Raw genomic sequence first — 57,671 nt, 5'->3', positions numbered from 1 at the left:
CAGTCTTATTATCTCATATAGGTAGCCAAACCAAGCGCATTCGTATTGGTGCAGGTGGCGTCATGCTCCCAAATCATGCGCCACTTGTTATCGCTGAGCAATTTGGAACATTGCAAGCCTTGTATGGCGATCGTGTTGATTTGGGACTTGGCCGCGCCCCTGGTACTGATGGCGCAACATTTCAGGCGCTTCGTCGCCAAATGAAGGATGCAGAGCGTTTCCCGCAAGATGTGCAAGAACTGATGTACTTTTTGGGTAATGATACGGACGGAAGTCCTGTACAAGCATTCCCTGGTGCGAAATCAAACGTTCCTATTTGGATTTTAGGTTCCTCACTTTTTGGAGCAACTTTAGCTGCACACTTTGGACTGCCCTATGTGTTTGCTTCGCATTTTGCCCCACAAATGCTGTCACAAGCCATTGCAGCTTATCGTGAACAGTTCAAACCATCTGCCTATTTAGATAAGCCTTACGTCATGCTGGCGGCAAACTTACTGCTTGCTGATGATGATGCCACGGCAAATTATCACTTTACCTCAGCGCAGCAAAGTTTTGTACGGCTGCGCCGCGGCGAAACGGGTCAAATGCCGAAACCAACACATGATATGGATAGTATCTGGAGTCAAGCAGAAAAAATGATGGTGGATAATGCATTGTCAGTCTCATTTGTTGGTTCTGTTGAGACTGTTAAACCCAAACTTGCTGCATTTATAGCCACACACCAACCAGATGAGCTGATTGTTACAGCTAATGTTTATGATCAAGCTGCGCGTTTGCGTTCACTTGAACTTACATCTGAGCTAAACTTGTTTACTTTACAAGCATGATTAGCAATTGCATAATTATTGATAAACTATAACGAGAAAAAGGTCATGGAAACCTCAAGCTTCATTGGTTCATCAATATTTTTGTACATTGTCGCGTTTATTATTGTCATGGCTATTTTTGCATACCTCACGTATCGTACTAGCCCTAAACGCAAACAACGCCGAGAAGACAGACGCAATCAAGACAATCTTAAGTAGTCAATTTAAACAACGAAAAGCCCTTTTATCCAATTGGAAAAGGGCTTTTTATTTGTCTTACTTCTTATTATAGAGTACAGGATACTACATAAGACCCAAAGCACGTAAGATTGCTGCGCCAAACGCCATTCCGAACATGCCTACTACCGTGGTAAAAGCTAAGATATTTGCCGCAAGCACATCGTTGCCACCCATGGCTTTTGCCATTACATAACTGGCGGCGGCGGCTGGCGAGGCTACCATCAAAAACAGCACACCCATGTGTACACCTGATAAACCAAACGCCAATCCAATAGCAATGGCCACCAATGGCGCAACAATGATACGTCCGATACTGGCTTGCATGGACAACCCTGACAGACGCAGCATGGATTTCAAATCAATACTAGCGCCCGCACAAATCAGTGCTAATGGCAGGGCGACCGCTGCCAGCAAATCACCTGTGACATGAATAACGCCTGTGATTGGTGGTAATCCAAGCGCCTTGTAGGCAAACGCCGCCAACAATGCCAAGATGAGAGGATTGGTACTCAGTTTTTTGAATACCATGATGATGCGACTGCTCCACGTATCGCCTACTTTTTTAGACACACGGCTCAGAGTAATCACGGCCAAAATATTAAACAATATGGTGACTACGCCCATATAAACCGCGCCAATACTTAAACCTGCATCTCCGTAAGCATTATAAACAGTGGCCAAACCTATAATGGCCATGTTGCTACGAAAAATACCTTGTACGAACACTCCTTGATCAGCAGGTTTGCTAATAAAGTATTTAGCGTAAATTTCTGCACCAATAAATAGAGTAAAGGTGACAAGGATACCAACACCTATCAGCGTGATTTGCTTAGCATAATCAACGTTACTGTCGGCCACACTGAAAAATAGCAGACAAGGCAAGCAATAATTGAAGACAAAATTTGATGACTGGTCAATAAAACTCTGACTGGCTTGACCGCGTCGTTGCATAAAAAAACCCAACCCCATCAAAGCAAGGTTGGGTAGTACAATGGTAATCGCAAAAATAATGGCTTCAATCATAGGTAAACTCGAATCAACAGCATTCTCACAGCCATGTGTTAAAAGCAGTGACAACCTGTCTGTTGTAGGTCAATGTAAACAATCGGAAATGGATTAATTTTTTTATTTTGAGGTATATCGATAGCGCTTTGTTATTTATGATCAGGTTTTTTTACCCATTTATCATCAGCATTTTTTTCATAAACGTTTTCAACAGCAGCCCATGCCGTGGCGAACCAACGCGACTCTTCATCATACTGTTTACTTGCGCTATTAAAGGCCGCTTGAAAAATCTCTTGAGCATGTTTGGGTAAGTTATCTTTTACCGCAGGTGGCAGGTCTGATAATTTATCATAAGGCATAAAGACATTCCTTTTTAGTAAAAAATTCAGTAACAAACTAGCATCATTAATAAGAGTTTTCCATTCTACCTATTATTTACAATCAAAACAGCATAAAGCCGTTTTAAGTTGTTTTGACATTGTTAAAGGATTGGCCATAAAAAAAGCTTATAACAAAATGATGTTATAAGCTTTTACTAATTTGCTTAGCTTTCTAGTTTTGAACTTACTACGACAAATTTAATGCCATGGCTGCTTTTTTCTGTTTTTTAACTGTCATTGCCAATAGCTGTACAGCAGCAGGCGTCACTCCACTAACACGTCCTGCCTGAGCAAGCGTAGCAGGTCGTACTTTGCTTAGCTTCTGTACAATCTCATTAGAAAGACCTGATACTATCGTATAATCAAAATCTACTGGCAACGCTGTATTTTCCAAACGCTTCATTTGATCAATCTCTTCTTGTTGACGATCAATATAACCTGCGTATTTGACAGAGATCTCTATTTGCTCACCCACCTGCGCATCTACTTTTGAATCAGTGATGGCAGCAATATCAGCAAAATGAATCTGCGGACGTTTTAACAAATCATAAGCGGTCGCTTCTTTCGATAACACTTCACCTGTTTGTGCACTCACTTGCTGACCCAATGTATTGGTCGGCGTTGCCCACATGTCTTTTAAGCGTGCAGACTCTGCCGCGATGGCTTCCATTTTCTCTTGATAGGCTTGCCAGCGTACATCGTCAACCAAACCAAGCTTGCGACCCGTCTCTGTCAAGCGCTGATCAGCGTTGTCTTCGCGCAGCAACAAGCGATACTCTGCACGACTGGTAAACATACGGTATGGCTCGTTGGTACCATGCGTAATCAAATCATCGACAAGGACGCCAAGGTAGGCTTCATCACGGCGCGGAGTCCAAGTATCAAACTCGCTGTTATTGGTCGTAACCAATGCCGCGTTGGTTCCTGCAAGCAAACCTTGTACGCCCGCCTCTTCGTACCCAGTCGTACCATTGATTTGACCTGCAAAATACAAACGATCGATAGACTTGGTTTCAAGCGTTGGCTTCAAGCTCTGAGGATCAAAGTAATCATATTCAATGGCATAACCTGGACGAGTAATATGCGCATTCTCTAACCCTTTCATACTATGAATGAAGTCTAACTGAACATCAAACGGCAAACTGGTCGAAATACCATTCGGATACAGCTCATGCGTAGTCAAGCCTTCTGGCTCGATAAAGATTTGATGACTGTCTTTATCGGCAAAACGATGAATCTTATCTTCAATAGAGGGACAATATCGTGGACCAACACCTTCAATCTTGCCAGAAAACATCGGTGAACGGTCAAGATTCTCACGGATAATATCGTGGGTACGCGCATTGGTATGCGTGATGTAGCAGTTGACCTGTTCAGGATGCATCGACACATCACCCATATAACTCATGACTGGCAGTGGCGTATCGCCCGGTTGTACGGTCATCACACTAAAATCAACGCTGCGCGCATCGATACGAGCTGGTGTACCGGTTTTTAGGCGTCCAACTGGCAGCTTTAGCTCACGCAGACGGTCAGCCAGCTTAATAGAAGGCTGATCCCCTGCGCGTCCACCGTTTGAGTTCTCAAGGCCAATATGAATAACCCCGCCTAAGAAAGTACCTGAGGTTAGTACCACTGTTTCCGTCTTAAAGATAATTCCAGTCGAAGTCACCACTGCCGTGGCACGACCATTCTCTACCAAAATATCATCCGCTGCTTGCTGAAATATATCCAGATTGGGCTGATTCTCAAGCGTATGACGAATTGCGGCTTTATAAAGAATACGATCTGCTTGAGCACGCGTGGCTCTTACAGCAGCCCCTTTGCGACTGTTCAATACGCGAAACTGAATGCCTGCTTTGTCTGTTGCGAGCGCCATTGCCCCGCCGAGCGCATCAATTTCGCGTACCAGATGCGATTTACCAATACCACCAATCGCTGGGTTACAGCTCATCTGACCAAGCGTTTCGATATTATGCGTTAACAGCAAGGTCTGCGCGCCCATACGTGCGGCTGCCAGGGCTGCTTCTGTGCCAGCATGACCACCACCGATCACTACCACGTCGTAATTTTTTGGATATTGCATGCATGCCTCGCTTGAATAACGCTATTTTTGCCAACGACGTATTGATTATCACACGCTTGTTGCCTCATAAATAAACGTCACTCGTATTTTAAGAACGAATGATATAAGTGTTTAAAACTTAAATAGATAACCAACAATTATAACAATTTTTTGTCACTTAAAAAACGCTAGAACCAAAACTGTTAAAATTAATGCTAAAAATGAGATGAATCATTCATATTCATTTTTAAAATTTAGTTTGAATGATTACCAGAGCTTAGCGGTACGATCTGATCCGATTGACCACTGCTCAGCATATGGTGACTACCATGACCTTCTGGATTGATTTGCAAATATGCATTCATTAAACCAATGGCCTCACCATCATTCGTGGCTAAGATTTGCTCTTTGATAATATCGACAGGAGGCAATGGCAAATTCTTGAGAAGCGCTAAAAGCTGCTGATTGTCGCCTTTATTAACCACCAATTCGATAAGCTGACGCGCATCAATCGGTAAATCTGGTGTGCTTTGAGCCAATAATGCCAAATGATAAGCACCGGCAGGATCTTGGTCTGCCACAATGCGCTGCTCAATAGCAATATAAGTCGCTTCTGTAGCGCCACCTGCCACACTTAACTGATGGATACACTTAAGGGCTGAGTTGGCTTCATTATCTGCAATCTCAATAATTCTTAAAGATTCATTTTTTAGACGCTCGCGACGCTTTTCAATGAGTGCTTGCTCGTCAGCTTCTTTTTGTACTTGTTGTTGATCATATGCTTGAGTATTCATAAGACTCTCTTGTTGATAGTGGTACTTATTCTTCGTTTTGTTTATATTAATGACTATATGGGGTCAAAACCTACAAAATCAATAAAAGGCGCAAACCATAAAAAACCCAAATAGTCTTATGACTATTTGGGTTCATATTACTTTAATAGCAAAACTGATTCATGTATTACTGAGTTTTTAAAACATCACAACAATGCTATAAATAGTAATGCCATAAGTCGTTTTTAATATTAAGCAGCAGGGCTATTGGCTTCAACCAGTGGCTTTAGCTCGCCTGATTGATACATCTGCAAGATAATATCAGATCCACCCATCAACTCACCATCAATCCATAACTGTGGAAACGTTGGCCAGTTGGCAATTTTTGGTAATGTCGCACGAATTTCTGGGTTTTCTAAAATATTGACAAAGGCAAATGGACGACCAATCTGCGTCAATACTTCAATAGAACGGGCAGAAAAACCACACTGTGGAAATTGCGGTGTGCCTTTCATATAAAGAATAACTTTGTTGTCACGAATTTGATCAAGAATCAATTGTTCGACATCATTTGCAGCAGTATTTGGGGTTTGATCACTCATAAAAACTCCTATTGATAAGGCGGTATATTAAAAAGGCAATACGTTAAAACAGCAATATTGCAAAGGTATTGAATGACAATATGGCTGATACATGGGGCGATTATCACTATATTACAAGCATAATTGATAGATTGGCTTGATGATCAGCGAGTGCACATCGATTATAGGTCGACTTTATTAGGAACCAATAATACCACGGCATTGGCCATGATACCTTCTTGTCGTCCAGTAAAACCGAGTTTTTCAGTGGTGGTAGCTTTGACACTGATATTACCGACCGCTGTTTGCAAGTCACTTGCGATATTGTCGCGCATGGCTTGATTGTGCGGGGCCAGTTTTGGACGCTCGCACATGACGGTGATATCAGCATTGCCTAAGACATACCCAGCCTCTTGCACTTTGCTATACACATAGCGTAAAAGCACACGCGAATCCAAACCAGCGTGTGCAGCATCCGTATCTGGAAAATGCTGACCAATATCACCAAGCGCCAGTGCACCTAGTAACGCATCTGCCAGTGCATGTAGTACCACATCCCCATCAGAGTGTGCCAGTAAGCTATTCGTGTGTTCGATCGGTACGCCTGCCAACATGACGTATTGCTGCTGCTGACCATTATTATGAAACGCATGCACATCGATGCCTTGACCAATTTTTATCATTATTATTTCCACTCAATTAGAGCACGCTAATTAGGCGTGATTAAAATAATTCAAAACCACTATCTGAATTTCTAAAGTGATTTTACTCACCGTAAGATGCCATAGGTCGCCACCAGTTTCAATTAACTGGTATAATGTGACGCTTATTTTATCATAATACCCAATTCAAAAGAAAAACTGGCACTGTTAAAATGCCAATGCTATCAATCAGAGCATTTGTCATGAGTACCATTACGATTTTGAATCCAGTATAAATAGTTGAGCCGTTTTATGTCAGCCATCACATCACACTCAGATTCTTTTTCTGCCCATCGTCCTTTAACGCTTGCTGATATCGACAGTCCTAGCACCAAGCATGTCATCGTTGGTATGTCAGGTGGCGTCGACTCTTCTGTCTCGGCCGTCTTGCTCCAGCAGGCAGGCTTTAAGGTGGAAGGCTTATTTATGAAAAACTGGGAAGAAGATGACGGTACCGAATACTGTACTGCGATGGACGATCTAGCAGATGCGCAAGCGGTCTGTGACAAAATTGGCATTAAATTGCACACGGCCAATTTTGCCATGGAATACTGGGATCGTGTTTTTGAGCACTTTTTGGCAGAATATAAAGCAGGGCGCACGCCGAACCCTGATATTTTATGCAATAAAGAAATTAAATTTAAAGCGTTTTTAGACTATGCGTTGACACTTGGTGCCGATTATATTGCGACCGGTCATTATACTCGTCGTAGCATAAACTACACCAATACTGATAGTGAGACGGTCGCGCAGCTATTACGCGGACTGGATAATAATAAAGACCAAAGCTACTTTTTGCATGCGGTGGGCGGTGATAAAATTGCCAAAACGCTTTTCCCAGTTGGTGAGCTTGAAAAGCCTGTCGTGCGTCAAATTGCTGAAGAACATGATCTGATCACGGCGAAAAAGAAAGACTCTACGGGCATTTGCTTTATCGGTGAGCGCCGTTTCAAAGACTTTTTGCAGCAGTACTTGCCTGCGCAAAAAGGCGACATCATGACGGATGACAATAAAAACATCGGTACTCACGATGGACTTATGTACTATACGCTGGGGCAACGCGGTGGCATCGGCATTGGCGGTGTCAAAGATCGTCCTGAGGAGCCATGGTTTGTATTGGCAAAAGACTTAGACAAAAACCGATTAATTGTCGGTCAAGGGCATGAGCACCCGATGCTCATGAGCAATGAGCTAACCGCTTATAAGCTCGATTGGATTGATGGTTTGCCGCCTACTGATGTCTTTAGCGACACAGGTCTACGCTGTATGGCAAAATCGCGCTATCGTCAGCCGGATCAAGCGTGCCATGTGTTTGCTACAAAAGCCGACGGTAGTGAAGTCCGCGTGGTATTCGATGAGCCACAACGCGCAGTGACGCCCGGCCAATCTGCTGTATTTTACATAGATGAGGTCTGTTTGGGCGGCGGTGTCATCGCTTCTATCGATGCGCCTTGTGGGTTTTAATTTTTTATTTATATTTTGATGTTGTTGTTCCTTTTAATCACGTTCACTATTTATAACCATTTGAGGTATCGTTATGACTCCACTTACCGCACTCTCCCCTATTGACGGTCGTTATGCGTCTAAAGCTGACAGCTTGCGCCCATATTTGTCTGAATTTGGTTTGATTAAAGCCCGAGTTACGGTTGAAATTCGCTGGTTGCAATCATTGGCAGACAGTGAGGCGATTGGTGAATTGGCTGCGTTTGATGCAGATACCAATGCGTTTTTGAATAGCATCGTGGATGATTTTAGCGAAGCGGATGCACAAGCGATTAAAGATATCGAAGCGACGACCAATCACGATGTTAAAGCGGTCGAATACTTCATCAAAGACAAATTCCGTGGTCAAGACGCGCTTATTGATTCATTAGAATTCATTCATTTTGCGTGTACCAGTGAAGATATCAACAACTTGTCATACGCGCTGATGCTCAAAGACAGCCGCGACATCGTAGTCGCAAAAATGCAGCAAGTCACCGATAGTATCGTAGACTTGGCGATTGCTCACGCTGATCAGCCTATGTTGTCACGCACACATGGTCAAACCGCAAGCCCAACCACACTTGGTAAAGAGATGGCAAACGTGGCTTATCGCCTAGCTCGCCAAATCAAGCAAATCAGTCAAGTAGAGTTACTGGGTAAAATTAATGGCGCAGTCGGTAACTATAATGCGCATTTTTCAGCCTACCCTGATGTTGATTGGCAGACTCATGCCGCACAATTTATCGATGAGCGTCTAGATTTGACTTTCAATCCTTATACTACGCAGATTGAGCCACATGATTACATCGCCGAATTGTTTGACGCAATAAAACGCTTCAATACGATATTGATCGATTTCAACCGTGATATTTGGCAATATATTAGCTTAGGCTATTTCAAACAGCGCCTAAAAGATGGTGAAGTAGGTTCTTCTACCATGCCACATAAAGTTAATCCGATTGATTTTGAAAACTCAGAAGGTAACTTGGGGGTTGCCAATGCGATGCTGGCACACTTGGGTGAAAAACTGCCAATCTCACGTATGCAACGTGATCTATCGGATTCAACCGTACTGCGTAATATCGGTGTTGGTCTGGCACAAAGCATGATTGCGTTTGATGCCTGCCTAAAAGGCGTTGGCAAGCTTGAATTAAACGCACAGCGTCTGAATGAAGACCTCAATCAAGCACAAGAAGTATTGGCTGAGCCTATTCAAACGGTCATGCGTCGCTACCGTGTCGAAAACCCTTACGAAAAACTAAAAGCCTTGACGCGCGGTAATGCCATGACGCGTGAAGCCATGCTGACGTTCGTTGAAAGTGATGAGTTATCTGCAGTGAGCGACGCTGACAAAGCACGCCTTCGTGAATTGACACCAGCTACTTACACTGGTAATGCCGCAGAACAAGCTCGCACTATCAAAGACTGGATCGCTAAAATCTAAGAGCGAATTATTGAGCAAATATTTGCAATGAGCAAGCGCTTAAATTCTGTTACTGTCAGTACTATCACGGTATTCATCGTTATGGTACTGGCAAGTATTGAGCCTCTAGAGTGGTCAAGTTATCTACTCCATCAACTCGGCACACTGCTTTTTTTGGCAGTGATGCTAGGTGCTTACTGCTATAGGAAGATTGGCTCACGCTCTTATATGTTTGCTTCGTTGTTTCTGATCATTCATATTATAGGTGCACGTTATTTATACTCATACGTGCCATATGACGATTGGACACAGCGATTATTCGGTATAAATCTAAACCAAATATTTGGTTGGCAGCGCAATATGTACGACAGGCTTGTGCATTTCAGTTATGGACTTTTGCTGCTTAGTGCCATGGTTGAAAGCTCAAAATCCGTCTTTGGTATTCAGTCAACGAAGCTATTAATTGCTATCGCACTCATGATCAATATATCATCAAGCCTACTCTACGAGTTACTCGAATGGGGAATTGCCTCAACCTTATCGCCAGAAGCGGCTGAAGCTTATAATGGTCAGCAAGGTGATATTTGGGATGCCCACAAAGACATGGCTTTGGCATTACTCGGTGGGCTGATTGCGGCAGGGGTTATTCTATTTAAAACTCGCACCCATCAAGTGGCTGCCCCAAAATAGATCAGTTGTCTTTTTTATCGTCATCGCTATCACCCGGTATGATGGCTTTACCAACAGCAACAGTGCCTTTGACCACACCTTTGGTGGTCTTGTAAGCGATTTTAGCCGGTACAGTGACGATCTTATGTACGCAAGCTTGCAATAAAAATACGCTTGTGAGGATGACGATCAAATGCATTTTTTTCATAACGTTCCTACGATTCAGTGGTAGCTCTGATGAGTGCCATCAGATAGAGGATCATCATAAACTATTAAAACCCTCCTATAAAGCACTGCTCATTATTAATCTTACCCTCATTTAAAATACGGATTTATCCATGACTTCTATACCCCTTTGTTTGCCAGAATCCATTACGCCTGAGCAGTTTTTAGCCGAGTACTGGCAAAAAAAGCCGCTACTAATCAAACAAGGCTTACCCCAGCTTATTGATATGTTTGAACCAGAAGACATGTTGGGTCTTGCCATAGAAGAAGAAGCCTCAGCGCGCTTACTGACACAAGCCAATACTAAAAAAGAAGGTCAAGCGCAGTGGCAACTAAAAAAAAGCCCTCTGACTGAATTGGATTTTGACAATCTACCGAAGCAGTGGACGGTACTGGTACAAAACCTTGAACAGTGGTCGCCTGAGCTTGGTCAGTTATGGCAAGCATTTGACTTCATCCCGCAATGGCAACGCGACGACATCATGGTTTCTTATGCACCCAAGGGTGGCTCAGTGGGCAAACATTATGACGATTATGATGTTTTTCTGGCACAAGGTTACGGACATCGCCGTTGGCAATTGGGCAAATTCTGCGACCAAAACACAGAATTCGTCGCCGATGAACCAATCAGACTTTTTGACGATATGGGTGAGATTATTTTCGATGAAATATTAGAAGCAGGTGACGTGCTTTATGTACCACCGAAATTATCACATTTTGGGGTTGCTCAAGATGACTGTTTGACGTTTTCTTTTGGCTGTCGTCGTCCAAATCTGATGCAGATCATTGATAGTATGGCGGATATCGCTACCAACGACAGCGATTTGTTTGTACCTATGCTACTTCCGCAGGCTATGCAAGCCTCAGGTGCGTTACAAACCCAAAGTATTGAGGCGATCAAAAATCAATTATTACAATTGCTCCAATCTGAGCGCGGTGATCACATTATCCGCCAAGCCGTGTCGGAAGTGGTGAGCAAACGTCAGTACGATGCGCTCATGCCAGAAGAAACATTAGACACTGATGAATTGATGCAAGCCTTGTTAGAAGGCGGGACACTACAAGCAGATTATAGCAATCGTCTGCTTTATACTCAGGACAGTAATAACACAGTACTGTATGCCAATGGCCAACGTATTGATGGTCTTGATGAGGCGACAAAGGCTGTTCTTATCCGTTTAGCTAATGGTGAATCTTTACAGCATAGTGATGTGACGGGCGTTGACCCAGACGATCTCAGTGAATGGTTGGAAAACGGCTGGGTTTGGATTGATTTTGCTGAGTAATTTTTAACCTGACAGCTCTGTTTGAATGTCTTACAGAAACATAAAAAAAACCGATGCCTGAATACTGATCAGACATCGGTTTTTATTTGCTAAATTTTAATATGATGGTAATGACGCTTAATCTTCGATAAAAGCTAAACGCCACTTCATCTTTAATTAAAATCCCTATTCTGTACCAAGCTCAAGTAAGCTGGCATTACCACCAATGGCAGTCGTATTGATCGTCTTGACTCGTTCTGTAACGAAGCGGTGCAGATAATCAGGCGTTAGCATCTCTGATAAGCCTTCCATATCGCTGACCGCAATCACTTGTGTCAAGATACCATCGGTTTTGGCTAGTTCTTGGCTGATGGTTTGTATCTCACTACCATTACCAGACACCGCAACTTGTGCCAGACGGTCAATATGTAAAAGCGTGATCGTTTGCGAGTCGTTTGCAACGCTCAATACATCATCACTGATACCCGTTTCATAGAGTATTTTTGCCGCTTCATTACACATCTCATCTTGGCTTGGACAATGCAAAATAACTTCATTACCTGTTAATAATGCCGCAATGAGCTGTCCCAATACCGCCATGGCTCTAGCAGATTCACTGCCAATAACCATGGTTTTACCACGAGCAGTCACATATAGGTCATTGGACTCACCAGTAGCCCCAACCATACGATGCACTTCATCCAAACTCGGCGCAGCTTCTAACAAGTGATTGAATAAGCGTTTTGCTTTATTGGCATCACCCGTCAGCAATGCCAGTTTTGGAACAGCCGATTGTAGATAGGTGGCGCGATTTACTGCGCCAAGTAGTCGCCAGGATTCACAAACCTGGGCATGATTTTTTTTGAATTCAGTCGCCATGTTGCTACTCCTTATACGAGTTCTGTTTGAGTGATTGAGTTTGTACTATTTGTAGCTGCTGTTTTTTTAGTCACTTGAGGGTTCACTGATGATTCTGTACTTAGTGTCATCAGACGTGCCACATAATGCGGACCACCGGCTTTAGGGCCTGTGCCTGATAGACCACAGCCACCGAATGGCTGTACATTTACTACGGCACCAATTTGGTTACGGTTGATATAGGTATTACCGACAAAAGCACGGCGTTCGATATGCTCAGCGCTGTTTTCGATACGACTGTGAATACCTAAAGTCAAACCAAATCCTGTGGCGTTAATGGCATCGATCAGTTGATCTAAGTCGCGTGCTTGATAGCGTAGTACATGTAATATCGGCCCGAAGTGTTCGCCACCAATCACATCAATACTTTTCACTTCAATCGCTGTTGGCAATACAAAAGTAGATTGTTCTTGACTGACGACTGAACTGGTACTCATCGGTGTTTGAGCCAAAATACGCGCTGTTGGTTCAGCATTCATACGCTCAATGTGTGCTTCTAGACCTTGCTTAGCATCGGCATCAATCACTGGACCTACGTCAGTCGCTGCATATAGCGGATTACCCACTGACAGCTCTGCCATATTACCTTGTAACAGCTCAATCAAATCATCAGCCATCTCTTCTTGTACGCATAAGATGCGACAAGCTGAACAACGTTGACCTGCTGAGCCAAACGCAGACAATACTGCATCTCTAACCACTTGCTCTGGTAGCGCTGTCGAATCAACGATCATGGCGTTTTGACCACCAGTCTCAGCGATAAATACAGGCAGCTCACCACTGGCTTGGGCATGATCATTTAGACTTTGATTGATGCGTTGCGCCGTTTGGGTTGAGCCTGTGAAGATAACGCCAGCAATATTATCAGCAGCAGTCAATGCACCACCAACGTCGCCTGCCCCGATGACCAATTGTAAAGCTTCTACAGGTATACCCGCTTTATACATCAGTTGTGCGCCGAAATGAGCGATCAAGCTGGTCTGTTCGGCAGGTTTTGCCACAACCGTGTTGCCTGCTGCTAGAGCGGCCACGATCTGACCCGTATAAATGGCCAATGGGAAGTTCCAAGGACTGATACAAACGAAAGTACCACGTGCTTTATAAACTTGACGTGACTGTTGTCCATTTAAATTTGTGAACTCATATGCTGTTGCATCTAAACGCTCGGCTTCATCAGCATAAAAACGGCAGAAATCAACCGCTTCTTTGATCTCATCAATACTGTCTTGCATGGTTTTGCCAGCTTCAACTTGACAAAGCGCCATCAATTCAGCGTAGTTTTCTTCATAAAGATCAGCTGTTTTGCGTAATATGGCAGCACGTTCAACAGCTGGCACATTTTTCCACACACTTTGTCCAGCGACTGCGACATCAATGGCATGACGAGCAAGTTCTGCATTGGCGTAGGTTACTTCCCCTGCGCTCACTTCATGATTCCAAGGAGCACGCACGGTCTGCACACTTAGCTTCTGGCTTGTACCATCTACTTCATATTCGTTAATGGCTTTACCGTTAACGATAGATGTTGCTGACCAAGTTTTATTCAAGTGGCTATCGATAGCAGATTTAAATGGTAGCCATTGTGACTCTACAAATATGTTAGGGCCAAAACTTGCACGGCGTGAGCCATATATTTCTGATGGCAATGGGATATCTGGATTGTGCAATGTCGCATTGGCAAGCAGCTTGTCATAAGGATGCACAGTAAGCTTATCAATAGGATAAGACTTGTCTAATAACTGATGCACAAACGAGCTGTTCGCGCCATTTTCAAGCAAGCGACGTACTAGGTATGGTAGCAAGTCCTTGTGTGCACCAACTGGCGCATAGATACGGACAGGGATTTGATAGGCTTGTAAAATATGATCGTACAGCGCATCACCCATACCGTGTAGACGTTGGAACTCAAACTCTTTGTGCTGACTCATAGTCATAATTGACGCAAGCGTGTGCGCATTATGAGTCGCAAACTGTGGCCAGATAAGACCACGCAGATGATCTGACAATAAGAAGCGGGCGCAAGCAAGATAAGCCGTATCTGTGCCTTCTTTACGTGTCCAAACAGGATAGCCTGACAGCCCTTTTTGCTGAGCCAGTTTGATCTCAGTATCCCAATAAGCACCTTTGACCAGACGTACTGGAATGCGGTCGCCCACTTCTGCTGATAAACGAGCCAGCCATACTAAGACAGAAATAGCACGCTTAGAATATCCTTGAACAACAATACCTAAACCATCCCAGCCAGCGGTTAAGTTGTCACGGTATAAAGACTCAAATAACTTTAATGAAATTTCAAGACGGTCCGCTTCTTCAGCATCAATACTAAGATCGACGTTGACTTCACGCGCAGCTTCAATAAGTAGCAAGCAACGTTGACGCAATAAGCCCATGACTTGCGCTTCTTGCGTAGCTTCATAGCGAGGATGCAGTGCTGATAATTTGATAGACACTGATGGCTTTGGCATGCCTTCTTTGACTTTGACATTAGCCGTAGCTCTGATTGCATGCAGATAGTCATTAAAATACTTTTCAGCATCTCTATGGGTGATCGCTGCTTCACCTAACATATCAAACGAATAGGTATACCCTCTATTGCGATATGGCTGACTGTTTTTATTAGCGCTTTCGATTGTCTCGCCCAATACAAACTGATGTCCCATAATACGCATGGCTTTTTGCATCGCACTACGAATGACTGGTTCACCCATTTTTTTGGTCATACGATCCAAAAATCCTGAGGCTGTGGTATTGCTATCAATACTGACGACACGGCCTGTCATCATCATGCCCCATGAAGAAGCATTGACCATAAAACCATTGTCATTTTTGATGTGTTTTTTCCAGTCAGCCACACTCATTTTGTCATGAATAAGTGCATCTGCCGTGTAATTGTCTGGTACTCGAATCAAAGCTTCTGCCAAGCTCATAAGCAAGATACCTTCTTGCGTATCAAGACTGTACTCGAGCAATAACGAGTCAACCATTTTGACCGCTTTGCCATCATTACGTACGTGCTCAACCAGCTGACGCGTTTGCTCAGCCGCCGCATTACGTTCTTCATCACTGGGTTTAGCCAGTGGCAGTAATTTAGACAACCAGCTGGTTTCATCCACGCTATATAATGGCGAAATACGCGTATATAGCTCTTTTGATGAGTGAGTAATATATTCTGGCGATAGTAAATCGACAGGATTGAATAAAATTGGTTCTTGCGGGGTAAACTGATCTACTGGGTTCATAACAACTCCATAACTATCGTTTAAAAACCATAATAAATGATGCTTTAGGAGGTCTGATTATGACGCCTAAGTGCCTACGCCCACTATTGCTTTAAACAGTGGTTAGTAATGATACTCACAGCGGTAATCAAAAGACCAAACGGCGCCATTACAAAACGGGAAAATCCAGCATCGGCTGGAAATGGTTAAGTAGGTCGTTCGAGTGTTAAACGGGCTACATTAACAATACAAAGGCAACAAACAGTTAAGCGACATTAGTGCCTTCTTCTTGTTAGTAGTGAAAGGAGTGTGATGAGCAGATGGTTTTATCGCTAAATCAAAACAAAGATAATGAATTATCACTTTGACTAGGTCTAAATCTGTCATCTTATTTGACGCTAATTCACTGTAAGAAAAACCTCTACGGCGTTGATTGAGGTGATGCGCTTAACTTGGGCATATTAGCATGAAAAAAATTTTCAAACTAACACTATTTACTATTTTTCTAAATTCATATTATGCTGAAAAACAACCAATTATCAGCACCTTAGTCAGCATGACGCTCTGGTTATATATTTTTATTTACTATTAACATTTAATTTCTTTAAATCAAATACTTGCGATTATAAGGTAACATTGGATTATCTGTTACGCAAAGAAAAATCCCCTTCATTCATTCAGAATAAAGGGGACTCAAAATAGTTATACAAGGTAATAAATTAACTATCAGATGCCTATAGCAATACTAGCTTAGCAAGTAAGATAACGGTTAGTACCCAAACAGGAATGGTAATCTCAGAGAATTTACCTGTCATCAACTTGACGGCGGTAAAAGTAATGAAACCAAGCGCGATACCATCTGCAATAGAGTATGTGAGCGGCGTCAATAACAATACGACCGCTACTGGAGCAGCTTCTGTCAAATCTTCCCAGTTGATGTCTTTTAACGTAAACAACATCAAGACTGACACATAAAAAATCGCGCCAGCCGTTGCATAAGCTGGGATCATGCCCGCCAAAGGTGCAAAGAAAATACTCAGCACAAACAATACGCCAACCGTCACTGCCATAAGACCGGTACGTCCACCAGACGCCACACCAGAAGCACTTTCGATATAGCTGGTCGTCGATGACGTACCAAGCATCGCGCCTGCCACCGTCGCCGTTGAGTCAGCCAATAAGGCCTTGTCCATGTTGGGAATATTACCGTCTTTATCAATCAGACCTGCTTTACTGGCGATGCCTACTAGGCTGCCTGTGGTATCAAACAAATCAACGAATAAAAAAGCAAAGATAACGCTGATCATACCAACGTCAAATGCGCCTGCAATATCAAGCTCTAACAGAGTCGGCGTAATGGATGGCGGAGCAGATATAATGCCAGCGAAATGCGTATGACCTGTCAGCAAGCTAATCAGAGTAACAATCAAAATCCCGATAGTGACCGCACCTGGAACCTTTTTATAGACCAAGCCAATAATGATAAAGAACCCCAACGCTGCCATCATTGGCGCAAATGAGGTCATATCACCAAGCATGACTAATGTGGCATCACGGCCAACAATAATGCCTGAGCTTTGAAGTGCAATAAATGCTAAGAAAGCACCAATACCTGCCACAATGCCCTGCTTAAGACTGGTTGGAATGGCATTAATGATCCATTCACGAATTTTAAATAAGCTTAAAATAATAAACAAACAACCTGATAGGAAAACAGCGCCTAGTGCTGTTTGCCACGCATACCCCATACCCAGTACGACACCATAGGTAAAAAAAGCATTCAAACCCATACCTGGTGCCAATGCCACAGGCAATCGAGCATAAATTCCCATGATAAAGCAGCCTATTGCTGCGGCCAGGCAGGTGGCCACAAACACCGCCCCTTTGTCCATACCAGCCTCAGCCAATACGTTAGGGTTCACAAAGATGATATATGCCATGGTCAAAAAAGTAGTTATACCAGCAAGAATTTCCGTTTTGACCGTGGTGTTTTCACCGTTAATCCCAAAATAGCGTTCAATTGCATTCATAAGTGTCGCGCCCAGCTTGCTAGTGAAAGAACAAATTTATTGGTGCCAAAAATAAATATGACGTCAACAAAAAATTGCGACGTCATAATCAAAAGGCAGCGGTAACAAAGTGCAACATTTTAGAGAAATTGCGGTACAAATTCAATCATTACCCGTGTCTTATGGGTACAAATCTGATTCTCTGACGTCCAAGTGAGCAATGACTGAACAAGGTTTCAATATTATAATAAAATCCTTATGCCTCAAAAATCATAGTGCCGTACTCATAGTTTTTTATCTCTTCAACTTATAAATCACAAAGTAAATAAAAAATCTTGTACCTGTACAACGCTATATTCCTACTTTCAATAGAAAGATATGAGCTAACGATGGGTCACGATTGGAATAGGCTAAATTCATATTATTGAGTATTTAACACTTTAATAAATGACCTTTTGTACATTTACCAGTACACTAAGCGGTTGATAGCAATGTGCAAAATCAAAGTGCATTTTTGGTGTCATATTCTATGTTTTATTAGATGGTCTAACTTGGTTTGCGTGCTGCGCCCTGCCAGTCATTATCAATTATTCATGAGTCTCATACATGCCTGAATCTTTAAATATTATTGACCTTATTACTCAAGCCAGTCTTTTGGTACAGATAGTAATGGCGTTATTGTTATTGGCTTCCTTACTCAGCTGGGTAATTATTTTTCGTATGAGTGCACGGCTTGGGACTGCCAAAAACTTCGATCAGCAGTTTGAGACGTGGTTTTGGTCGGGTGAAGATTTGGCCAAACTGTATCAAGGTGTCCAAGGCTCTCCTGAACGTCAAGGGCTTGAGCAAATCTTCTATGTGGGATTTTCTGAATATTTAAGAATGCATAAAAAGCGCCAACCTAAGGATGACATCATTGATGGCGTTGAGCGCAAGCTGCGGGTCGGTTTAGGGCGTCAGCAGCAATTACTAGAGTCAGGATTAACCACGCTAGCAAGTATTGGATCAGTGGCCCCTTATATTGGTCTATTTGGTACGGTTTGGGGTATCATGAATGCGTTTTTAGGACTGTCTCAAACTGAGCAAGCCACGTTATCATCTGTGGCGCCTGGTATCGCTGAAGCGTTAATCGCGACTGCTATGGGACTGTTTGCTGCTATTCCTGCGGTACTGGCTTACAACCATTTTACGGCCAAATCGAGCCAACTGTACGACTCACGCGCATTGTTTTGCGATGAGATGACGGGCATGCTCCAGCGTGAGACCAGTGCAGAAAGTATCACTGATAGAGACCATCAGGCTACTGCGAGTCAGGTGACAGGGTTATGAGACAAAGCCCATATCGCCGTGAGAAAAAAGCACTCAACGCGGAGATGAACGTTGTTCCTTATATTGACGTAATGCTCGTGCTACTTGTGATATTTATGGTGACAGCACCTATGCTGATCACGGGCGTCGATGTTGACTTGCCAAAAGAGCAAACCAATACCATGAGCCAAAGTCAGCTACCGGTTATTGTCTCATTGACCGATAGCGGTGAGATTTTTATCAGTTATGAAAACAATATTGATTTGCCAATTAGCGAGCCGGAGTTGATTGACACCCTATCCAATCTACAAAATCAAAGTGCCGATGCTGGGGCGCAACCTTTGCAAGTCATGATTAATGCGGATCAAAACAATCAGTATGGTGCCATCATGACCCTAATGGCGACCTTACAACAAGCAGGTATCCAAAAAGTTGGTCTGTTAACAGGGGCGCCCTTGCCCGCACCTTCATTATAATGACGTCTATTCTTAGCCCAACTTGCTATAATAAAACTGATCATTTGACGAACCTCGTTTTTGAGTATCTCTACCATGCATAATGCTCCTATCGTTTATGTACCAACTCAACCTGAAGGCAATGGTCTTACCTTGCCGACGCTACTCAGTTTGGTGGCACATGCACTTGTGATTGGTGTGCTTATTTATAATTATCAACATGCTGAGGTAGAAACGGCTGGTAGTATTGAGACTGTCATGGTATCGCCTGAACAGCTTGCTGAGATGCAAGGACAAATCTTGGCCAATCGGGCGGCCGCGGCCAGTGCCATGCAGGCTGAAAGCAGCGCAAGCGGTATGACGCAGACAGAAACGTTTGACGGTAGTGCTAGTGCACAGAACCCAAATCAAACCAGTTCTCAGCGCGTACCTGTTTTTACACGCTCTGACGACTCTAGCAGCCAGCCAATGCTCATGAGTGAAGATCAGCAACAGCGCCTGTTTGAGCAAAACCAAGACTATGAACGCCGGATGGCTGAATGGGCAGCGCAGTTGGACGACTCAGTGGCCGAAGAACACAGTCAAATTGAGCAAAATAAACGAGAGCAGCGTGCAGAAGAGCAAGAAAGGCTCAGCGATTATCGCATAAAACAAAACAGTCAGCCTAAGATTACGCGCCCAGTTGCAGGTGATAGAAACATAGAAATTAACACTGGTAGCTCTAATAGCGCAGGTCAAAATTATAGTTTATCCAAAGATGGTGAATCGACTGCTTCTGAATCGACCTCTAATCAAGCTAGTAACAGAGGTGGCGGTCGTTCTATGGGTGATGTAAAAAGTGCTATTGCTGATAAAATTGAGCGAAATCTTAAAGCACCAACAGAGACCCAAGGGTTAACTGCTAGAGTGAGGCTCAAATTGGACTCAAGAGGCAACGTACTCTCTGCCGACGCCAATGGGTCTAATCCAAAAGTCAATAAAGCGGCAGAAGATGCGGCATTTGCTGCCAGCCCGTTACCTATAGATTTTGACAACGCTGCGAGTTTTGCAGATCTTATCATTAATGTTACCGTTCAGTAGTATATTAAAAATCATCTAATAACTTTCTTTTCAGAGAATCTTTTATGAAACAACTGACCTTATCTACTGTTCGTAGTATTTCAAACATATTATTATTTACACCTCTATTGTTTGTACCTATCTATTCGTCTACTGCTGCTCCTATAGAAATCGACGTTTCCACTACTGCCCCAAGACAACAAAACCAAGTGGCTTTTGTGCCCTTCGCTGGCGATTCGGTTTTATCACCTATTGTCTTAAATGACTTGAGTAAGACTGAGCTAAAAGTCACGAGCCAAAACCTACCACAGCAGCCGCACAGTAGTGGCGAGCTGGCAGGCACATTGCCTGTTTGGCAAAGTATGGGGATTCCTTACCTAGTGGTTGGCACTACACGCAGTAATCGTGGCAAGATAGTGACCGATTATGAAGTGATTGACGTTAAATCTGGTCGGGTCATCGAAGGCAAACAAAGCTTGACGGCTGATAATAATAGAGAAAGCCTACGTTATGCTGGACATGTTATCTCCGATAAAGTGTATGAACTTATCACAGGTATTCCAGGCGATTTTTCAGGGCGTATCGCCTATATTGAAGAGATTGGCGCTGGGAAAGAGAAAGTCTCACGCCTAAAGGTCATAGATGCAGATGGCGAAAACGCCAAAACTATCACAGAAGTTGCAGGCTCAATCTTTTCACCAACATGGTCACCAGATGGCAGTCGTATCGCCTACTCTGTACAGCGTGATAAATCATACCCTGTTATTTATGTACAAAATGTCAGTGGCGGCGGCGCAAGTGCGTTAACGCCTTTTGCAGGTAGCAATTTAAGCCCTTCATTTTCTCCTGATGGTAGTAAGATACTATTTTCAAGTAGCTTTGAAGGCAGCGCTCATATTTATGAGATGAGTGCCAGTGGCGGTCAGCCTAGAAGACTTACCAATTGGCCTAGTAGCGAAGTGCAACCAAGCTATGCACCCGATGGTAAATCTTTCGTCTTTGTCAGTGATCGAGCTGGCTTTAATAAGCCACAAATTTATCGTTATGAGTTTGGCTCAGGTCGCACGACTAAAGTATCTAATAGCGGTTATGCTACCAGTCCGCAATATAGTAGCGATGGCTCACAAATTGCTTTTTTGAGTGGACGATCAGCTGCCATCATGAATAACAATGGCGCGGTTACTGCTAATCTGGGGAACACAGGTATCGATGAAGCACCAAGCTTTTCTCCAAACGGTAAACGCGTGGTATATGCATCAAAGCAAGGCGGTAAAGGTGTGCTGACCATCAAGTCACTGAATGGTGGTGAAGCATTCGGTAAGTCAGGACAAGGCGTCATCCGCTCACCAGTATGGTCATCTAGTCCCAAATAAGATGATCGGCTTCGCTCTATTAATGTAAAGTATGAAACATAAAAAGCGCCTAACGTTATACGAGGCGCTTTTTATAATATTACTTGTAATAACCAGTATCTTTTTATCCTTGATTGCTTTCTGAGATACCTTTATGAAATCCTTAACGCTAAGCTGTTTATTGACCTCGGTATTGCTAATCACAGGTTGTCAATCGTTTCAATTTGTTGATAGTCCCATACCCGTCACCGCACCTCTTGCTTTACAAAACCATACCCAGTAAAGCAAAAAAACAGATACCAATCTGGCATCTGTTTTTTTATTGAACTATTTTAAGGGCAACCTATCACCTTATCTCAAGGTTTTACAGAAGCGGGCTGATGTTTGATAATGGTTTTTGCTAAATGGTCACCGAACCAAATAGCCGTATCAATATCGCCAGGCCCTGGCGTTTCTTCTGGCGGTCCATCCAAAGATTGTGTCATTAACCCCAAGAAGCTGGACAGACGGTTTAAATCATGAGCTTCATGACCCGTTGGCATCAAGGGCAACCCAATCCAATTCATGCCATGCTGCATCGCATATAAAGAAATCTGCTGCAATACTGCCAATTTGTCGCCACTTAGCCCACCAGAGTTGGCAAAGGCTGCTGCCCACTTACCTTCCCATACCCGATGATACCAACGCTTTGAGGTTTCATCCATAAAGGTCTTAAATTCAGCCGTCACGCTACCCATATAGACAGCGCTACCAAACACCAACAAGTCTGCTTGATCCAAATAATCCCAATCGACATCATGAACATCGACAACTTTGGCCTGTGATTCTGGTAATTGCTGGTGCGCCCCTTTGACAATAGCCTCAGCAACACGCTTGGTGTGCCCATAGTTACTATGAAAAATCACGGCAATAGAAACGTTGGGTACGTTATCAGTGGATGTGGAGGTTAAAGGCGATTCGACAGATGTATTCATACAAACTCTAATTATGGATTAATTGAACAGACTAAGAGTCTGTTTTTAGGATACTAAAAATGTATGTTATAGATATCTCATTTATTTAGCTAATATGAGGCAAGCTTTCGTAAATTCAACCTGATCTTATTTGCTATATTTATAAGAACTTAATCAGTGTCCTAACAATATAACTATTCTTAATAAATGAGCGGTAAGGAAAAAGATAAATTCGCTGTATTACTATCAATCATTAATCAGCCATTACAATATTATATATTCCATTAAAGAATATATAAATTCTTCCTCTTCTTGTCACGCTTTTAAAAAACGGGTTTATCATAGGGTGCTTATTCAACTATTCGCGAATATACTACTTAAATATTCCAAAAAACTATTTAAATAACAAACTCTGAAAACATATATCAGAGAAGGATGTACTCTTTTGGCTATTACAACAACGAAAGTTCAACCCGTAAATGACACACTAAATCCTATTACTAGAGGGACCTTGGCACTAAATGACCCGCAGAAGCTACTGGTAGTAGGCGGCGCACTTGCTAGCTTTGTTATGCTGATTTATCTATTTGGCACCCAGCCTATGGCTCAGCCCTTACTTTTTATTATCGGCTTATTGCTTGGCTATACTCTGTTTCATGCGCGTTTTGGTTTTACTTCTGCATTTAGACGTCTGATGTCAGTGGGTAATGGACAAGCAATGCGTTCTCATATGCTGATGTTAGCGGTTGCCGTCAGTCTATTTGCTCCTATTCTTGCCTATGGTACAACCCTTTTTGGCGGCTCGGTCGCAGGTTATGTATCACCCGTGGGCGTCAGTTTACTCGTCGGCTCTTTTGTATTCGGTATTGGTATGCAGCTGGGCGGAGGCTGTGCTTCTGGGACGCTCTACGCTGTTGGCGGTGGGCGTTCAGTAATGTTTATCACCTTTATCTTTTTCGTCATTGGCGCAACTGTTGGCGCTTATCATCTGCCGTTTTGGACAGAAGAGATGCCCTCCTTTGCCCCTTTTTCTTTAGCGACGTCCACAGGTCTTGGCTATAGTGGTGCTTGGATAGTATCGTTGGCACTATTTGCTCTGATTGCATGGGTCACGCTTATTGTTGAGAAAAAAACCAAAGCACCGAAAATGGCACCCGTGCCGACTGAAAAAGGTTGGAGACGCATTTTTCGCGGCTCATGGCCATTATTTGCAGCAGCAATCGTCTTAGCCATACTGAATGCGCTAACATTAATCACGCGTGGTCAGCCATGGGGTATCACCTCTGCATTTGCATTATGGGGCTCTAAAATTGCAAGCAACTTTGGCGTTGATGTTGCAAGCTGGGGCTATTGGCAAGGAACCAATGCCGCTGCGCTAAATGCTTCAATCTTTGCTGATTCGACCACGGTCATGAATATCGGTATTATCATCGGTGCTTTTATTGCCTCGGCAGCAGGAGGTTTATTCAAATTTACTCAGATTACTCTAGGTAATTTTGCAGCCTCTGTGATTGGCGGGTTGATGATGGGTTATGGCGCGCGTCTGGCTTTTGGCTGTAATATCGGTGCCTATTTTGGTGGTATTGCCTCTTTTAGTGCTCATGGTTATATTTGGGGTATCATGGCAATGGCAGGGACTTTTTTAGCCTTATATATGCGCCCATTGTTTGGGCTATCTGTACCAAAATCTAATGATTCTGTATGCTAAAAAATCAATAATTTATAAATAAAAAATAGCAGACTTATATTAAGTCTGCTATTTTTTTGGACGATTAACATTATAAATGCTACAAACGAATAGCCATCCTTACATCGCTTCTATTAATAAATAGCTTTTATCAAAACGCAGAAAGGCCACGAACAATCACTAGCGCCATACGCCCTGTAGCAGGCTGATTCAAATGCGTCTGACGACGATAGGAGTAATATCGATTATCAGCGTAACTACAATGCTCCGGCAACCCATCAACTAACGTTACACCAGTCGCCTTTAATTGACCGGCAGCCAGCTTTGGTAGATCAAGTTTGAGCTTATTAGCACTGTCTGCCTCGCTATTAACAACGTACCGCTGGTCAAAATTCTTAATGTCAGAAGCCGTTAATGACTGAGTTTCTACGCAGCCTGCTAATAATTGGTCACGAACTTGACGACCAACCTCATAGTTTTTTTGACTGATACAAACACCAATCCAAGCACTTATCGGTCCAGACTCTCTAAAACGCTGAACCGTTGCTTGAATAACGCCGCATGCCAACCCTTGCCAGCCTGCATGAATTGCTGCAATCTGACCACTTGCTGGTTGATATAAAACGATGGGAACACAATCAGCCGTCATTATGGCAAGACCAAGACCCTGCTGTTGACTAATTATCGCATCAGCGGGCATTGGCTCCATACCTAGTGCAGTAGCATCAACATCGTAAATGTGCTTGCCATGAACTTGACTGACCCAGTGCAAGCTTTTGACTTGAGTGCACAGCTCATTCTTGAAAGATATATCTGTCATTTGCTCATTGATGGCAGCCAATAGACGCATACGATTATTTAATACACTTGTCGCCTCATCCTTGACATGCAACCCTAGATTTAGCTCACCATAATCAGCCCTACTTTTTTCTTCAGCTTGCTCTTTCTTTGAACCAAGCGCCTCAATATGGGGAGTATCATCGCTAGAAAAAGCAGACGTTTGAAAAACCGCCACATCATCAACCTGCGCCAGCAATGTCATGGGAAACGTATTAATCATGGCTGATGTACCGTATTCATGGGTTGTTATTATTCGTATATGGTGATTATGTCGCCGGCGGTCATTAACTCTTTACCAGCTATCACAAGCATTTATAAATACTTGCTTATTTGTCGTATTCGTCGTCATAGCCATTGCTTAACACTGCTATTAACTGCTGCATGTCTTCAGGTAATGGTGTTGTAACTTCAACGTCTTCGCCTGTCGTTGGATGAACAAATCCTAATGTATAGGCATGCAAGGCTTGACGTGGAAAGTTACTAATCGCTTGACGCTGAGCTTCTGATAGACCCGAACGCAGTTGGCGACGCCCACCATAAACACGATCCCCTACTAGCGGATACGTAATATGACTGAGATGTACACGAATCTGATGCGTACGCCCTGTCTCTAGTCCCACATCTAATAAACAGTAGTTTTCATTGAGCGGTGTGACATTCAACAAATGCGTCACTGCCTCACGCCCAGCGGTCATCACCGTCATTTTGGTACGCTGAGTGCGATGACGACCAATCGGTGCATCAATACGCCTGTGACGAAGTAAGCTTGCTGCATCCCCTGCCACCACACATTGATAATGGCGATAGACCGATTTGTCTTTTAGCTGCTCCATCAAAGCCATCTGAGCGGGTTTGGTTTTGCCAATCAGCAAAAGCCCTGATGTGTCTTTGTCAATACGATGTACCAAACCTGCGCGCGGCAGATGATGTTGCTGCGGATAATGGTATAAAAGCGCATTGACCAAAGTACCCGTCTGATTGCCAGCGCCCGGATGAACGACCATACCAACAGGTTTGTTAATCACCAGTACGTCGTCATCCTCATAAACAACATCGATATCGATGTCTTCTGGCTGATCTTCACTATGCTGCTGCAACGTCGTTGATAGATGTAGAACATCATCGGCTTTGACACGAACTTTTGGTCGTTGCACACTGCCGTTATAGAGCAAGCTTCCGTCAGTTATCCAACCTTGTACTTGCACACGCGAGAAGTCTGAAAACACCTGTGAAGCGACTTTATCAATGCGCAGGCCAGACTGATCTTCGGTGACAATGTGTGTCATATCTACCACCACTGGTATGGCTTGACCAGCAACAGGGACCTCATCATCGCCATCATCAATATCGCTGTCTTCTTCGAGCAAGTCGTCATTATCAAGAGCATCAGTGTTCTCATCAATCATTTCTTGATTGTCAGGCTCGTCATTTTTTAAAACGTTATTTGGCATTGGTGACTCTTGTGCTGATGAATCAGTATCTAGCGACTGATTCGGTGGTAAATGGGTAGTCATAGCATCATTATTCATAGAAGATTTGTATAGGGTAAACTTCCTAACATGGCTTGAAATAGCAACATTAAAGGGAGTTTTATAAAAAACAGACGACCGCTCATTGATTACTGATGTATCTTAAAAAGAATCATCGTCAAAAAAAGCTGAAGCAATATGGCGATAGTGTATCATGCCAAGCGCTTAAGCCCTATAGACGCACTGTTTTATCTGTCTTTTTTTGATGGTCCATCACCTTGCCGAGCATCAATTAGTAACTCTCTAGAATATGACATTGCTGTAATTTACTGTATATTTAGCGATGCCAGTGACATTGGAGATCGCTCATAATGGCCGCTCATGTTAAAATGCTAGGCTATAATCAGAGCGCAGATCGAGCGACCTCAAAAGCTATCGTATTTGTGGGCAGATGAATTCCCATGTAACTGTATTAGTATAGTGTGGTCAAAAAATTGCTCTGGCTTATCTGAGTGATGTTAAAATGCCTCAGTACTAAAGATTTATGGATATTTGACATCATGCCGCTATAATTAGATGGTGAAAAAATAGACGAGGCCAGCGTTATTCTATAAAGTATAGCCATATTTTGCTGTATGCTATGGCACTGTATCTTAAAATAATCGTATTTTATTAGCGTAAAATAAGATTTTGATCTAATGCACAAGTTATTAACCATAGCAAAACCGCATTCGATGAAGATCATATTCTTAATGAGTTCGCTTGATCATAAGCATACTCAATAGTAGACAGTTAACTGATGCCATAAGCATCGTTTTTTATTATTAACCTTTTATATAGCATAATGGCGCTGCTATTGTGCGTCTTGTGTCGGAGAAGAAGTATGCAAGCTGTTGGCAATACGTTTATCAAACTGTCCTCAATAACCTTACTTGCGCTTAGCGTAAACCTTGTGGGTTGTCAGACTTTCAAAAACCTGACTGGTAAAAAAGACGTCGATGCAGTAGAAACTGCCGAAAAATCAGAGCAAAACTATTATAATGATGCCATCGCTCAGATCGATAAAAACCGCTACAATCAAGCCATCGAAGACTTGACCAATTTGCGTACTTTTTACCCTACTGGACAGTACGCCGAGCAAGCCCTACTCGATATGATGTATGCACAGTATGCCAGCGGTGAGTTTGAAATGGCCGCATCCAGTGCTGAACAATTCATTCGTCTATACCCATCTAATCCACAAGTCAGCTACGCCTACTATGTACGCGGCGTGGCCAATATGGAAGGCTCATCAGAAGGTTTAAAGCTGTTTAAGTTAAATCAAGCAGAGCGCGATACCGCCTATTTGCGTATTGCTTTTGCCAATTTCCAAGAGCTTATTAATAAATACCCGAACAGCCCTTATGCACCAGATGCTGCTCAGCGTATGACCTTTATTTACAATCAGTTTGCTGAAAGTGAGATGAGCGCTGCCAATTGGTATATCGAACGTGAAGCCTATGTCGCTGCTGTGAACCGTGCCAAATGGGTGTTCCAATATTATCCACTCAGTGAATCTACGCCAGAAGCCATTGCCGTTCTTGCTTATAGCCATGGCAAATTGGGTCTGACTGATTTGGCAAACGAGTATAAAACCCTATTACAAATCAATTATCCCAATTGGTTGACCAATGATGGCCGTGTCAAATTAAAAACCAAACGTGACAGCACGTGGCTCAACAAAATAACCTTTGGAAAGCTTGGTCGCTCAAGTACAACAGATGCTTCTGCTGCCACTGGTCAATATAATGGTGCCACCAAACTCCAAATGATTCGCAACGCCAATCAATTGAGACTGCCTAGTGATAATGCTGCACCAGCTAATGCACCGATAGCGGGTTCTTTCACATCTTCTACAAATAGCAATGGTGTCAATATTGGGTTAGGATTGCCAGAAGCATCAACAGAACGCGTCACTAGTCAATCAAGCACAAGCTCTACTGCTAGAGAAGCAAACGTTGATCCGCAAAACATCAACCCAACACGCCGCACAACTCTACCTGAGTCTGAGCGCGACGGTATTATGCTGACACCATCGGACACTGATGCAGGCATGAATTAAGTCCGATTTCTTTAGGCAGCGCCATGCTGTCTACTGCGTGTCATAAATAATAAGGTCAACATTATGTTGGCCTTATTTTTCTGCCCTCGATATTTTGCTATGACTGATTTATCGGCTGTGTCTTAACCTAATTGACCTATGGTAAACTATTTTTTGTATGAGCATTCCTAACCATATTCTCGAACAATTAAATAGCCAAGCTGACTTAATCAGTATCATTGGACGTCATACCACGCTCAAAAGAGCGGGCAACGAATATAAAGGCTGCTGCCCTTTTCATGGTGAAAAGTCGCCTTCTTTTTATGTCAATCCACAAAAAAACATTTATCACTGTTTTGGTTGCGGGGTTGGTGGTAACGCTATCAGTTTTTTGCGAGACTATGAAAGCTTAACGTTTATTGAAGCCGTCAATGAGCTGTCAAAGCAAACGGGCATCGAGGTGCCAAAAGAAGAACAGCAAAATGTTAGCTATCAACGCACCAAACAGTCCACTGTCAAACCGACATCTCAAGCACCAACAGCTACTCAATCAGACAATCCTACGCCTGTTGGTCAAAATCAAGACAATAGCGCTCCGTCGTATTCAGACTCTGTCATTTACGATGATGGTCATTATGACAATTATCCGCCATTAGACGTTTATGACTCAGCGCCTTATTCATCTGAGGGCTACGGCTCAGATTATCAAAGCAGCAGTGACAGCGGTAGTGGTTATCCACCTTCGTGGCTGACAGACGCTGACGCCATCACAGATCTGCACAGTATGGATCATTCTGCTGATGCAGACGGTAACTTGTATGAGCTACTCGAGCAAATACAGCAGTTTTATCAGCTCAATCTTACGACTCATCCTCATGCCAAGCACTATTTTTTATCACGTGGTATCACAGAAGACATATTTGAGACGTTCGGTTTGGGGTATGCCCCTTTTGGCTGGCAGCATCTTGAGCATCAATTTCCACAAGATATTGAAGGATTAAAAGCATTAGGTTTGGTTCGCCAATCAGAATCTGGACGAGATTACGACTTATTGCGTGATCGTGTGATTTTTCCTATTCGGGACAATCAAGGTCGCACTATTGGCTTTGGTGGTCGAGCACTCGACAATGAAGTAAAACCCAAATATATCAACTCCTCAGATTCACCCGTTTTTCACAAGCAGCATGTGCTATACGGCTATTATGAGTCACGCCAGCAACGTGCTGACAGTTGGCTTGTGGTCGAAGGCTATATGGATGTCATTGCCCTCTATCAAGCGGGTATTTATGGCGCAGTCGCATCAATGGGTACGGCGATTAATGAGAGTCAGATATCTCGATTGTTAACGTTGAACCCAACTTTGACCCTAAGTTTCGATGGTGATAGTGCGGGACAAAAAGCAGCTTGGCGTACGCTTGAAGTGGCTTTGCCTGTATTGGCTGATGATAAAGAGTTGCGGTTTTTAACTTTACCAAACAACCATGACCCTGACACTTTTATTAAAAGTCAGGGGGGCGATGCCATGCGCGAGCAAATTGCCAATGCCATGCCCTTATCTCAGTATATTTTTGCTTATTTGAGTGAGCGTTATGACTTAACCTTGGCTGAAGGCAAAGCCAAACTGATGTCTCAAGTTCGTTCGTTAACGACGGCCTTACCCAAAGGCAGTAGCTTTCGCTATCTGCTTAATAATGATATTTATCAAAAACTGGGCGGCAAACGTAGTCAAAATGTCGAGGCCAAAGATGCGCTGTTAGATTTTGATGGTGACATGACCATCAGTCAGCAGCTGCAACTTTGTTTTTTGTTTCAACCGCGCACGCTTATTGATGACCCTATAGAAATCATTTGGCAGCGTGCTGGTATCAACAGTTTGCATTTGCCTCCCCATATCCAACAAAAAGCATCGCCTGACGTTTTGCGTCCTGTGGCTTGGGAGGACTTACAAGACAGCGCCTTGCTTGATATCGTCAGCACCATCAAACGCTGTCTCAATTACTTGCCAAAAGATGCCAATGCAGCGGCGCACTTTATCTTATCCAATCTAAAGCCGCTCACGCAAGAAACGCTTAGCCGTGGTTGGGGTGGATTTTATAAAACATTGACCGCAAGAAATGTATTGAGCCTAGATGAGCTGGTTGAAAACTTGGTCATGCAGTTGCTCAAATTACATTTACAAAAAAAGATGCAAGAGCTGATAAAAAATCCAGACCATATCAAACTGGCAATTGTTCGTAAGCAGTCGCAGTTATTGAATGACTGGTTGCGCGCCCAACAAGCCGAACAATCGGCGCAGATGGTCACCGTTCAATCTTAGCGCCTACGCTTAATTTTTATTTCTCAAAAGGTTGCCCTTTAAAAGTATCGTGGCTGCCCCCACTATTAATGATTATGCCCAGTAGCATGTGAAGCCTATTAATCGTTTCGCTGATGGCAAATAATCAGTAAAAAATAGTGGGTAGATATCACTACCTCGTGCTTGACCGCGCTGGTCTGTGTTAAACTGTGTCGCTGTGTATTTGTAGCATTGCTTAGTGAGTGATGATACGCACGCCTCGTTAAGCACACATTTTTTAGGTATCTGTTTTTTAGGCCTCAGTGTTTGAAGCCTTTTTGAATGTTTAGCTGTTTTTCAGCAGTGTTATTGTAGTGTTTTGAGCCTTTATTCATATCAACTCATTTTTGATATTATTGACAACCTCTACGCCCCATTTTGATCAATCGATTGATAAGATCAACGCACCCAACAAGCGATAGCGAGTCACAATATAAAAATGTCCGATGCAAGTAAGCGAGTATTTATGAACGATAAGTCAGTTTCTAAGTCCACATCTCAACTGGCCACCTTAATCCAGATGGGCAAAGAGCAGGGGTATCTCACCTATGCTGAGGTGAATGACCAACTGCCCGACTCTATTACCGAAAGCGATCAGATCGAAGATATTGTGCAAATGCTAACTGACGTTGGTATTAAAATCTTTGAATCAGCACCCGATGCCGATGATATCTTGATGAACGATGATTCAAGTGATGATGATATGGCAGCGGATGAAGCAGCAGCCGTATTGGCGTCTGTTGAGACTGAGCCCGGTCGTACCACTGATCCTGTGCGTATGTATATGCGTGAAATGGGTACTGTTGATCTACTTACCCGTGAAGGTGAGATCTCCATTGCTAAGCGTATCGAAGAAGGTATTCGTGATGTACAGCATGCTATGGCTTATTGGCCAGGTACTGTGCAGTTCGTCCTTGACGAATATCAAAAAGTGCAAGATGGTGAGAAAAAGCTTTCTGACGTCATTACTGGTTTTTTAGATCCTGAAACCGAAGAAGACAAGATTGCTGCCCAAGAAGCCAAAGAAGCAGCAAAAGAAGAGCGAGAGCGAATCAAAGAAGAAAAAGAAAACCCGCCAATCATCAAAGCAAAAGCCAATGCCAAGGCACTAGCATTAGATGATGATGACGAAGATGAAGACGACGTTGAAGAAGAAGCCGAAGAAGAAACCAGTGGTCTTGATCCAGAAGAAGTCCGCTTACGTCTAGAAGAAATCGAGCATTTATTCATCAAAGCCAAACAAGCCTTATTAGACTACGGTCGTGGTAGTGTACAAGCAGATGACGCTTATGCCCTACTCGCTGAACGTTTTATGATGTTAAAGCTGAACAACCGCTTGTCAGATCAAGTCATGGCCATCATGCATGATGTTTATGATGACGTGCGTAAGCTTGAGCGCCAAATCATGCGTTTGGTTATTCGCCGTGGTCGTATGCCGCGTGAAGAGTTCCGTAAGACTTTCCCAAGTAACGAAACCAACGTCGATTGGCTTATTGAGCGCATCAAGGGCAAACCTGCATTTGCTGGTACACTAGAAAAAGTCACTGATGACGTTATTTTATTACAACGTCGTATCCGTGATTATGAGCAGCAGCTCGACATGAAAATTCACGACATGAAAGACGTGGCGCGTCGTATGGCCGTCGGTGAAGCAAAAGCTCGCCGTGCCAAAAAAGAAATGGTCGAAGCCAACCTACGTCTCGTTATCTCTATCGCCAAAAAGTATACCAACCGTGGTTTGCAGTTCTTGGATTTGATTCAAGAAGGTAATATTGGTTTGATGAAAGCGGTCGATAAGTTTGAATATCGTCGTGGTTATAAATTCTCAACGTATGCCACGTGGTGGATTCGTCAGGCAATCACCCGTTCTATCGCTGACCAAGCCCGTACCATTCGTATCCCTGTACATATGATTGAGACCATCAACAAGATTAACCGCGTCTCACGTCAGTTGCTACAAGAAATGGGTCGTGAGCCGACGCCTGAGGAATTAGGCGAACGCTTAGAGATGGACGAAGTCAAAGTCCGTAAAGTGTTAAAAATTGCCAAAGAGCCTATTTCAATGGAGACGCCAATTGGTGATGATGAAGATTCACACTTAGGTGACTTCATTGAAGATGGCACGATTTCAAGTCCTGTCGATGATGCGACGTCTGCTGGTCTGCGTGAAGCAACTCGTGACGTACTGGGCAACCTAACTGAGCGTGAAGCACGTGTGCTTAAAATGCGTTTTGGTATCGATATGCCAACCGACCACACGCTTGAAGAAGTCGGTAAACAGTTTGACGTGACGCGTGAACGTATTCGTCAGATTGAGGCAAAAGCATTGCGTAAACTGCGTCATCCATCACGTTCTGAGCACTTGCGCTCTTTCCTTGAAAATGACTAAGCCTCTAGTCAGCTAAGTATAAAAAAAGCCGAGTTTATCTCGGCTTTTTTGTGTGTGTTAATCCAGGCTATTAATGAACCCCTAAGTTTTTTTCAGCATCGGGTTTATCATGAATACCAAAACGCTCTATCATCGTTTGGCTCGCTTCGTTTAGACCCATTAGTTCAACCTCGGTGCCTTCACGGCGAAATTTGATGATGACTTTATCAATCGCAGCAACTGCCGTCACATCCCAAAAATGTGCTCGTGATACGTCAATAATGACTTTGGAGACAGACTCTTTGATATCGAAGGATTCCGTCATACGCTCTGCTGATGAGAAGAATACTTGACCGTCAACGTGATAATGACGATTACCTGCAGCATCCATATAGGTATGCACACTCATATAACGCTCGATTTTGTTGGCGAAAAACAACGCTGATAGTAATACCCCAATGAGTACTCCATACGCTAAGTTATGAGTGGCGACTACCACAGCAACTGTCGTAATCATCACAAGATTACTTTGTAGCGGCTTGGTTTTCAGCTCTTTAAAAGAGCCCCAATTAAACGTACCAATTGACACCATGATCATCACAGCAACCAATGCTGCCATTGGAATCAGCTTTAGCCAGTCACTCAAAAACACGACCATGAGTAATAAAAACACACCTGCAACCAAGGTAGACAGCCGTGTATAGCCGCCAGATTTTACATTAATAATAGACTGCCCAATCATTGCACAGCCTGCCATGCCACCAAAAAACCCGCTAACGATATTTGCGATACCTTGACCTTTACACTCTTGGGTACGATCCCCTTTGGTATCGGTCAAATCATCAACGATGGTCATGGTCATCATAGACTCAAGCAAACCGACGATCGCCAAACTAATAGAATATGGAAAAATGACTAATAAGGTATTTAGGTTTAGCGGAATATCTGGTATCAAAAATAAAGGCAAAGTATCAGGAAGCTGTCCCATATCATTGATGGTACGCGCCTCTGCTCCAAACAAAATAGCGATTGCGGTCACCAGTACAATACTGATGAGCGGCGATGGAATCACTTTGCCAATTTTGGGAATGTAGGGATAGCCATAAATAATCACTAGACCTAATGCTACCAGACCATAGACGTGTACCAAATTTGAGCCTGCTTGCGGCATCAACTCAGGAATCTGCGACATAAATATCAAAATAGCCAGCGCATTGATAAAACCAAGGACAACAGATTGAGAAACATATTTCATCAAATTACCGAGCTTTAAAAAGCCAAAGATAATCTGTATGACGCCTGTCAATACACTGGCTGCTAGCAAATATTGCAAACCGTGCTCTTTGACCAATGTGACCATTAACAGCGCCATGGCACCCGTTGCCGCAGAAATCATGGCTGGACGTCCACCAACGAATGAAATCACCACAGCGATACAGAATGAAGCGTAGAGACCTACTTGGGGATCTACACCAGCAATAATAGAAAAAGCAATTGCTTCAGGAATAAGGGCCAAAGCCACTACCATGCCAGCCAAGACATCGCCTCTCACGTTGCCTAGCCAGTGTTCTTTAATTGTATTTAACATTTTGAGCTCAGTTTTTGAGCGCAGCTTTAGTTTGCCAATACACGAAATATTTTGAAAGTATCTGAGCCAAACAGTCTGACACATTTTTATCTGAGCATGATTCCCATCAAGTAATAAGTATAAAAATGTGAACTGTCATCGTTAGTCAGTTGTTGTCATAACTTACTTTTCGTGGTTTGAGCTTGATGATTCATTTGATCTTAACAATGCAATAGAAACATCGAATGATGAGACAAACATAAAAGCCATGCGTATGCATAAGAAAAAGCGTCAGACGCTTTATAAGAGTCATTGCTGCTGAGAGCAATGTTTACTGAGGAGAGGGTCAACTAGGGTGGCGTATTCATCTTTGTGGTAGGTAGCTTCTTTGAGTGTATAAAATAATATTTGCAGGCATTCTAACATAGATGCGTTCGATTTATAAAATCCTATTTTGTTTGTGAGCGATAGACTTTGATGGGCTTATCCTTCGACAGCATCGACAAACAAATTTAAGCATGACTCACTCTCATTTAATTATATAGTGCTCGTTCCTATAAATTTTATGTCCCTTATGTTGATACTGCTTACCAGCATAATAGAGGTATGAAGAATAATCATTGTCCATCATGATTCTTGGCCCTTTTTCCGGGGAGTAGTGTACTCCAAAATCAATTTCTGAATTTGCAGGTATAAATCTCACTGTACCATCATTAATGAGCTGCTGTGGGTCATAATTTAAAATATCTATAGAAGGGACATTCTCCCACCATTCAATGAGATCTGTTATATTAGTAAACGAGCTATACCAAATATACTCCTCAGCGCCGTAATCAACTTGAATTGGAATGATTAAATTAGACATTAAACATTTACTCCTTTATTTTCATAATATTATCTTTACGGTTATATCAACCGTAAAGATAATGACCCCTGCTGTCAAATCCGTATAAACAAACTTGGGAGATTTTAGTTACGCAGCCTGACGATAAAAGTCAAACCACACCTGCCTTGGTGATCTATAGCCTAAACCCTTTTGAATCCTAGTTTGGTTGTAATACAGCTCTATATATTGTGTGATCTCGTTGGTCGCTGTAAACCTTGTTTTATACTCTTGATGATATACAAGCTCATTCTTCACTATGCCCCAGAAACTCTCTATTGGCGCACTATCAAAGCAATTACCTTTACCACTCATTGAGCATTTAAAATAATGCTGCTTGATAATTTTTTGATAGGCATGACTGCAATACTGGCTGCCTCTATCAGAATGTACAATCAGCCCTTGGCTTGGAGCTTTATTCTTAATTGCCATATTCAATGCACGACAGACTAAATCGGCGGTCATGCGCTTACTTATGGCATATCCAACAAGCTCTTTGGTGTAGAGATCTTTAACACCTGCTAAGTATAGCCAACCCTCAGCAGTCCAAATATAAGTGATGTCACTGACCCAAGACTAATTGGGTCGCTTAGCATCAAATTGCTGATCCAGCACGTTTGGATAGACAAGCCTGTTATGGTTGGAGTTGGTGGTGACTTTAAAACGTTTGTGACGACGGCATTTGATTCCATATTCTTCTTTAATACGTCTGACCATGTATAAGCTAATGTCATGGCCTTGCTCTATTAGCTTTGCATGCAGTCGATCAACACCATAACGTTCTTTAGTTTCACTGTGAGCCGCTTTAACTAATATCTCACAGTGATTATGGTGTATCTGCTGTTCACTCATCTCACGATTTATCCAGTCGTAGTAGCTTGACGGCTTAATACTTAGTACACGGCACATAGAGATGATACTAAAGACCTGTCTATTAGCTTTTATAAAGGCGTACCTTACTAGCTGTGCTTTGCAAAATACGCGGTGGCCTTTTTTAGAATCTCTCGTTCCTCTTCAGCCACTTTAAGCTGCCGTTTGAGCTGCTTTATTTCCTGAATAGCTGCCATAAGCTCAGGGTCATACTGCTCAGTTCCTAAAAGCTTGCCTTGATTGGCTTTGTTCTGCCAGTTTGATAAGGTTTGCATCGCTATACCAAGTTGCTTGGCAGTGGCTGAAACATTACCGTTGTTGTCTGCTATCTTCTTAACGGCTTCTGCTTTAAATTCTGTGCTGTAAGTTCTGATTTTCTTGGTCATGGTAAACTCCTCATCGAGTCGCTAGTTTACCAAGTTTATCTCTACGGTTTCTTCAGCATAGCTCACTACTGCGTAAAGAAGTAGTGGATTTATAAATCAAATACTCTTAATAATAGATGGTGCATTAACTAGAAAAGCCGAGTTTATCTCGGCTTTTTTTATACTTTAAAAGATTTAGTTAATTATTGGGTGTATTAAAGAGGGCAAAGATCGCAGCTTGATATCTAACAATCTATGTATTAGAAACTAGCGCTCGTTTTTTTAAATCAATAACGATGACTTCTATTTCCTCGACACCCGTATATTGATCAGAGATAGTTTGCCAATATCGCTTCAAAGCTGATGCCAACTCATCAATACTGACTGTTTTACCCTCAATTTTCCAACCCTTTGTTTGATTTAGTAATACCAAAAGAAAAATACCACATCCTGCCGTTTCTTCTCTTAAATAATCACCAACCAATTGATTTCTCAATCGCTCACATAATTTTGAGCCACTCCAGTTTTTATCGAGTAGCTTTAATTCAATAGGTACAGGTGATTGAATTTTTGGATTAGCAAGCCAAATATCCATTCGTTGCTCATTAGCTAGTTCAGGTTCTTCAGCAATGGTATAGTGACCGCCTCTGTGTTGATTTAGGTAGCCTGCTATTAGCGTTCTGACTTCGTTTTCTTCTGCCGCTTTTTGCCAAGTTAGCCATGGACTGTCATTGCCATTTTCGACCCAGTCTTTGAGCACCTTTAACTGTTGTACCGCCAACTCGAAAAGCTGTCTATGTGTTTGAGGAGGCAACACTTTAGATTTATGAAACTCCTTAAACTGTCTGGCAGACCACGGCGTTATGTCTCCATACCTCTCCGCCATTTCGTAAGCTCGTCTTTGCAGCAACAACTTATGTAAGCTATCTTTATGTTCTTTAGAGATTTGCTTAAGTGCATAATAGTTCTCTTTGCTTGGTGTCTCTACTAAATAATTTAATAATCTATCTCTAGCATCTTGAGCATCATCACGAATCGTTGGCGAGTACACTCCTTTGCCAGCTCTTTGTATATCATCGCTTAGCTCAATATATTTATGCATCAGCATATAAAGGGTCTTTAAATGAGTGGCTGTCTTAAATTTTCCTGCGTTATATACTTTTTTCTGAGTATAAGTTCCGCCTAATAAGCCTGTAATAAATATAGCTGCAGCTTGTTGCTGAGCATCTGTATTATTCAAATCAGATAGCCAGTCCTCAAGCTTTGAAATACCATTATCTGCATCATTATCAACCAATAGTGCATGCCACCAAGCCACTTCTTTATAGTCATCCGTATTAAGTGCTATATATTTATCAGCTAGTGTGGCCAGCTTTCCAGATTCAACACCACCCTCAATCAATATCTTCACACAATACTCTTTACGAATAGTAAGTGGACTGGTACGACCCATCAAATATTCTAATACTCTGCCCGCCATAAATTCATGAAGCCAAGGAGCATGATGAATCAAGTCTTGCAAAATATGACTCAAAGAACCCTCAGAACAAGAGGTTTCTAACTCCCAAACCAGCTCTTTCCACATAGCATCTTCTGTGGCTTTTGGAAATGCTCTATGCATTCTTTCAAACCAACTGGGAAAACCATGAATATCCCAAGTAATATAACGCAGTGCTGTATTCAGGTCATTAGTATCTAAATAGTTGGGGAAGTCACTGACTTCATTGGATTCAATTTCTAGACCAGACAAAGCAATTAATAAAGCGCTAGAAATTGAATTATCAACGTCTTGTTCTGATTTTAACCGAGGCTTATAACACCGCCAATAATTCATACAAAAGTCTTTGTACGCTAAAGCAACCTTATTACCAAATTCAGGAATCAGGCTTTTCCAGTTGGTACAATATAGACAACTGGCATCTACGCTATTTTTTCTTATCTCATCTAATAACCACACATGATTATTAGTGATTTCACCTTCCCCTACTGAAGGTGTAACAACTTCGGATGGATTATTGCATAAATGTGTTATCCATTTTTTCTTACTTTTTTCCCACTCTTCTTTTCTCTGCTTGCTCACACCTTATTTTTGATTCTTCTTCATACTTTTTCATTGCTTCACTGATTTCAGGATTCAGTAGTCTTTCTAATTTATCCTCAAGTACATCGCTTCCTGATACAGCTTTACGCAAATCGTCCAACATATCAGTGGGACAGTCGCTCTGATCATATATTCGATGCGCATTACCTAGTGCAACTAGCTTATCGCTGTCTAGCGTTCGTGACCCGATGTACGCAAGCACTCTTAAAAAGTCAGACTTTTCAAACCTCCAATAATTATCTCTATAAAATAGAAGGAAGTCAGAATTCAAAGGTCGAGGTTGATCAGCACTACTCAATCTTATTCTTTCGTTTTCTACACTGTACCAGTACAAGGCATCGTTCAACTCAGTCCACTGAGGTAATATATGGTGCAAATTCGTTTCACAAGCATCAAAACGAATTTCTCGATAAAATTTTAACTCAGCTGCACGAGTCAATACTGATAGTGATGTATTTGATAGAGCATATTGATTCCTTGCTAAAGTCAACCTTTCTATACATTTTAGCGCCACACTCATTAGCCACGCATCTTGTTTTGACACCTCGTCACTTTCTGTTTCATTCAATATCCTTATGCTTAGATAGCTGTGGAGCTTATTTAACAGATAAGTAGTAACATCACTATTTGCACGCTCAATAAATCCAGACACTGCTCCAGACAAAGCTGTGGGCGCAAATTCATTTGATTCGGCTAAATTAACAACCCCATGAATAATAAAATCAACAGTTGAGGTATTTGTCTCAGCCTCAACAACTAACTCTGATAACAACCATCTTGGAATCTCCTCATTAGAATCATTAATGCCTTGCCATACAGTATTTTTTTGCTCTTGAGTTCCAATTGACATAACTGCATTGGCAGCTATTCTTCTCGTATACTTATCTCTATTATTATCGATAATAACAGGTATCAATGCACTCACGCAGTTCGACAGTGCTCCTTGAAGCACCAATCGGCTGAGAAATAGAATGATATTGTCGTTATGTTTATAACCACTAATAAGTTCGAGCACATCACTTTCTAAAGCAGGCTGGGCAAGATTGGCAATTGCTGTATCGCTTCCTATGTAAGCTTTATAGCGATCTTTATCGATACTGTCGATAAGCTTTAAAATTGCTTTTTGTCTTGTATGTAAAGGTAGTTTAGAAGGATCACCGCCTTCAATGATAATTTCTGGTGTTATATTCAAAGTCTTAGCGCAAATATTGTCATCAAATAGAATTAGCCAAGACAGTACTGGACGAAGCAAAGGGGTAATAATATTTACGTCAAAAGGGTCTCTGAAAAAGTAAGACTCAATCTGTAAACGGTTATAATTATCTTTCATTAGCGAACTAAAAAACTCTGCTGCCAATAGCTCGCGTATATCCCTATGCCTAAATCGTACTGCGCCATATAGAATGTCGTTAAACAGTCCACTTTCTAATAATTTTTTGACATTACCTCTATCCCAGTCGTACAGTATGGTGTCTGCATCTATGCCCTTTTTATTATGCTCAGAGTCAGGTACATTAATTTCTGCATTTCCTGTTAATACTACAGCTGCCGCCAATCGCTGTGCCCCGCTGCGCGCCAAATCTGTATTTAATGCGGTACGAGAGCCAGCGCTATGACTCTCTTTCAACCTTAGATCAATATTATGTTGTATAAGTTCTAAGCGTCCATCAAGTGACTCATCATCTTTCCACTTATCGATTATCGTATCTAAGTCAAACGGTCTTTCGGCCAAGCTCCAAAGATCAAGTCTTTCAATCTCATTCAACAATTGGTGGGTATCTTCAACCCCCTTTTCTTGACAATACGTAGTAATTCTTTTTTTACCTAAAGGAAGCAAGCTATAAACTTTAAACGTATCGTTAGATTTTGTCTCCTTGCTAGTAGCGCTTTCTTGATAATCACTGCCTTTTAGCGGTAAAACTTCATCCATTAACTCTTGATCAGTTTTTGCTCTCCAGCTATAAGGTCGACTAGAAATGTATACGTGTGCTCTAAGCTGACCCTTCTTAATCGCTTTGGCAAAATACCGTATTGCTCTTTCGAATGCTCTTGGACTGGTAAGTAAGGCTTCATCTACAGAGTCTAGAAAAAACCATGCTTCTTCATCTGAATCTAACCAACTATCGAACGCCTTCTCATCGCCAACTTCAAAGCTTTCATAAAAATAACGATCAATATTTTCAATTCTAATAAAAAAAGCATAATCCCCGCTACTTTCTAGCAAAGTGGCTTTTTGTCTAAATTCTATTGTTTTCCCTGCACCTGCCTCAGCGAGTACAATACAACGGTACTCGATAAAAAGCCAATCCCATGACTTAGATGTTTCAGCATTAAATTTAATATGATGCTCAATATTTTGTGAGTCGTCTTTATCTTTAGAAACGTCTGAAAAATTTCTATTCAATTCGATATACTTCGACATATAAATTCCAAATTTTTTACAAGGAAATACCCTTCATTAGCCTGACCATGATGTATAGATAGAACCATATACGTTCTATCTATTGTTTCTCAAGAGCTATAAAATCATCAAATTCTGACACATTCATCAGAGCGAAAAATTAGTAGGTTTTATCCTATAGTGCAATCTTACACTATATACTATGCCAGAAATATATATGTACCACCGCTAGGAAACTGACATGATTGTTCGGCAAAAACCTCACCGTTTCAAAATATTTTTTACCCTTCGCGGTTCAATCATTCCAAAAATCTATCCACAAATTCTGTTAATCGCTCTACTAAGTACTTTGATTACGATTGTGCAGCACTGGATTCCGAACTCATTCCCCTACTATGGGACAGCGACCTTTACTTTACTCGGTGTCGCTTTATCATTGTTTTTAGGATTTCGTAATAATGCAAGCTATCAGCGTTGGTGGGAAGCTCGCAGTCTCTGGGGTCAGCTGGTGTACGAATGTCGCAGCCTCACTCGTCAAGTCTTGTCTTTTATAGACGAAGAAGACAAAGCTGGACAAAATTTGCAGAAAAACATGATTTATCTAACCATTGCGTTTACTCACGCTGTGCGCCATCGCCTTCGTGATACTGAGCCGTGGCAAGATATCGAGCGGTTTGTTGACCCAACGCATCATGCCAGCATGCGTCAAGCGCAAAACTTACCTAATTATCTAATGCGTTTAATGGGGAAAGCGCTTGGGGATATTCGACGTCAAGGGCTTACGTCAGAGCAAGTGATACAAAACATGGACGAACGTCTGACATCGATGACGATTGTCTTGGCTGCTTGTGAGCGTATTCATAATACGCCACTGCCCTTTGCTTATATGCTATTGGTGCATCGTACGACCTACTTGTATTGTATTATGCTGCCCTTTGGCTTGGTTGCCTCTCTAGGCTGGGCAACGCCTCTCATTTGTGCGGTGATTGCCTATACGTTTTTTGGTCTAGATGCGCTGAGCGAGGAGCTTGAAGAACCCTTTGGCATGGCTGCCAACCAACTACCGCTTACCGCTCTGTCACGTACTATTGAGATCAATTTATTAGAAGCCTTGGGAGAACCAGACTTGCCACCTGCTATTGCACCTATCAATGATTATCTGTCATAACGGTATAATGGCAACGCTCGTCGTTGCTTATGACAGCGCCTGACTGATCATGGTTGGATATCACGGTACTTGAAAAATCGTGCAGATACCACCATAAATAGCCCATAAAGAAACTCCCCTTAATAAAGGCAACTGTCCAGAAATTGAGTTCATTAAAAGCCTGAGCCTGTCTCAGCTTTTTGGCTTTGTTAAGGCCAATATTTATATAGCCAAATTCTTAGAAAAGCGAGGCATACATCATGAGTGATGATCAAAGAGACAATAGCCAAAACCCAGCAAACAAAAGAGCGGTGAATGTGACTGAGCTCACGCCCAATGAAGGCATCTTAAAAGGCAAAAAAACGGACATTCAAAATCCTGAGCTTTGGGATTTTCCGATGAACTATCCTTTAAGTATCATTGGTCATGAAGGCGAGCACGAAAGCTTGCTTAATGAAGTGAAGCTTATCTTGGGCAGTCAGTTCCCAGATTTTGATTTGGCCTCTATCGAAGTCAAGCCCTCTAGAACGGGTCGTTTTCACTCAGCGCGGGTCAATCTATATTTAACCAATGCCAATCAGGTCAATGCGCTGTATGCGTCACTTGATAACGCCAAAACGGTACGCATGGTTGTTTAATAAGACCGTCGTTATTTAACGGGATGATAGTTGGTTAAAACCACTATCTTTTTCGTCCAAATCGTCACTCGCTATTAATAATATACGGGTGGCGATTTTTTGTGGTTTGATGTACAATCTGCGCCCTCATTTTTATTACCAGCCTGCTCTTTATGGCCTGATAATTTGTGAAGGAATCAAAAGCAAACAGTCATTCCATTTTTACAAAAAATTTATTATTTTTCTTATTCTCGCTTAACCCTTGTCCCATCGTCCTTTGCCAAAATATGGACTGTCAGCAACATAGTTTTATCGTAAAATCAATATAGTATTTTCAAAACTTTCCCGCTATATTGTGCCTACCTACTAACAAACACGCTACATGTAGTACTCAATGATTTTAATCATCATCATGAGTAGCGGCAGCTTTTTGCCTAAAAAAACCTGTCGCGCTAGCGTTATAAAGAATGTCTGCCAAGTACCAGCCGTGCAGCATCACTATAAGTAATCAACTTAAGAGGCCAACATGACACATATTGATAAAATCCAAGTAACCAAACGTGATGGACGTTTAGAACCTATTAATTTAGAAAAAATTCATAAGGTTATCGCGTGGGCCGCTGATGGTTTAGAAAATGTGTCAGTATCGCAAGTTGAGCTAAAGTCGCACATCCAGTTTTATGAAGGTATTAAGACTCGTGATATTCACGAAACCATCATCAAGTCAGCCGCCGATCTTATCTCTGAAACCACCCCTGACTATCAGTATCTAGCCGCGCGTTTGGCCATTTTTCATCTGCGTAAAATTGCCTACAACAGATTTACGCCGCCCCATCTTTATGATCATGTCAAAACCTTAACGGACGCAGGCAAGTACGATCAGCACATCTTAGCGGACTACAGCCGTGCTGAATTTGATGAGTTAGAAGAGTATCTTGACCATTGGCGCGATATGAACCTTGCTTATGCTGCTGTTGAGCAAATGGCGGGGAAATACCTTGTACAAGATCGCGTGACCAAGACGGTTTTTGAAAGCCCGCAGTTCTTGTACATGCTCGTTGGCATGTGTTTGTTTGCTGGTTATGACAAATCAGACCGCCTACACTACGTCAAACGCTTCTATGATGCGACGTCAGAATTCAAAATCTCACTACCAACACCAATCATGTCAGGTGTGCGTACGCCATCGCGCCAGTTTAGCTCGTGCGTATTGATCGAATGTGGTGATAGCCTAGACTCTATCAACGCCACCACTAGCGCCATCGTACGCTATGTGTCACAGCGTGCTGGTATCGGCATCAACGCAGGTCGTATCCGTGCCCTTGGTAGCCCTATCCGTGGCGGTGAAGCACAGCATACTGGCTGTATTCCTTTTTATAAATTGTTCCAAACGGCCGTTAAATGCTGCTCACAAGGTGGCGTACGTGGCGGTGCTGCGACATTGTTCTACCCATTATGGCATTTAGAAGTTGAGTCATTACTGGTACTCAAAAATAACCGCGGTGTTGAAGACAACCGTGTCCGTCATATGGACTACGGCGTACAGTTAAACAAAACGATGTACACGCGCCTCATCAAAGGTCAAGACATCTCGCTATTCTCACCAGGCGATACCCCAGGCCTTTACGATGCGTTCTTTGAAGATCAAGACAAATTCGAAGAGCTATACACCAAGTACGAAAACGATCCTAACGTGCGTAGCCGTCAAATCCCAGCGGCAGACTTGTTTAGTCTAATGATGCAGGAGCGCGCCAGTACAGGTCGTATCTATATCCAAAACGTCGACCATTGCAACACGCACAGCCCATTTGACGCGACCGTTGCGCCGATTCGCCAGTCAAACCTATGTATGGAAATCGCGCTACCAACCAAGCCACTTGATAACATCAATGACGAAGAAGGCGAAATCGCGCTTTGTACGCTATCAGCGGTCAACTTGGGTAAAGTCGAAAACGTCAGCGACATCGAAGAGCCAGCCGAGCTAATCGTGCGTGCACTTGATGCCCTGCTCGACTACCAAGACTATCCAGTCAAAGCCGCTCAAAACGGCAGTATGCGTCGCCGTACGCTTGGTGTGGGTGTGATCAACTATGCGTATTACCTTGCCAAAAATGGCGTACGCTATTCAGACGACAGCGCGCTTGGTCTGACGCATCAAACGTTTGAAGCGTTGCAATTCTATCTCTTAAAAGCGTCAAACAAATTGGCAAAAGAGCAAGGCGCTTGCCCTGCATTTAATGAGACCACGTACTCACAAGGTATCTTGCCGATTGATACGTACAAAGCCGACTTGGATAAAATCTGCCAAGAGCCGCTACATCTCGATTGGGAAACGCTACGTAGGAATATCACTGAACACGGTCTACGCAACTCAACCCTAACCGCCTTGATGCCATCTGAGACCTCAAGTCAGATCGCCAACGCGACCAACGGTATCGAGCCACCACGTGGTCTGGTGTCTATCAAAGCGTCAAAAGATGGCATCTTAAAGCAAGTTGTGCCTGAGATTGACAAGCTAAAAGATCAGTACGAGCTACTATGGCAAATGCCAAACAATGACGGCTACCTAAAGCTGGTCGCCATCATGCAGAAGTTCGTCGATCAAAGTATCTCTGCCAATACCAACTACGATCCAGTTCGTTATGCAGGTGGCCGTGTACCGATGAAGATATTGCTAAAAGATTTGCTAAACGCTTATAAGATGGGTGTGAAGACGTTGTACTACCATAACACGCGTGATGGTGCGAACGACGCCCAAGCGGATATGGAAGATGATTGTGCGGGCGGTGCTTGTAAGATTTAAGTTTTGATGGATGGCGGGTTTGGCTATTGGGTTAAACTCGCTGCTTGGTTTTGTACCTTTGAATTTATTAGGGATTAATAAATGGAACTCAACAATCCAATTGAACGCTTAATAGTTTTTTTAAAGAATGCTAAAAAGATCAGCATTAATACTTCATCTATTAAAGCTTGGGATGAACTCTTAGACACTGAAGGGGATATACCCTTGAGAATGGAAAGAATCGCTAAGTTTCATAGGCTTATTGAGGAGGTTTGTCTCGAGCTATCTAACCTTGAGAATTATGAGGATGTTACACAGCCTATTATCAAAAACCTAAAAAGATTGCACGAAGTAAATAATTTAAACTCAACTTGGGGAAGTATTGTTAATGTAATTAAAGATACTACAATTACAGGTTTAGAGATTTTCGTAAAATTTGTTGGGGATAGATATACTTCAGATTATGATCTTGAAAAATTATTTTCTATAAAAAAAGAGCTAAGTGCGATATTGGAACAAACTTTAGAGTCTCAAGAAATTGAACCTGAACTTAAAAAATTTCTAATAAGAAGTTTAAGGAATATTATAAACTCAATTGAAGAATACCATATAGCTGGTATCCTTCCAGTTTCTGATGCATTGAACACTTCTCTTGGTAGACTCCTTACAGATGAACAATATAGAGAGCTTCTTAATCAAAATACTTTGGGCAAAAAAATCTCTTTGGTTTTCGCAGAATTAGCTAATATTACAACTGTGCTAACAAGTACTGCGCCACTAGTTGGAGTTTCTTTTAAGCTACTTACAAACATCTAATAATTGAATATATTCATAGTGTTGTAGGGTGCGCCCAGCGCACCAATGATATAAAAACTATGTTTAAAGGTGCGCAAGGCACATCCTACGAATTATACCCAAACAGAAGAGTCGTTAAGAAAAGAGAAAGACGCCCTAACAAGGCTTTTTAGCCCTGACTATAGCGGTATCCTGCTGACGACGATGGCGATGTAGTTTGTGGCTGAGCGTAGTATCGAGATAACAGGAATGCGGTCAGACACAATAGACTGCACGCCAGCGGCTAAGCAGATACAAGCGGTAGGCGGGATTGGCTCCCCCCAACATTAAATTTAACGCAATAACAATTAAGACCGAATTTTCGTGCTAAAATTAGCCCTATATTTAGAGCATAATTTTAACGGAGAATGAATCATGCAACCGATATTTGCGACGCAAACAGCCAGTATTTCAGAGCTAAAAAGCAATCCCTCTGCATTGATTAAACAGTCAGATGGTGAGTCGATTGCTATTTTAAACCATAACAAACCCGTGGCTTATTTGGTATCAACAGACGTCTTCGAGCGCATGATGGAAGCGATGGACGATATGGTATTAAGCCAGACTGTAAACGCACGGATGAATGATGGGCAAACACCTATCAAGGTCACGTTAGATGACTTATAGTCTTGAGTTTCACCCGTTAGCATTAAAAGAGTGGAAAAAGATAGCGCCAAGTATCCAGCAGCAGTTTAAGAAAAAATTACAGCAGCGACTATCCAACCCTCATGTGCCTGCGTCAAAACTCTCAGGACATATAGATACTTATAAAATTAAATTACGCACCATAGGGTATCGTTTGGTATATACCGTTAAAGATGACGTGGTGGTGGTTTATATATTGGCAGTCGGTAAAAGAGAAAATAATAAGGTATATGACAGTCTGGCGACGCGTCAGCCATAATTAAAACATACAGATAGAACTAAAACGATGGAGGTCATGTGCAATATACCGCAATCATCAAAGACGGTGGTTTGTTTATCCCAAACGTATTTTCAGACCTAAACGATGGTGGCTCGCATATCGTACAAGTCGAGGTTGATATTGCAGCGGTTCGTCAGCAGTTAGATGCGAGCGAAACGCCAAAAGCAGACGCGCCAAGAGTACCTAAAAAACAAGTAAAAAAGCAGACCAAAAAAGAAGTACAAAGAGCCGCAGAAAATGCTGACGTGAGTACACTGCGTAAGAGCGCTCTCGATGAATTAGAAGCATTAGATGATAGTGAGCTGAGCGAGATATTCAAAGCTTATATGAATGATGGACAAGAATCCTCACAGATATCCTTAGAAAATCTATAGTATAGTCGATACATTCGACACAGTATTTTTACAGCAGCATTTTTAACCTTCACATTAATAACCGTATCACTTATAAAGGCAGTCCCATGACTTACTCGATTTTTTCTCAAACGCCAAACGATGCGCTAAAAGAGCCGATGTTCTTTGGTCAGCCTGTCAACGTGGCACGCTATGACCAACAAAAGCATCCAATCTTTGAGCAATTGATTGAAAAGCAGCTGTCGTTTTTTTGGCGTCCAGAAGAAGTTGATGTGTCACGCGACCGTATGGATTTTAGCAACCTATCATCTCACGAGCAGCACATATTTTTGAGCAACCTCAAGTACCAGACCCTACTCGACTCTATCCAAGGTCGTAGTCCAAACGTGGTGCTCTTGCCACTGGTGTCTATCCCTGAGCTTGAGACATGGATTGAGACGTGGTCGTTTAGCGAGACCATTCACTCACGCAGCTATACTCATATCATTCGTAATATCGTCAATGACCCAAACATTATCTTTGACGACATCATGCAAAACGAACACATCTTAGGCCGTGCCTCTGATATTGCTCAGTATTATGATGAGCTATACCGCAACTCACAGCTATATAGCTTATACGGTGCTGGCACGCATAACATCAATGGCAAAGAGATCACAGTCGATTTACGCGCGCTGAAAAAACAGATGTATCTGTGCATCATGGCGGTCAATGTCTTAGAAGCCATTCGTTTTTATGTGTCATTTGCCTGCTCGTTTGCTTTCGCTGAGCGTAAATTGATGGAAGGCAATGCCAAAATCATCAAGCTCATTGCTCGTGATGAAGCGCTGCATTTGACTGGTACGCAGCATATGCTAAACCTCATGCGTAACGGTCGTGACGATCCTGAGATGGTCGAGATTGCCGCCGAGTGTTATGAAGAAAGTATTGAGATCTTCCGCAAAGCGGCTGAGCAAGAAAAAGAATGGGCAGGCTATTTGTTCAAAGACGGCTCGATGATTGGTCTAAACAAAGACATTCTGTGCCAGTATATCGAGTACATCACCAACTTACGTATGGAAGCGGTCGGCTTGCCAGCGGCGTTCCCGAACTCAAAATCAAACCCGATTCCGTGGATCAATACGTGGCTGTCTTCTGACAACGTGCAAGTTGCGCCGCAAGAGACAGAAATCAGCTCGTACTTGGTTGGTCAGATTGACTCTGATTTGTCAGACAGTGACTTCGATGACTTTGAACTTTAATAATTTTAAGCTTTAATGCATCTAAGCGTTAATGAATTTAAGCGGTAAGCATCTATTACATTTGCGAACCACTAGTAAGAAAAGTTTATACCAATTGCGCATTTATATAGTACTCAAAAATTCTGGAACATCAGACAACCAGTGAAATAGGATCAAGACTATGACTTGGGTAATGACCAGTAAAAAACAGTTTTACTTACATGATGATGAAAGCCTGCTCGATGGATTGCTACGGACAGGGCATGAAGTGAATTATCAATGCCGTGAAGGCTATTGTGGTAGTTGTCGCATCAAACGTATTGCCAGCTCCCATACGATTGATTATCCCTTTCATCCGCTTGCCATGATTGAGGACGATGAGATCCTACCTTGCTGTTGCCGTGTGCAAGGAGTGATTTATATCAATCATGAGGTTGTCGTAAAATAACTGTTTATACATTAAAAAATCATCAAAAAAGCGCGCTATCTCAACAGATAGCGCGCTTTTTCTTATAGACTGCTCTGGTTTCTTTGTTTAAAACCTTGCTAAATGTGCCTGTTATAAAGGCGCACCATCTCGCTCGAACAATTTTAATAGCTCTTCACGCATACGGTCACGCTCGGCCTCTGACATCATAGGTACTTCTTGCTGCTCACCTTGTAGGCCTAACTGGCCGTCTTCATCTTGCATCATCACCACTGGCTGTTCAACGGTCTCTTGCGCTGGACGCTCTTCTAACAATATCTCTACTTGCGCGTTTTTGCCTTGACGCAATATTTGTGCATTCAGCTTGGTATTAGGCGATTTGCGCGCAACATACTGAATCAGCGTGTTGGCATCTGTCATCTCAACACCATCAATAGTCAAGATAATATCGCCAACACGCAACCCACTCTTAGCAGCAGGGCCACCTTCGATGACATTTAAGACTTCTACCCCTGTTGAGGTTTCAAGCTGTGTCGGATCACGTAGCTGTGATTGTATCTCGATACCCAGCCAACCGCGGCTTACTCGACCATCTTTAATCAGAGCATTCATAACCTGCTCGACGATAGAAGTAGGAATGGCAAAACCGATACCCATAGAGCCGCCAGAGCGTGAGAAAATCACGGTATTGATCCCAAGTAGCTCACCATATGCATCCACCAATGCACCGCCTGAATTACCAGGATTGATTGCCGCATCGGTTTGTACAAAGTCTTCAAACTTATTGACGCCAAGACCTGTACGACCTGTAGCTGAGATGATGCCTTGTGTCACGGTCTGACCGACTCCAAATGGGTTACCAATGGCTAATGCCACATCGCCCACTCGAATAGGTTCTTCACGGAAACCAAGTGGCGTCAGTCCAGTCATGTCTACTTTAATCACGGCCAAGTCACTGTCTGGATCTGTCCCAATGACTTTAGCACGGCTCTTACGACCATCGTTAAAGGCAACCGTAATCTCATCTGCCTTTTCAATGACATGCGCATTGGTCACGATATAGCCATCTTCTGACACAATCACACCAGAGCCTAAATTGGTATTGCCTTGCTCTTGTGAGGGGCCACCATGATATTCAAAGAACCGGCGCAATACTGGATCATCCATGTAAGGGTGCTCTGTCATCGTTTGGGTGGTGTAGATATTGACAACCGACTGCGACGCTCGAGCGACCGCGTTATGATACGAAGCAATGGGCGCTGGTGTATCACTGGTAGGCGCTGAAGCTTGTTGCTCAGCTGGCGTGGTTCTTGGCGGCTCCCATGTATCCTTAGACGGCGACTTCATACTCATAAACAACCAGACAAATGCGGCAATCACTATCAGTAATAAAACCCAAGGTAACCATTTTAGCAAAGGCGCCTTGTTGTTGGTGTTCCGAGATGACGACATATAAAACCTCTATAAATTTGATACAAACGAACGAAAGTGAATGAAGTAAGAGAAACGTGCTGACTTCACATAACCTACCTAGTGGCAATTAGTGCAGAGAGGTCATCATAGGTGATGTTGGGTACAGGCTCACGTGCCTAAATTATAACTGTCAACACTGCCGAATTGTAACGTATCGTGTACCATTTCAGTTATTGCCCTTGTCTACTCTTTTGCAGTGTCATGTTAAAATGCAGGCTTTAAGACGCCTGCCATGTACAGTGACAGTCTATTCAGTGATAAGCTATTTGCAGCGCTTTCATTATATAACTCATTCATATTGACTCTAAGCACGCCACAATTATAAGGAAAATAAAAATGATCACTAACTCTGTCTCAACACCTACCATTCCTACTGGTATTAGCGTACAAGACTTAACGCAGTTTTGCGATGACTACCTATCGGTTGGCGCGTTTAAAGACTATGCCCCAAACGGCTTACAAGTTGATGGTGGACAATCTGTTCAGCGTATTGTCACTGGAGTTACTGCCTGTGAAGCGCTGATCGATGCGGCTATCGCAGAAAATGCAGATGTTATTATGGTACATCATGGTTATTTTTGGAAAGGTGAACCCGCTCCTATTACCGGAATGAAAGGACGACGCATCCGCAAACTGATGCAACACGGCATCTCTATGATCGGTTATCACCTGCCTCTTGATGCGCATCCGATCATTGGCAACAATGCCAAACTCGCAGAACTACTGAATTTAACCGTCACTGGTGCGCTATACCCTCATGAGTCGCATCCCGTTGGCAATATCACTACTTGCCAGCCACAAAGTGCAGGCAGTCTTATTGCTCACATCACTCAAGTATTGGGACGTACGCCATTACACATCTCAGCCAACTATCACGCCCCTAATGAGACTGACAACCGTATAGAGAGTGAGCGAATGATTGAACGCATTGGTATCTGTACGGGCGGCGCGCAAGATATGATTGAGCAGGCAGCGATCATGGGCTGTGACGCCTTTATCTCTGGAGAAATATCGGAGCGCACTACTCACATTGCTCGTGAGCTTGGCATAGATTATTTTGCCTGTGGTCATCATGCGACAGAACGCGGTGGTATCGAAGCATTGGGTCATGTGCTTGCTGATCATTTTGCGCTGCCTGTCACTTTTATTGATATTGAAAACCCTGCTTAAATACACCATTATTGAATAGCATTTGGCAAAGACGTTTGAAAAAATAAGACAAAGATATTTATTTTTTGTCTTATCACACCTATTTCTATGACATTCATTTTTATAAACCCATGAATAATAACCCTATTTTTTACCGTCTATAGTTCTATTGTTAAGTTTTATCGCTTATTTCTTAACTCCTCTTGAATAATCTTATCAGTATCTACATATTACTCACTGAAGAAAGAACGTCTTGTCATGAGACTTCCCATTTATTATAGCTTCCGGTTATGGCGCTTTAATGAGAATAACTCTCTAATATCTTATTGCTTTGTAAGGTTTTAGAGTAGTTGTCCATTGGTTTTTCACTGTCTCATATATTTTTAGCAGTGATTTTTGCCTTCATTTTGGCGTCTTAATAAGGGTGTTGCATACCTTGATTAATATTTTTGATTGATAGAAAGTTTTGATTGCTGTATTTATCTATCAAGGTTATTTGCTCATCCTTATACCTGAACAATGACATATCTGCACTTATTTGCTTTGTTATAAATGAATTTACAAGTAAATTGCCAAAGATATGAACGTATTGATATTCGAGCGACAGCGGTATGGTAATAATAATTGCCTTCGTTGGCTCATTGATATGCGGCGTTGTTTTGATAACTTATTCATGACCTTACCTATGTTTGATCTATCGTTGTTTTACTATTAATGCTATCTATTGTCGATGAGGGAATCATTCGATTTATATCCTTCACGTGGTTGTGCGTCCGGATTTTAAGGGCGATTTTTTAATCGCCCAAATTTATACCAATAGAGAGCGAATACATAAAACATCCCGCTACGTTATTAAGACAGGTAGTAGCGGATCGATGATAAAACAGAGTGATAGTGTGCTTGTCTATCCGATAAGCACCCTGTCACTTGAAATGTGATATTAATTTGCGCCTGTTGTATCCGCGTGATCAATGTACATTTTAGGGTAAGTAGGATGGCTAAAATCAGGAGACATCCATGCAGCGTATTACTTACCGTGTAAAGGTATCTGCGCAAGGGGCAAAACGCCGTATTTCTTATTTACTGCGTCCGACCAAACGCCGGCTCAACACTAAAAGTAACATCGTTTCATCCGTTACCCCTATTACTTCGACTCGTTTTTCCAAAACCAAGAAGTTGGCACAAATCTCTAGTATCGCCTTTCTCTCGCTCCCCGCTCAGAGTTTGACGACGATGGGCGTGCAAATGCCAGCTTATGATCATGTTATGCTCAACAATACGTTGACGATCGCTGCTGTCCCAGGCGATAGTACGTATTTTGCTACTGATGGTTTCCAACATGGTTTCGGTTTTGATTTGGTACGCACCTATGCCGATGAGCTTGGTGTGGATATCAGTCTCAAAGCTTATGCTAATGAGGAAGCGGCACTAAAAGCCTTGAGATCAGGTAAAGCAGATATGGCGCTGACCACAGCCAGTACGCAACTAAAAAGCAAGCTGAACTTGGCCTCTGTCAATGTCAGCTGCGGATATGACGCCAGTTTGACCAAAAACGGTCTGCACCCCAAGGTAAGCTGGACCTTTGGCTCTTCAACTGACCCATTATCAAAGAAAGCCAGTTATTTCTTATGTGATAGCATCAAGCTAAAAAACACTCAAAAGTTGGCGGCATTCTATAATCAAAACTTATTGAAAGATGCCTATAGTCAAGATCACTTCAAAAAGACATTGACAGAAAAGTTACCTGATTATCAATCTTCTTTTGAAGAACAGGCGCGCAATTATAACCATGATTGGGAGCTGCTTGTCGCAATGGGCTATCAAGAATCACACCTTGATGCCAACGCTGTCTCACCGACTGGCGTGCGTGGACTTATGATGCTGACTAATAATACTGCTAAAGCCATGGGCGTTTCAGACCGCGTAGACCCTTATCAAAGTATCGGTGGCGGCGCGCGCTATTTAGAACAGGTAAAGAGTGAGTTTGCGGATGTACCAAAAACAGATCGTATCTGGTTTGCGCTTGCTGGTTACAATATGGGACCTAATGCGGTAAAAAGTATCCAGCGTAAATTGAGAGATCAAGGTATTGATGATAAAAGCTGGGCAAACGTTTATGCCTATTTAGCTGACAACAAAGCTTCTAATAGCCGTTACGGTCAGGCGATGCATTACGTCAGTAACATCAGAAGCTACCTTGAGACGATCAAAACCCAAACGGTTTAGCACAGACTTTTATCAATAATTTATAAATAAATAGTCCAATAAAAAAGCTGCTCTTTAAAGAGCAGCTTTTTTTATGCGCTAAGGCTTAAATCTCTAATCGATAAACTGGTATTAGATTTACCTAATCCTCAATGGCTAACGATTTGGTACTGTGAGACGTTGACCACGCTGTAACATAGTATTGGCAGCTATATTGTTCATCTCAGCCAACTCTTGTGTTGATACGCCATACTTACGTGCCAGTCCAATCAAGCTGTCGCCTGAACCTACAGTATAGCTGACGGTTGCCTTTGGTACTTTAAGTGTCTGTCCACGTTGCAGTTGGGCATTGGTTGCCATATTATTTGTCGCAGCCAAGTCTTCTACTGAGACGCCAAATTGACGGGCTAGAGCAATTAACCCATCACCTGATTTGACTTTGTAGCTTTCAGTGTTGCCCAGTTTTTTACCATTGCTAGTACTTGCTGTGCTAGTAGAATTACTGCTTTGCTTAGTACTGCTAGAAGCGCTAGAAGTTGTGACACTGCCACCGGCAGGAATCGTAATGGTACGACCCAATATGAGGTTGGAATTGGTTTTTAGATTGTTGGCAGCGGCCAATTCGCTGATGCCAATATTGTAGCGCTGCGCCACACCTGTCAACGTATCCCCTGACTTCACTTTATAGCTGACTTCTTTGTCGTTAAGCTGACGATCTACCAATTCTCTAGATACAGGTACTTTAATGGTCTGACCACGTTGCAAGCGTGCATTGGCATTAAAATTACTATTGACTGCTGCGATATCCGCTGGGCTAACACCCACGCTATTAGCAATTCCGATTAAGGTATCGCCTGACTTAACTTTGTAGTTGGTCGTCGCTACCGAACTTGAGCTACTTACGTTACTACTTGCAGCAGACGTGGTGCTGGTAGCGGCGTTGAAATCAACACTAGCAGGTACTTTTAGTGTTTGACCAACATACAATGAGTCTGTGGCGCCAATACCATTAAGTGTGGCAAGTGTACTCGTTGGAACATTGAACTGACGCGCTAGTGCAATCAGACCATCCCCTGCTTTCACTTTATAGTTTTTGGTAGCTGTACTCGATTTACTTGGTTTACTAGATGGTGCAGCTGGGGTCACAGCAGGCGCAGATACTTTGCCTGGTATTAGCCATAGTTTTTGACCTCTGAGTAAGTCGGCACGGCTGCTAAGATTGTTATAACTGGCAAGCTGAGTGACTGACAAGCCAAAACGATTCGCTGTTCCAATTAAAGTGTCTCCGCCTTGTACCACATAACTTTCTGGTTGCTTAGCCGCTGCACTGCTCTCTGTACTCAAAGGCTCAATGGTTTTGGCATTATATAAATACAAGGTACTACCAGATAGCAGCTTAGCGTTCGCATCTATTTGGTTCCACTCTGCGATATCGCGCCAGTTCACGCCAGCACGACTGGCGATATTAGACAAAGTATCGCCACGTTTTACGGTATACGTTGTACGTGCGCCTTGTGGCTTAGGCTTGCTCGCTGAAGAATTTGCAAAACTCAGTTTCTTTTCTTCACCACTGGCTTCTAGGATAGATTGCTGTGTTTGTACTGCTGATAAGTTAATGTTGCCGTCTGCATTGATGACATTGGTTTCAGACGTACTGGTACGAATTTGATTGGCAATGAAGTCACGCTCTTCTTTGCTCAGCGGTGGCTCTTGAACAATCGTGTTATTCTGGGTAATTTGAGCAGAAGTGGTAGGCAAACTATTACTACTCTTAAGCTCAGCATTGATCTTGCTGGTTTCTGCATTGGTTAGTGGTGGCTCAGTACGGCTTGGCGTACTACTATTATAAGTAGAGCCACTGGTTGGTGTCACAGAGGGTGAGATGTAGCTTGTTGTTTGTTGAGGCACGCTGGCACTCGCCGCATAATCAGCCAATGCACTGCCAGTAGATGGCAAAGACGAGTTGGTATACGGTTTGCTATTGTAACTTGGCGTAGTCGTGGTGGCAGTTGGACTGCTCGTGTTATTAGAAGCCAATACGTTACCTGTACCATTGCCTCTTAATGTGCTGAGCTTAGCATCTGCATTGAGACTGACATCATTAGGAATGATGACACGCTGAGGACCTGAAGAGTCAACACGCCCAGAAGTCAGAGCCGTATTCAGTCTTTCTAGTTCATCATAACTCACACCAGTTAATTGTGCTACCTCAGCCAAACTTACTCCATAGTTTACTGGTACACTACGGAAATGCTGGCGGTTAGCAATAGCAGGTAGGTAGACACCATACTGCTCAGGCTTGGCAACGATTTCGGCAACTGCCAAAAAGCGCGGCACATAGTTCATGGTTTCAGTAGGCAGTCTGAGTGACCAGTAATCGGTTGGCAAACCTCGTGCAGCATTCGCATCGATCGCTTTTTGAACACGACCAGGACCGGCATTATATGCAGCGAGCGCAAGCTCCCAACTACCAAATTGATTATGCAATGCTGTCAAAAAGTCATAAGCGGCACGCGTAGACTCGATAACGTCACGGCGACCATCGTAAGTACCGCTTTGATTCAAACCATAAATTCGACCTGTACTTGGTATGAACTGCCACAGACCTGCCGCCGCCGCACTACTCGTACCACTTGGATCGTAAGAGCTCTCAATAACTGGTAATAAAGCAAGCTCTGTTGGA

At 42.7% G+C, this 57,671-nt stretch carries 44 protein-coding genes and 1 pseudogene (2 of these 45 running past the window's edge); 25 read left to right on the top strand and 20 right to left on the bottom strand.

All coding sequences use genetic code 11. The features are described from left to right. On the top strand, positions 1–827 hold the 3' portion of the coding sequence (locus FW759_RS08475; RefSeq protein WP_062844381.1) for an LLM class flavin-dependent oxidoreductase. 178 nt of this gene lie to the left of the window's left edge; the window shows 827 of its 1,005 coding nt (coding positions 179–1,005); the start codon falls outside the window, past its left edge; the stop codon is at positions 825–827. Positions 828–872: 45 nt separating this feature from the next. Continuing rightward, positions 873–1,025, top strand: a complete 153-nt coding sequence (locus FW759_RS08470; protein ID WP_446442716.1) for a hypothetical protein — start codon at positions 873–875, stop codon at positions 1,023–1,025. 84 nt (positions 1,026–1,109) lie between these two features. Here the strand turns inward: FW759_RS08470 and FW759_RS08465 are convergent, their stop codons facing one another. From FW759_RS08465 to ispF, 6 genes are all read right to left on the bottom strand, one after another. Next, positions 1,110–2,069: an AEC family transporter gene (locus tag FW759_RS08465; protein ID WP_062844380.1), complete on the bottom strand. Its 960-nt coding sequence runs from the start codon at positions 2,067–2,069 to the stop codon at positions 1,110–1,112. Between the two features lie 131 nt (positions 2,070–2,200). Next, complete coding sequence (locus tag FW759_RS08460; protein ID WP_062844379.1) at positions 2,201–2,410, bottom strand: ChaB family protein; 210 nt, start codon at positions 2,408–2,410, stop codon at positions 2,201–2,203. A gap of 208 nt (positions 2,411–2,618) precedes the next feature. Beyond that, on the bottom strand, positions 2,619–4,517 hold the full coding sequence (mnmG, locus tag FW759_RS08455) for a tRNA uridine-5-carboxymethylaminomethyl(34) synthesis enzyme MnmG (protein ID WP_446442715.1): 1,899 nt from the start codon (positions 4,515–4,517) through the stop codon (positions 2,619–2,621). 233 nt (positions 4,518–4,750) lie between these two features. After that, on the bottom strand, positions 4,751–5,290 hold the full coding sequence (locus FW759_RS08450; protein WP_446442714.1) for a hypothetical protein: 540 nt from the start codon (positions 5,288–5,290) through the stop codon (positions 4,751–4,753). Positions 5,291–5,520: 230 nt separating this feature from the next. Then, positions 5,521–5,871 carry a Grx4 family monothiol glutaredoxin gene (grxD, locus tag FW759_RS08445; RefSeq protein ID WP_446442713.1) on the bottom strand — a complete coding sequence of 117 codons (351 nt, stop codon included), beginning with the start codon at positions 5,869–5,871 and terminating at the stop codon, positions 5,521–5,523. Between the two features lie 161 nt (positions 5,872–6,032). After that, the gene (gene ispF / locus FW759_RS08440; protein ID WP_446442712.1) at positions 6,033–6,533 is read right to left on the bottom strand and encodes a 2-C-methyl-D-erythritol 2,4-cyclodiphosphate synthase; all 501 of its coding nucleotides are present in this window, start codon (positions 6,531–6,533) and stop codon (positions 6,033–6,035) included. Positions 6,534–6,902: 369 nt separating this feature from the next. On the opposite strand from ispF, the gene mnmA reads away from it, so the two are divergent. The 3 genes from mnmA to FW759_RS08425 all read left to right on the top strand — a co-directional run bounded on the left by mnmA (position 6,903) and on the right by FW759_RS08425 (position 10,149). Then, complete coding sequence (mnmA, locus tag FW759_RS08435; protein ID WP_446442762.1) at positions 6,903–8,015, top strand: tRNA 2-thiouridine(34) synthase MnmA; 1,113 nt, start codon at positions 6,903–6,905, stop codon at positions 8,013–8,015. Positions 8,016–8,088: 73 nt separating this feature from the next. Next, a complete protein-coding gene (purB, locus tag FW759_RS08430) occupies positions 8,089–9,480 on the top strand; it encodes an adenylosuccinate lyase (RefSeq protein WP_446442711.1) in 1,392 nt (463 codons plus the stop codon). A 27-nt stretch (positions 9,481–9,507) separates the two neighbouring features. Beyond that, positions 9,508–10,149 carry a DUF2238 domain-containing protein gene (locus FW759_RS08425; protein ID WP_446442710.1) on the top strand — a complete coding sequence of 214 codons (642 nt, stop codon included), beginning with the start codon at positions 9,508–9,510 and terminating at the stop codon, positions 10,147–10,149. 1 nt (position 10,150) lies between these two features. Here the strand turns inward: FW759_RS08425 and FW759_RS08420 are convergent, their stop codons facing one another. Then, positions 10,151–10,336 carry an NF038104 family lipoprotein gene (locus tag FW759_RS08420; protein WP_062844371.1) on the bottom strand — a complete coding sequence of 62 codons (186 nt, stop codon included), beginning with the start codon at positions 10,334–10,336 and terminating at the stop codon, positions 10,151–10,153. 130 nt (positions 10,337–10,466) lie between these two features. Between FW759_RS08420 and FW759_RS08415 the strand changes: the two genes are divergently transcribed. After that, entirely contained in the window at positions 10,467–11,639 is a 1,173-nt protein-coding gene (locus tag FW759_RS08415; protein ID WP_095568559.1) for a cupin domain-containing protein, read from the top strand. A gap of 165 nt (positions 11,640–11,804) precedes the next feature. Here the strand turns inward: FW759_RS08415 and FW759_RS08410 are convergent, their stop codons facing one another. The 3 genes from FW759_RS08410 to FW759_RS08400 all read right to left on the bottom strand — a co-directional run bounded on the left by FW759_RS08410 (position 11,805) and on the right by FW759_RS08400 (position 17,784). Continuing rightward, complete coding sequence (locus FW759_RS08410) at positions 11,805–12,497, bottom strand: hypothetical protein (protein ID WP_062844369.1); 693 nt, start codon at positions 12,495–12,497, stop codon at positions 11,805–11,807. Positions 12,498–12,508: 11 nt separating this feature from the next. Beyond that, positions 12,509–15,775 (bottom strand): bifunctional proline dehydrogenase/L-glutamate gamma-semialdehyde dehydrogenase PutA, encoded by a 3,267-nt coding sequence (putA, locus tag FW759_RS08405; RefSeq protein WP_446442709.1) that lies wholly within the window; start codon positions 15,773–15,775, stop codon positions 12,509–12,511. A gap of 713 nt (positions 15,776–16,488) precedes the next feature. Beyond that, the gene (locus FW759_RS08400; protein WP_095568562.1) at positions 16,489–17,784 is read right to left on the bottom strand and encodes an NCS2 family permease; all 1,296 of its coding nucleotides are present in this window, start codon (positions 17,782–17,784) and stop codon (positions 16,489–16,491) included. Between the two features lie 585 nt (positions 17,785–18,369). Here FW759_RS08400 and tolQ point away from each other — a divergent pair. The 4 genes from tolQ to FW759_RS08380 are packed head-to-tail and all read left to right on the top strand — an operon-like array spanning position 18,370 to position 21,958. Then, entirely contained in the window at positions 18,370–19,092 is a 723-nt protein-coding gene (tolQ, locus tag FW759_RS08395) for a protein TolQ (RefSeq protein ID WP_446442708.1), read from the top strand. After that, positions 19,089–19,547, top strand: a complete 459-nt coding sequence (gene tolR / locus FW759_RS08390) for a protein TolR (RefSeq protein ID WP_062844365.1) — start codon at positions 19,089–19,091, stop codon at positions 19,545–19,547. Before tolQ ends, tolR begins: the two co-directional genes overlap by 4 nt. Before the next feature lie 60 nt (positions 19,548–19,607). Next, positions 19,608–20,606, top strand: coding sequence for an energy transducer TonB (locus FW759_RS08385; RefSeq protein ID WP_446442707.1), 999 nt, complete (start codon positions 19,608–19,610; stop codon positions 20,604–20,606). Between the two features lie 44 nt (positions 20,607–20,650). Beyond that, entirely contained in the window at positions 20,651–21,958 is a 1,308-nt protein-coding gene (locus tag FW759_RS08380; protein WP_446442706.1) for a translocation protein TolB, read from the top strand. A 335-nt stretch (positions 21,959–22,293) separates the two neighbouring features. Here the strand turns inward: FW759_RS08380 and FW759_RS08375 are convergent, their stop codons facing one another. Beyond that, positions 22,294–22,911: a flavodoxin family protein gene (locus FW759_RS08375; RefSeq protein ID WP_095568567.1), complete on the bottom strand. Its 618-nt coding sequence runs from the start codon at positions 22,909–22,911 to the stop codon at positions 22,294–22,296. A 424-nt stretch (positions 22,912–23,335) separates the two neighbouring features. Here FW759_RS08375 and FW759_RS08370 point away from each other — a divergent pair, with 424 nt between their 5' ends. Continuing rightward, positions 23,336–24,598, top strand: a complete 1,263-nt coding sequence (locus FW759_RS08370; protein ID WP_446442705.1) for a YeeE/YedE family protein — start codon at positions 23,336–23,338, stop codon at positions 24,596–24,598. A 130-nt stretch (positions 24,599–24,728) separates the two neighbouring features. Here the strand turns inward: FW759_RS08370 and FW759_RS08365 are convergent, their stop codons facing one another. Together FW759_RS08365 and FW759_RS08360 are read right to left on the bottom strand one after the other, a co-directional pair. Beyond that, positions 24,729–25,637, bottom strand: a complete 909-nt coding sequence (locus tag FW759_RS08365; RefSeq protein ID WP_446442704.1) for a polyphenol oxidase family protein — start codon at positions 25,635–25,637, stop codon at positions 24,729–24,731. Between the two features lie 106 nt (positions 25,638–25,743). Continuing rightward, entirely contained in the window at positions 25,744–26,931 is a 1,188-nt protein-coding gene (locus tag FW759_RS08360; RefSeq protein ID WP_446442703.1) for an RluA family pseudouridine synthase, read from the bottom strand. Positions 26,932–27,769: 838 nt separating this feature from the next. Here FW759_RS08360 and FW759_RS08355 point away from each other — a divergent pair. The 3 genes from FW759_RS08355 to rpoD all read left to right on the top strand — a co-directional run bounded on the left by FW759_RS08355 (position 27,770) and on the right by rpoD (position 33,690). After that, entirely contained in the window at positions 27,770–28,987 is a 1,218-nt protein-coding gene (locus FW759_RS08355; protein WP_062844359.1) for an outer membrane protein assembly factor BamD, read from the top strand. 157 nt (positions 28,988–29,144) lie between these two features. Then, positions 29,145–31,283, top strand: coding sequence for a DNA primase (locus FW759_RS08350; protein WP_446442702.1), 2,139 nt, complete (start codon positions 29,145–29,147; stop codon positions 31,281–31,283). Positions 31,284–31,767: 484 nt separating this feature from the next. Then, positions 31,768–33,690 carry an RNA polymerase sigma factor RpoD gene (rpoD, locus tag FW759_RS08345; protein WP_062844357.1) on the top strand — a complete coding sequence of 641 codons (1,923 nt, stop codon included), beginning with the start codon at positions 31,768–31,770 and terminating at the stop codon, positions 33,688–33,690. 70 nt (positions 33,691–33,760) lie between these two features. Here the strand turns inward: rpoD and FW759_RS08340 are convergent, their stop codons facing one another. The 5 genes and pseudogenes from FW759_RS08340 to FW759_RS08320 form a co-directional block, all read right to left on the bottom strand. Then, a complete protein-coding gene (locus FW759_RS08340; protein WP_446442701.1) occupies positions 33,761–35,257 on the bottom strand; it encodes a SulP family inorganic anion transporter in 1,497 nt (498 codons plus the stop codon). Between the two features lie 508 nt (positions 35,258–35,765). Continuing rightward, positions 35,766–36,101, bottom strand: coding sequence for a hypothetical protein (locus FW759_RS08335; protein WP_443567306.1), 336 nt, complete (start codon positions 36,099–36,101; stop codon positions 35,766–35,768). A 108-nt stretch (positions 36,102–36,209) separates the two neighbouring features. Beyond that, positions 36,210–37,375: pseudogene (locus FW759_RS08330) on the bottom strand (IS3 family transposase). 232 nt (positions 37,376–37,607) lie between these two features. Beyond that, the gene (locus FW759_RS08325) at positions 37,608–39,434 is read right to left on the bottom strand and encodes a hypothetical protein (RefSeq protein WP_446442700.1); all 1,827 of its coding nucleotides are present in this window, start codon (positions 39,432–39,434) and stop codon (positions 37,608–37,610) included. Continuing rightward, positions 39,397–41,877, bottom strand: coding sequence for a hypothetical protein (locus FW759_RS08320; RefSeq protein WP_446442699.1), 2,481 nt, complete (start codon positions 41,875–41,877; stop codon positions 39,397–39,399). The genes FW759_RS08325 and FW759_RS08320 overlap by 38 nt, the downstream gene beginning before the upstream one ends. Before the next feature lie 220 nt (positions 41,878–42,097). Between FW759_RS08320 and FW759_RS08315 the strand changes: the two genes are divergently transcribed. From FW759_RS08315 to yfaE, 9 genes are all read left to right on the top strand, one after another. Continuing rightward, positions 42,098–43,024, top strand: a complete 927-nt coding sequence (locus FW759_RS08315) for a bestrophin family protein (protein ID WP_446442698.1) — start codon at positions 42,098–42,100, stop codon at positions 43,022–43,024. 239 nt (positions 43,025–43,263) lie between these two features. Further along, positions 43,264–43,641: a YbeD family protein gene (locus FW759_RS08310; RefSeq protein WP_446442697.1), complete on the top strand. Its 378-nt coding sequence runs from the start codon at positions 43,264–43,266 to the stop codon at positions 43,639–43,641. 505 nt (positions 43,642–44,146) lie between these two features. After that, a complete protein-coding gene (gene nrdA, locus FW759_RS08305) occupies positions 44,147–46,423 on the top strand; it encodes a class 1a ribonucleoside-diphosphate reductase subunit alpha (RefSeq protein ID WP_446442696.1) in 2,277 nt (758 codons plus the stop codon). Positions 46,424–46,504: 81 nt separating this feature from the next. After that, entirely contained in the window at positions 46,505–47,218 is a 714-nt protein-coding gene (locus FW759_RS08300) for a hypothetical protein (RefSeq protein ID WP_446442695.1), read from the top strand. Positions 47,219–47,611: 393 nt separating this feature from the next. Next, complete coding sequence (locus tag FW759_RS08295; RefSeq protein ID WP_446442694.1) at positions 47,612–47,863, top strand: type II toxin-antitoxin system Phd/YefM family antitoxin; 252 nt, start codon at positions 47,612–47,614, stop codon at positions 47,861–47,863. Then, a complete protein-coding gene (locus tag FW759_RS08290; RefSeq protein ID WP_446442693.1) occupies positions 47,853–48,140 on the top strand; it encodes a type II toxin-antitoxin system RelE family toxin in 288 nt (95 codons plus the stop codon). The genes FW759_RS08295 and FW759_RS08290 overlap by 11 nt, the downstream gene beginning before the upstream one ends. Before the next feature lie 38 nt (positions 48,141–48,178). After that, positions 48,179–48,535, top strand: a complete 357-nt coding sequence (locus FW759_RS08285; protein WP_446442692.1) for a hypothetical protein — start codon at positions 48,179–48,181, stop codon at positions 48,533–48,535. Between the two features lie 86 nt (positions 48,536–48,621). After that, positions 48,622–49,755: a class Ia ribonucleoside-diphosphate reductase subunit beta gene (gene nrdB / locus FW759_RS08280; RefSeq protein WP_446442691.1), complete on the top strand. Its 1,134-nt coding sequence runs from the start codon at positions 48,622–48,624 to the stop codon at positions 49,753–49,755. A gap of 160 nt (positions 49,756–49,915) precedes the next feature. Next, positions 49,916–50,182: a class I ribonucleotide reductase maintenance protein YfaE gene (gene yfaE / locus FW759_RS08275; protein WP_062844351.1), complete on the top strand. Its 267-nt coding sequence runs from the start codon at positions 49,916–49,918 to the stop codon at positions 50,180–50,182. A gap of 111 nt (positions 50,183–50,293) precedes the next feature. On the opposite strand, the gene FW759_RS08270 is transcribed toward yfaE, so the two are convergent. Next, positions 50,294–51,613, bottom strand: a complete 1,320-nt coding sequence (locus FW759_RS08270) for a S1C family serine protease (RefSeq protein ID WP_062844350.1) — start codon at positions 51,611–51,613, stop codon at positions 50,294–50,296. 357 nt (positions 51,614–51,970) lie between these two features. Here FW759_RS08270 and FW759_RS08265 point away from each other — a divergent pair, with 357 nt between their 5' ends. Beyond that, positions 51,971–52,804, top strand: a complete 834-nt coding sequence (locus FW759_RS08265; RefSeq protein WP_446442690.1) for a Nif3-like dinuclear metal center hexameric protein — start codon at positions 51,971–51,973, stop codon at positions 52,802–52,804. Positions 52,805–53,800: 996 nt separating this feature from the next. After that, on the top strand, positions 53,801–55,009 hold the full coding sequence (locus FW759_RS08260) for a transglycosylase SLT domain-containing protein (protein ID WP_446442689.1): 1,209 nt from the start codon (positions 53,801–53,803) through the stop codon (positions 55,007–55,009). Between the two features lie 135 nt (positions 55,010–55,144). Here the strand turns inward: FW759_RS08260 and FW759_RS08255 are convergent, their stop codons facing one another. After that, positions 55,145–57,671, bottom strand: the 3' portion of a protein-coding gene (locus FW759_RS08255) for a LysM peptidoglycan-binding domain-containing protein (RefSeq protein ID WP_446442688.1). It continues 476 nt past the right edge of the window; 2,527 of the gene's 3,003 nt are visible here — the last part of the coding sequence; its start codon lies beyond the right edge, outside the window — the gene reads right to left on this strand; it ends in the stop codon at positions 55,145–55,147.

It is taken from the genome of Psychrobacter sp. 1176_08 (genome assembly GCF_052850615.1).
The sequence above is the reverse complement of the archived record's forward strand: the minus strand, read 5'-3'. Positions and strand labels throughout refer to the sequence as shown.

Coding starts and splice junctions, on each gene's coding strand:
- nrdA (WP_446442696.1), top strand. CDS start 44,147: ATGACACATATTGATAAAATCCAAGTAACCAAACGTGATGGACGTTTA.
- rpoD (WP_062844357.1), top strand. CDS start 31,768: ATGAACGATAAGTCAGTTTCTAAGTCCACATCTCAACTGGCCACCTTA.
- FW759_RS08315 (WP_446442698.1), top strand. CDS start 42,098: ATGATTGTTCGGCAAAAACCTCACCGTTTCAAAATATTTTTTACCCTT.
- FW759_RS08380 (WP_446442706.1), top strand. CDS start 20,651: ATGAAACAACTGACCTTATCTACTGTTCGTAGTATTTCAAACATATTA.
- FW759_RS08320 (WP_446442699.1), bottom strand. CDS start 41,877: ATGTCGAAGTATATCGAATTGAATAGAAATTTTTCAGACGTTTCTAAA.
- FW759_RS08270 (WP_062844350.1), bottom strand. CDS start 51,613: ATGTCGTCATCTCGGAACACCAACAACAAGGCGCCTTTGCTAAAATGG.
- FW759_RS08265 (WP_446442690.1), top strand. CDS start 51,971: ATGATCACTAACTCTGTCTCAACACCTACCATTCCTACTGGTATTAGC.
- FW759_RS08420 (WP_062844371.1), bottom strand. CDS start 10,336: ATGAAAAAAATGCATTTGATCGTCATCCTCACAAGCGTATTTTTATTG.
- yfaE (WP_062844351.1), top strand. CDS start 49,916: ATGACTTGGGTAATGACCAGTAAAAAACAGTTTTACTTACATGATGAT.
- purB (WP_446442711.1), top strand. CDS start 8,089: ATGACTCCACTTACCGCACTCTCCCCTATTGACGGTCGTTATGCGTCT.
- mnmG (WP_446442715.1), bottom strand. CDS start 4,517: ATGCAATATCCAAAAAATTACGACGTGGTAGTGATCGGTGGTGGTCAT.
- FW759_RS08355 (WP_062844359.1), top strand. CDS start 27,770: ATGCAAGCTGTTGGCAATACGTTTATCAAACTGTCCTCAATAACCTTA.
- tolR (WP_062844365.1), top strand. CDS start 19,089: ATGAGACAAAGCCCATATCGCCGTGAGAAAAAAGCACTCAACGCGGAG.
- FW759_RS08335 (WP_443567306.1), bottom strand. CDS start 36,101: ATGTCTAATTTAATCATTCCAATTCAAGTTGATTACGGCGCTGAGGAG.
- FW759_RS08375 (WP_095568567.1), bottom strand. CDS start 22,911: ATGAATACATCTGTCGAATCGCCTTTAACCTCCACATCCACTGATAAC.
- FW759_RS08310 (WP_446442697.1), top strand. CDS start 43,264: ATGAGTGATGATCAAAGAGACAATAGCCAAAACCCAGCAAACAAAAGA.
- FW759_RS08365 (WP_446442704.1), bottom strand. CDS start 25,637: ATGATTAATACGTTTCCCATGACATTGCTGGCGCAGGTTGATGATGTG.
- FW759_RS08460 (WP_062844379.1), bottom strand. CDS start 2,410: ATGCCTTATGATAAATTATCAGACCTGCCACCTGCGGTAAAAGATAAC.
- FW759_RS08470 (WP_446442716.1), top strand. CDS start 873: ATGGAAACCTCAAGCTTCATTGGTTCATCAATATTTTTGTACATTGTC.
- mnmA (WP_446442762.1), top strand. CDS start 6,903: ATGTCAGGTGGCGTCGACTCTTCTGTCTCGGCCGTCTTGCTCCAGCAG.
- FW759_RS08290 (WP_446442693.1), top strand. CDS start 47,853: ATGACTTATAGTCTTGAGTTTCACCCGTTAGCATTAAAAGAGTGGAAA.
- FW759_RS08350 (WP_446442702.1), top strand. CDS start 29,145: ATGAGCATTCCTAACCATATTCTCGAACAATTAAATAGCCAAGCTGAC.
- FW759_RS08450 (WP_446442714.1), bottom strand. CDS start 5,290: ATGAATACTCAAGCATATGATCAACAACAAGTACAAAAAGAAGCTGAC.
- FW759_RS08295 (WP_446442694.1), top strand. CDS start 47,612: ATGCAACCGATATTTGCGACGCAAACAGCCAGTATTTCAGAGCTAAAA.
- FW759_RS08415 (WP_095568559.1), top strand. CDS start 10,467: ATGACTTCTATACCCCTTTGTTTGCCAGAATCCATTACGCCTGAGCAG.
- FW759_RS08260 (WP_446442689.1), top strand. CDS start 53,801: ATGCAGCGTATTACTTACCGTGTAAAGGTATCTGCGCAAGGGGCAAAA.
- tolQ (WP_446442708.1), top strand. CDS start 18,370: ATGCCTGAATCTTTAAATATTATTGACCTTATTACTCAAGCCAGTCTT.
- FW759_RS08400 (WP_095568562.1), bottom strand. CDS start 17,784: ATGAATGCAATTGAACGCTATTTTGGGATTAACGGTGAAAACACCACG.
- FW759_RS08360 (WP_446442703.1), bottom strand. CDS start 26,931: ATGACTACCCATTTACCACCGAATCAGTCGCTAGATACTGATTCATCA.
- FW759_RS08340 (WP_446442701.1), bottom strand. CDS start 35,257: ATGTTAAATACAATTAAAGAACACTGGCTAGGCAACGTGAGAGGCGAT.
- FW759_RS08465 (WP_062844380.1), bottom strand. CDS start 2,069: ATGATTGAAGCCATTATTTTTGCGATTACCATTGTACTACCCAACCTT.
- grxD (WP_446442713.1), bottom strand. CDS start 5,871: ATGAGTGATCAAACCCCAAATACTGCTGCAAATGATGTCGAACAATTG.
- FW759_RS08425 (WP_446442710.1), top strand. CDS start 9,508: ATGAGCAAGCGCTTAAATTCTGTTACTGTCAGTACTATCACGGTATTC.
- nrdB (WP_446442691.1), top strand. CDS start 48,622: ATGACTTACTCGATTTTTTCTCAAACGCCAAACGATGCGCTAAAAGAG.
- FW759_RS08300 (WP_446442695.1), top strand. CDS start 46,505: ATGGAACTCAACAATCCAATTGAACGCTTAATAGTTTTTTTAAAGAAT.
- putA (WP_446442709.1), bottom strand. CDS start 15,775: ATGAACCCAGTAGATCAGTTTACCCCGCAAGAACCAATTTTATTCAAT.
- FW759_RS08410 (WP_062844369.1), bottom strand. CDS start 12,497: ATGGCGACTGAATTCAAAAAAAATCATGCCCAGGTTTGTGAATCCTGG.
- ispF (WP_446442712.1), bottom strand. CDS start 6,533: ATGATAAAAATTGGTCAAGGCATCGATGTGCATGCGTTTCATAATAAT.